At 45.7% G+C, this 57,671-nt stretch carries 55 protein-coding genes (1 of these 55 running past the window's edge); 23 read left to right on the top strand and 32 right to left on the bottom strand.

The features are described from left to right. Both E2R66_RS20200 and E2R66_RS20195 read left to right on the top strand, forming a co-directional pair. A protein-coding gene (locus E2R66_RS20200; RefSeq protein ID WP_133233976.1) for a DUF5686 and carboxypeptidase regulatory-like domain-containing protein crosses the window boundary here: on the top strand, positions 1 to 674 show its 3' end. It extends 1,783 nt beyond the left edge of the window; 674 of the gene's 2,457 nt are visible here — the last part of the coding sequence; its start codon lies beyond the left edge, outside the window; it ends in the stop codon at positions 672 to 674. A gap of 151 nt (positions 675 to 825) precedes the next feature. Next, positions 826 to 1,230, top strand: coding sequence for a VOC family protein (locus E2R66_RS20195; protein WP_133233974.1), 405 nt, complete (start codon positions 826 to 828; stop codon positions 1,228 to 1,230). A 110-nt stretch (positions 1,231 to 1,340) separates the two neighbouring features. Here E2R66_RS20195 and E2R66_RS20190 read toward each other — a convergent pair whose 3' ends face one another. After that, complete coding sequence (locus E2R66_RS20190; RefSeq protein WP_133233972.1) at positions 1,341 to 1,883, bottom strand: GNAT family N-acetyltransferase; 543 nt, start codon at positions 1,881 to 1,883, stop codon at positions 1,341 to 1,343. Between the two features lie 93 nt (positions 1,884 to 1,976). Here E2R66_RS20190 and E2R66_RS20185 point away from each other — a divergent pair, with 93 nt between their 5' ends. From E2R66_RS20185 to E2R66_RS20170, 4 genes are all read left to right on the top strand, one after another. Beyond that, positions 1,977 to 2,168 carry a hypothetical protein gene (locus E2R66_RS20185; protein ID WP_133233970.1) on the top strand — a complete coding sequence of 64 codons (192 nt, stop codon included), beginning with the start codon at positions 1,977 to 1,979 and terminating at the stop codon, positions 2,166 to 2,168. Positions 2,169 to 2,561: 393 nt separating this feature from the next. Continuing rightward, entirely contained in the window at positions 2,562 to 4,091 is a 1,530-nt protein-coding gene (gene guaA / locus E2R66_RS20180) for a glutamine-hydrolyzing GMP synthase (RefSeq protein WP_133233968.1), read from the top strand. After that, a complete protein-coding gene (locus E2R66_RS20175; RefSeq protein ID WP_133233966.1) occupies positions 4,048 to 5,301 on the top strand; it encodes an ABC transporter substrate-binding protein in 1,254 nt (417 codons plus the stop codon). Before guaA ends, E2R66_RS20175 begins: the two co-directional genes overlap by 44 nt. Next, complete coding sequence (locus E2R66_RS20170; RefSeq protein WP_133233964.1) at positions 5,298 to 6,482, top strand: RsmB/NOP family class I SAM-dependent RNA methyltransferase; 1,185 nt, start codon at positions 5,298 to 5,300, stop codon at positions 6,480 to 6,482. Before E2R66_RS20175 ends, E2R66_RS20170 begins: the two co-directional genes overlap by 4 nt. 45 nt (positions 6,483 to 6,527) lie before the next feature. On the opposite strand, the gene E2R66_RS20165 is transcribed toward E2R66_RS20170, so the two are convergent. Continuing rightward, positions 6,528 to 6,737 (bottom strand): DUF5808 domain-containing protein, encoded by a 210-nt coding sequence (locus E2R66_RS20165; protein ID WP_133233962.1) that lies wholly within the window; start codon positions 6,735 to 6,737, stop codon positions 6,528 to 6,530. Between the two features lie 433 nt (positions 6,738 to 7,170). Then, positions 7,171 to 8,955, bottom strand: coding sequence for a DUF885 domain-containing protein (locus E2R66_RS20160; RefSeq protein WP_240049359.1), 1,785 nt, complete (start codon positions 8,953 to 8,955; stop codon positions 7,171 to 7,173). 97 nt (positions 8,956 to 9,052) lie between these two features. On the opposite strand from E2R66_RS20160, the gene E2R66_RS20155 reads away from it, so the two are divergent. Next, positions 9,053 to 9,526, top strand: coding sequence for a DinB family protein (locus tag E2R66_RS20155; RefSeq protein ID WP_133233960.1), 474 nt, complete (start codon positions 9,053 to 9,055; stop codon positions 9,524 to 9,526). Positions 9,527 to 9,755: 229 nt separating this feature from the next. Here the strand turns inward: E2R66_RS20155 and E2R66_RS20150 are convergent, their stop codons facing one another. Then, positions 9,756 to 11,042, bottom strand: a complete 1,287-nt coding sequence (locus tag E2R66_RS20150) for an alpha/beta fold hydrolase (protein ID WP_133233958.1) — start codon at positions 11,040 to 11,042, stop codon at positions 9,756 to 9,758. Positions 11,043 to 11,246: 204 nt separating this feature from the next. On the opposite strand from E2R66_RS20150, the gene E2R66_RS20145 reads away from it, so the two are divergent. Further along, positions 11,247 to 13,697 (top strand): TonB dependent receptor, encoded by a 2,451-nt coding sequence (locus E2R66_RS20145; protein ID WP_133233956.1) that lies wholly within the window; start codon positions 11,247 to 11,249, stop codon positions 13,695 to 13,697. Positions 13,698 to 13,801: 104 nt separating this feature from the next. On the opposite strand, the gene E2R66_RS20140 is transcribed toward E2R66_RS20145, so the two are convergent. From E2R66_RS20140 to E2R66_RS20090, 11 genes are all read right to left on the bottom strand, one after another. Then, positions 13,802 to 14,335 carry a transposase gene (locus E2R66_RS20140; protein WP_133233954.1) on the bottom strand — a complete coding sequence of 178 codons (534 nt, stop codon included), beginning with the start codon at positions 14,333 to 14,335 and terminating at the stop codon, positions 13,802 to 13,804. 502 nt (positions 14,336 to 14,837) lie between these two features. Beyond that, positions 14,838 to 15,053: a KTSC domain-containing protein gene (locus E2R66_RS20135; RefSeq protein ID WP_133233952.1), complete on the bottom strand. Its 216-nt coding sequence runs from the start codon at positions 15,051 to 15,053 to the stop codon at positions 14,838 to 14,840. A 41-nt stretch (positions 15,054 to 15,094) separates the two neighbouring features. Then, positions 15,095 to 15,481: a DUF1634 domain-containing protein gene (locus tag E2R66_RS20130; RefSeq protein ID WP_133233950.1), complete on the bottom strand. Its 387-nt coding sequence runs from the start codon at positions 15,479 to 15,481 to the stop codon at positions 15,095 to 15,097. Positions 15,482 to 15,601: 120 nt separating this feature from the next. Continuing rightward, positions 15,602 to 16,093 (bottom strand): hypothetical protein, encoded by a 492-nt coding sequence (locus E2R66_RS20125; RefSeq protein WP_133233948.1) that lies wholly within the window; start codon positions 16,091 to 16,093, stop codon positions 15,602 to 15,604. 13 nt (positions 16,094 to 16,106) lie between these two features. Further along, on the bottom strand, positions 16,107 to 17,123 hold the full coding sequence (locus E2R66_RS20120) for a hypothetical protein (protein ID WP_133233946.1): 1,017 nt from the start codon (positions 17,121 to 17,123) through the stop codon (positions 16,107 to 16,109). A 51-nt stretch (positions 17,124 to 17,174) separates the two neighbouring features. Further along, positions 17,175 to 17,729, bottom strand: coding sequence for an RNA polymerase sigma factor (locus tag E2R66_RS20115; RefSeq protein WP_133233944.1), 555 nt, complete (start codon positions 17,727 to 17,729; stop codon positions 17,175 to 17,177). A 62-nt stretch (positions 17,730 to 17,791) separates the two neighbouring features. Next, a complete protein-coding gene (gene bcp / locus E2R66_RS20110; protein ID WP_133233942.1) occupies positions 17,792 to 18,253 on the bottom strand; it encodes a thioredoxin-dependent thiol peroxidase in 462 nt (153 codons plus the stop codon). Between the two features lie 45 nt (positions 18,254 to 18,298). Continuing rightward, positions 18,299 to 18,814, bottom strand: coding sequence for a hypothetical protein (locus E2R66_RS20105; protein WP_133233940.1), 516 nt, complete (start codon positions 18,812 to 18,814; stop codon positions 18,299 to 18,301). A 13-nt stretch (positions 18,815 to 18,827) separates the two neighbouring features. Next, a complete protein-coding gene (locus E2R66_RS20100) occupies positions 18,828 to 20,585 on the bottom strand; it encodes a M23 family metallopeptidase (protein ID WP_133233938.1) in 1,758 nt (585 codons plus the stop codon). Positions 20,586 to 20,751: 166 nt separating this feature from the next. Then, entirely contained in the window at positions 20,752 to 21,363 is a 612-nt protein-coding gene (locus tag E2R66_RS20095) for a fumarylacetoacetate hydrolase family protein (protein ID WP_133233936.1), read from the bottom strand. Positions 21,364 to 21,573: 210 nt separating this feature from the next. Then, positions 21,574 to 22,104: a T9SS type A sorting domain-containing protein gene (locus tag E2R66_RS20090; RefSeq protein ID WP_133233934.1), complete on the bottom strand. Its 531-nt coding sequence runs from the start codon at positions 22,102 to 22,104 to the stop codon at positions 21,574 to 21,576. 477 nt (positions 22,105 to 22,581) lie between these two features. Here E2R66_RS20090 and E2R66_RS20085 point away from each other — a divergent pair, with 477 nt between their 5' ends. From E2R66_RS20085 to E2R66_RS20070, 4 genes are all read left to right on the top strand, one after another. Beyond that, positions 22,582 to 24,543 (top strand): KUP/HAK/KT family potassium transporter, encoded by a 1,962-nt coding sequence (locus tag E2R66_RS20085; protein WP_133233932.1) that lies wholly within the window; start codon positions 22,582 to 22,584, stop codon positions 24,541 to 24,543. A gap of 101 nt (positions 24,544 to 24,644) precedes the next feature. Beyond that, complete coding sequence (locus tag E2R66_RS20080) at positions 24,645 to 24,869, top strand: hypothetical protein (protein WP_133233930.1); 225 nt, start codon at positions 24,645 to 24,647, stop codon at positions 24,867 to 24,869. Continuing rightward, entirely contained in the window at positions 24,862 to 25,206 is a 345-nt protein-coding gene (locus E2R66_RS20075; RefSeq protein ID WP_133233928.1) for a type II toxin-antitoxin system RelE/ParE family toxin, read from the top strand. Before E2R66_RS20080 ends, E2R66_RS20075 begins: the two co-directional genes overlap by 8 nt. 133 nt (positions 25,207 to 25,339) lie before the next feature. Further along, on the top strand, positions 25,340 to 25,852 hold the full coding sequence (locus E2R66_RS20070) for a hypothetical protein (protein ID WP_133233926.1): 513 nt from the start codon (positions 25,340 to 25,342) through the stop codon (positions 25,850 to 25,852). Between the two features lie 960 nt (positions 25,853 to 26,812). On the opposite strand, the gene E2R66_RS20065 is transcribed toward E2R66_RS20070, so the two are convergent. Next, positions 26,813 to 27,178: a hypothetical protein gene (locus E2R66_RS20065; protein WP_133233924.1), complete on the bottom strand. Its 366-nt coding sequence runs from the start codon at positions 27,176 to 27,178 to the stop codon at positions 26,813 to 26,815. Between the two features lie 273 nt (positions 27,179 to 27,451). Continuing rightward, complete coding sequence (locus E2R66_RS20060) at positions 27,452 to 29,161, bottom strand: amino acid permease (protein ID WP_133233922.1); 1,710 nt, start codon at positions 29,159 to 29,161, stop codon at positions 27,452 to 27,454. 83 nt (positions 29,162 to 29,244) lie between these two features. Between E2R66_RS20060 and E2R66_RS20055 the strand changes: the two genes are divergently transcribed. Further along, the gene (locus E2R66_RS20055) at positions 29,245 to 29,913 is read left to right on the top strand and encodes a phosphatase PAP2 family protein (RefSeq protein ID WP_133233920.1); all 669 of its coding nucleotides are present in this window, start codon (positions 29,245 to 29,247) and stop codon (positions 29,911 to 29,913) included. Here E2R66_RS20055 and E2R66_RS20050 read toward each other — a convergent pair. Then, complete coding sequence (locus E2R66_RS20050; RefSeq protein WP_133233918.1) at positions 29,910 to 30,572, bottom strand: hypothetical protein; 663 nt, start codon at positions 30,570 to 30,572, stop codon at positions 29,910 to 29,912. The genes E2R66_RS20055 and E2R66_RS20050 overlap by 4 nt on opposite strands. Before the next feature lie 98 nt (positions 30,573 to 30,670). On the opposite strand from E2R66_RS20050, the gene E2R66_RS20045 reads away from it, so the two are divergent. Then, a complete protein-coding gene (locus E2R66_RS20045; RefSeq protein WP_133233916.1) occupies positions 30,671 to 31,273 on the top strand; it encodes a DUF4291 domain-containing protein in 603 nt (200 codons plus the stop codon). Positions 31,274 to 31,390: 117 nt separating this feature from the next. Here the strand turns inward: E2R66_RS20045 and E2R66_RS20040 are convergent, their stop codons facing one another. Further along, a complete protein-coding gene (locus E2R66_RS20040) occupies positions 31,391 to 33,091 on the bottom strand; it encodes a M3 family oligoendopeptidase (RefSeq protein ID WP_133233914.1) in 1,701 nt (566 codons plus the stop codon). Between the two features lie 216 nt (positions 33,092 to 33,307). Here E2R66_RS20040 and E2R66_RS20035 point away from each other — a divergent pair, with 216 nt between their 5' ends. Next, complete coding sequence (locus tag E2R66_RS20035; protein ID WP_133233912.1) at positions 33,308 to 33,730, top strand: antitoxin Xre/MbcA/ParS toxin-binding domain-containing protein; 423 nt, start codon at positions 33,308 to 33,310, stop codon at positions 33,728 to 33,730. Positions 33,731 to 33,738: 8 nt separating this feature from the next. Next, positions 33,739 to 34,185 (top strand): RES family NAD+ phosphorylase, encoded by a 447-nt coding sequence (locus E2R66_RS20030; RefSeq protein ID WP_204985963.1) that lies wholly within the window; start codon positions 33,739 to 33,741, stop codon positions 34,183 to 34,185. A gap of 68 nt (positions 34,186 to 34,253) precedes the next feature. Here E2R66_RS20030 and E2R66_RS20025 read toward each other — a convergent pair whose 3' ends face one another. The 6 genes from E2R66_RS20025 to E2R66_RS20000 all read right to left on the bottom strand — a co-directional run bounded on the left by E2R66_RS20025 (position 34,254) and on the right by E2R66_RS20000 (position 41,385). After that, positions 34,254 to 35,117: a DMT family transporter gene (locus E2R66_RS20025; RefSeq protein ID WP_133233908.1), complete on the bottom strand. Its 864-nt coding sequence runs from the start codon at positions 35,115 to 35,117 to the stop codon at positions 34,254 to 34,256. 114 nt (positions 35,118 to 35,231) lie between these two features. After that, on the bottom strand, positions 35,232 to 36,158 hold the full coding sequence (locus E2R66_RS20020; protein ID WP_133233906.1) for an NAD-dependent epimerase/dehydratase family protein: 927 nt from the start codon (positions 36,156 to 36,158) through the stop codon (positions 35,232 to 35,234). A 145-nt stretch (positions 36,159 to 36,303) separates the two neighbouring features. Further along, a complete protein-coding gene (locus E2R66_RS20015) occupies positions 36,304 to 36,915 on the bottom strand; it encodes a Crp/Fnr family transcriptional regulator (RefSeq protein WP_133233904.1) in 612 nt (203 codons plus the stop codon). Beyond that, positions 36,903 to 37,757, bottom strand: a complete 855-nt coding sequence (locus E2R66_RS20010; protein ID WP_133233902.1) for a UbiA-like polyprenyltransferase — start codon at positions 37,755 to 37,757, stop codon at positions 36,903 to 36,905. The genes E2R66_RS20015 and E2R66_RS20010 overlap by 13 nt, the downstream gene beginning before the upstream one ends. A gap of 96 nt (positions 37,758 to 37,853) precedes the next feature. Further along, positions 37,854 to 38,486 (bottom strand): ribosome biogenesis GTP-binding protein YihA/YsxC, encoded by a 633-nt coding sequence (gene yihA, locus E2R66_RS20005; protein ID WP_133233900.1) that lies wholly within the window; start codon positions 38,484 to 38,486, stop codon positions 37,854 to 37,856. A 169-nt stretch (positions 38,487 to 38,655) separates the two neighbouring features. Beyond that, positions 38,656 to 41,385, bottom strand: coding sequence for an outer membrane beta-barrel protein (locus E2R66_RS20000; protein WP_133233898.1), 2,730 nt, complete (start codon positions 41,383 to 41,385; stop codon positions 38,656 to 38,658). A gap of 207 nt (positions 41,386 to 41,592) precedes the next feature. Here E2R66_RS20000 and E2R66_RS19995 point away from each other — a divergent pair, with 207 nt between their 5' ends. Then, positions 41,593 to 42,084, top strand: a complete 492-nt coding sequence (locus E2R66_RS19995) for a VOC family protein (protein ID WP_240049358.1) — start codon at positions 41,593 to 41,595, stop codon at positions 42,082 to 42,084. Here E2R66_RS19995 and E2R66_RS19990 read toward each other — a convergent pair whose 3' ends face one another. Next, positions 42,085 to 42,993 carry a serine hydrolase gene (locus E2R66_RS19990; protein WP_133233896.1) on the bottom strand — a complete coding sequence of 303 codons (909 nt, stop codon included), beginning with the start codon at positions 42,991 to 42,993 and terminating at the stop codon, positions 42,085 to 42,087. A 63-nt stretch (positions 42,994 to 43,056) separates the two neighbouring features. Here E2R66_RS19990 and E2R66_RS19985 point away from each other — a divergent pair, with 63 nt between their 5' ends. The 5 genes from E2R66_RS19985 to E2R66_RS19965 are packed head-to-tail and all read left to right on the top strand — an operon-like array spanning position 43,057 to position 47,582. Next, a complete protein-coding gene (locus E2R66_RS19985) occupies positions 43,057 to 43,296 on the top strand; it encodes a DUF433 domain-containing protein (RefSeq protein ID WP_133233894.1) in 240 nt (79 codons plus the stop codon). Further along, on the top strand, positions 43,280 to 43,606 hold the full coding sequence (locus E2R66_RS19980; RefSeq protein ID WP_133233892.1) for a DUF5615 family PIN-like protein: 327 nt from the start codon (positions 43,280 to 43,282) through the stop codon (positions 43,604 to 43,606). The genes E2R66_RS19985 and E2R66_RS19980 overlap by 17 nt, the downstream gene beginning before the upstream one ends. A 36-nt stretch (positions 43,607 to 43,642) precedes the next feature. Further along, on the top strand, positions 43,643 to 44,692 hold the full coding sequence (gene lpxK, locus E2R66_RS19975) for a tetraacyldisaccharide 4'-kinase (RefSeq protein ID WP_133233890.1): 1,050 nt from the start codon (positions 43,643 to 43,645) through the stop codon (positions 44,690 to 44,692). Beyond that, a complete protein-coding gene (locus E2R66_RS19970; protein ID WP_133233888.1) occupies positions 44,670 to 45,485 on the top strand; it encodes a purine-nucleoside phosphorylase in 816 nt (271 codons plus the stop codon). Before lpxK ends, E2R66_RS19970 begins: the two co-directional genes overlap by 23 nt. Further along, a complete protein-coding gene (locus E2R66_RS19965; RefSeq protein WP_133233886.1) occupies positions 45,486 to 47,582 on the top strand; it encodes a putative porin in 2,097 nt (698 codons plus the stop codon). Positions 47,583 to 47,765: 183 nt separating this feature from the next. On the opposite strand, the gene E2R66_RS19960 is transcribed toward E2R66_RS19965, so the two are convergent. Next, positions 47,766 to 48,947, bottom strand: a complete 1,182-nt coding sequence (locus E2R66_RS19960) for an asparagine synthetase B (protein WP_192901997.1) — start codon at positions 48,945 to 48,947, stop codon at positions 47,766 to 47,768. A gap of 220 nt (positions 48,948 to 49,167) precedes the next feature. Here E2R66_RS19960 and E2R66_RS19955 point away from each other — a divergent pair, with 220 nt between their 5' ends. Beyond that, positions 49,168 to 49,797: a hypothetical protein gene (locus E2R66_RS19955; RefSeq protein WP_133233884.1), complete on the top strand. Its 630-nt coding sequence runs from the start codon at positions 49,168 to 49,170 to the stop codon at positions 49,795 to 49,797. Between the two features lie 56 nt (positions 49,798 to 49,853). On the opposite strand, the gene E2R66_RS19950 is transcribed toward E2R66_RS19955, so the two are convergent. The 5 genes from E2R66_RS19950 to E2R66_RS19930 all read right to left on the bottom strand — a co-directional run bounded on the left by E2R66_RS19950 (position 49,854) and on the right by E2R66_RS19930 (position 57,536). After that, a complete protein-coding gene (locus E2R66_RS19950; protein ID WP_133233882.1) occupies positions 49,854 to 50,342 on the bottom strand; it encodes a helix-turn-helix transcriptional regulator in 489 nt (162 codons plus the stop codon). Between the two features lie 137 nt (positions 50,343 to 50,479). Continuing rightward, a complete protein-coding gene (gene odhB, locus E2R66_RS19945) occupies positions 50,480 to 52,075 on the bottom strand; it encodes a 2-oxoglutarate dehydrogenase complex dihydrolipoyllysine-residue succinyltransferase (protein ID WP_133233879.1) in 1,596 nt (531 codons plus the stop codon). 127 nt (positions 52,076 to 52,202) lie between these two features. Next, positions 52,203 to 55,016, bottom strand: coding sequence for a 2-oxoglutarate dehydrogenase E1 component (locus tag E2R66_RS19940; protein ID WP_133233876.1), 2,814 nt, complete (start codon positions 55,014 to 55,016; stop codon positions 52,203 to 52,205). A gap of 500 nt (positions 55,017 to 55,516) precedes the next feature. Then, positions 55,517 to 56,803 carry a DASH family cryptochrome gene (locus E2R66_RS19935; protein WP_133233874.1) on the bottom strand — a complete coding sequence of 429 codons (1,287 nt, stop codon included), beginning with the start codon at positions 56,801 to 56,803 and terminating at the stop codon, positions 55,517 to 55,519. Between the two features lie 235 nt (positions 56,804 to 57,038). Then, positions 57,039 to 57,536, bottom strand: a complete 498-nt coding sequence (locus tag E2R66_RS19930; RefSeq protein ID WP_133233872.1) for an RICIN domain-containing protein — start codon at positions 57,534 to 57,536, stop codon at positions 57,039 to 57,041. Between the last annotated feature and the right edge of the window lie 135 nt (positions 57,537 to 57,671).

Genomic DNA, 57,671 nt, shown 5'->3' with positions numbered 1-57,671 from the left:
ATGAGTTTACCTCTAACAACCCGCTGAACCCAGCGCTGGATGCGCCTTTGTTTCCGCAGAACCAGTCGTTCAAGCTGAGTCTGCGTACCAGCTACGATTTCAGCAACAAGTACGAAACTTATCCCAACGGCCGTCGCTATTTGCCATCCAAATACCCTACTATCGGCTTCAACATCACAAAGGGCATTAAGGATGTGTTAGGATCAGATGTGGATTATACGCTGTTATCGGCCGATATCTCCAAAACAGATATACCGCTAGGCTTTTATGGCAAAACCAGTTTTTATATAGGTGCAGGCAAATTCTTCAACGCCAACAGCCTGTTTTATACCGATTACAAGCACTTCTCGGGCAACCAGGTACTGTTTTACAGTTCGGGCATCAACCACTTCCTGTTGTTAGATTATTACCGCTACAGCACCGGCGACAAATACCTGGAGGGCCACCTGGAGCACAACTTCTCGGGCTTCATCACCAATAAGATACCGCTCATACGCAAACTGAAACTACAAGAGATAATTGATGTGAATTACCTGTACACGCCAACCCTAAAACATTATACCGAACTGGGTTTCGGCTTACAGACTAATACCGGCATCAGGGTAATGTATGGCATGGCCTTTAACCAGGGCGGCAAGGTGGATAATGCGGTGCGGATTGGTTTGAGTTTTTAAAACCAGTTGGCAGTTTGCGGTAGGCAGTTCACAGTTAAAAATTTAAAACTGCATACACTAGTAAGCTGCCTACTGCACACCGCAAACTGAAAAGCATTTGGATTATCCCGGAATTATCCGCTAAATTTATAGTACCAAAACTAAACAAATCATGATATTCAAAAATGCAATCAGCTGGTTCGAAATCCCCGCAGAGGATATCAGCCGCGCCCAAAAGTTTTACGAAACCATCTTCGATATTGAGATGATACCGATGGAGATGCCTGGCTTCGAGATGCGGATGTTCCCAATAGAAAACCCGATGGAGCATGTAGGCGGTGCCATTTGCAAAAGTGGCGATTTCTATAAACCATCAACTGAAAGCGGCCCGGTAGTTTACCTCAACGCCAACCCCGATGTGCAGATAACCCTGGATAAAATTGAAGCTGCAGGCGGCAAAATCATCGTACCCAAAACAGAAATATCGCCCGAGTACGGTTTTATGGCCGTATTCATCGATAGCGAAGGGAACAGGGTGGCCCTGCATTCGGTGCCGGTGGGGATGGGTGAGGAGTAAGCGTTTTGCAATTATAATTTCGATGCTATTATATGGCTACGCCACCTTCATTGCCGTTGACTTAAGTCAACGGCAATGAGAGTGGGATTGCTTACTATTTTGGTTTCATCTTATCTCGTTATCCCCAACTTTAATGTAACCTTCCTCATCCGTACAATCCCCAGCACCTCGCCATCGGGCAAGGGTGCAACAATGCGCTCAACAGCAGTATAGCCCAGGGCCTCATACAGCGGCACGCCGGGCAAGGTTGCGCCAAGTTCCATGGTATTAAATCCGTTGGCTTGCGCAGCGGCTTCGCAGGTATTGATTAATTGGCGGCCTATCCCCTGCCGGGCATAATCGGGGTGAACAAAGAATGCGCGGATGCGGGCGGCATCCTTCAGTGGGTCGAGCAAGGGGTCTTCTATGGCTTTGTGTTGGTCGCCGCCGTAGAGGGTGTTACGTTTGCTCCAGCCGCCACAACCGGTGATTACCCCGTCCTTTTCAGTAAGATAATAGGTGCCATCTACCAGCAATTGGCTATCCACCCCAAAAATGTATTTGATGGCGCTTTCTATCTGCGCATCGGTATAGTAGCCTTTGCTTAACCCACGTACCGAGAGAGCAATCAGCCGCTGTAAAGTAGGAATGTCGTTTGAATTTGCTAATCTCATGCCCCGCAAATTATATAAGAGAATTTACATCAAGATACAAGGACATGATTTAAAGCAAAATTTTAGTTAAATTTATTTATCAATAAAGCTGTTATGGTATTAGTATTGAAAGAAGGTGCCACCAAAGAAGATATCTCTAAAATAGAGAAAAAATTCTTTCAAAAAAAATCTAAGGGCGGCTTTGATGCAAAAAAATATAATGGGATTATGCCTTTCCTGGAAGACGCTTTAGTTATTCAAAAGAAGATGAGAGATGAGTGGGAACGGAACATTGCTGAATTTTAATGCAGGAAATCTTTCACCGCTAGAATAATTAGTGCCGATTTCGTAATTAAACCCATACCCTGGTTGCTATGTAACACGGCAACCAACCCACCACATGGCAAGCGATAGGGATTGCAGTGGAAACCCCGGAATGCAGCGTCGCTTCTATCAGCGACGCGGAATGAGGAGTTGAAACGGAAAGCCCGGGCCGCAGGCATCGCCCAAATTATTTATCTGTTGATTCACTACATCTTGACTAAATTACCGACTGCTCATTGTGGTAAAAGACGCAAAAATCCAAATAAGTATTAAGTAATCAATATTCGAAAAATAAGCCTGGTAACCATCCATCCTAAAAAATCCGAAATCGAACATCCGAATTCCGAAATTCCCCGTAAAAACCTATCTTTGCCCATGCAAGAAAAAATCCTCATTCTTGACTTCGGTTCGCAGTTTACCCAGCTTATCGCGCGCCGTGTCAGGGAACTCAACATCTACTGCGAGATTCACCCATTCAATAAAGTTCCTGTAATAGACGAAAGTGTACAAGGCATCATCCTTTCGGGCAGTCCGTACTCTGTACGCCAGGAAGATGCGCCTCATTTCGATTTCGTAAAACACCATACCACCCTGCCTATTTTGGGCGTTTGCTACGGTGCACAATACATTGCCCATTTCCATGGCGGCGAGGTTTTGGCCTCCAGCACGCGCGAATATGGCCGTGCCAATTTGGATTACATTAAAGAAGGCAACCCGCTTTTTAAAGATGTGCTTAAAGGTTCACAGGTGTGGATGTCGCACGGGGACACGATTGCCCGCATAGCAGATAATTTTGAGATTATTGCCAGTACCGATAGTGTTGAGGTTGCGGCTTATCAGATCACCGGAACGCAAACCTATGCTATCCAGTTTCACCCGGAGGTTACGCATAGTACAGACGGCAAGCAATTGCTGCAGAACTTTTTGGTTGACATTTGCGGATGCAGCCAGGACTGGACGCCCGATTCGTTCATAGAAACCACTATTGCCGAACTGAAAGCTAAGCTGGGTGATGATAAAGTTGTACTAGGCTTATCAGGCGGTGTAGATTCGTCGGTTGCGGCGGTATTGCTGCACCAGGCCATTGGCGCTAACCTGCATTGTATATTTGTAGATAACGGCCTGCTGCGTAAAGACGAATACCAATCTGTATTGGATTCGTACCAGCACATGGGCCTCAACATAAAAGGCATAGATGCCAAGCAGCGTTTTTACGATGCGCTGGCCGGCCTTACCGACCCGGAAAAGAAACGTAAAGCCATCGGCCGCGTGTTCATTGAAGTATTTGATGATGCCGCGCACGAAGTACAAGGCGTAAGCTGGCTAGGCCAGGGTACCATTTACCCGGATGTTATCGAATCGGTTTCGGTGAAGGGGCCATCGGCCACCATCAAATCGCACCATAACGTTGGCGGCTTGCCCGATTTTATGAAACTGAAGGTAGTTGAGCCTTTGAACACTTTGTTTAAAGACGAAGTGCGCCGCGTAGGTGCCGCTTTAGGCATCGACCCGAATATTCTTGGCCGCCACCCTTTCCCGGGTCCCGGCCTGGCTATCAGGATATTAGGCGACATTACACCCGAGAAAGTTGATATTTTACAACAGGCCGATGCGATTTATATCAACAATTTGCGCAGTGCAGGTGTTTACGATAAGGTTTGGCAGGCAGGCGCTATTTACTTACCGGTACAATCGGTAGGTGTTATGGGCGATGAGCGCACTTACGAGAACGTAATTTGCCTCCGCGCGGTAGAATCGTTAGACGGGATGACGGCCGATTGGTGCCACTTGCCGTATAGCCTGCTGGCCAAAATCTCTAACGAGATCATCAACAACGTAAAAGGAATTAACCGGGTAGTATATGACATCAGTTCGAAACCACCGGCCACTATTGAGTGGGAATAAGTGGTTCATACTTGTATTAGCATTGGTGGTGGGCGCATGCTCGCCTAAAGTGCGTACTGTACCCGTTGCTGCCAAACCTGTACCAACAGCACCCGTAGCAAAGCCCGAAAAGCCGATACCACCGCCTGTTAAGCCGCCCGAGCCTAAATTCTCGGTGGTATCGCTTATTTTGCCTTTGGGGCTTGATAAGCTTGTGCCTGGCCAAAGCTACAGCGCGGCAGCATTAAGCAAGGCCAACATGTCGGCAGAGTATTACCAGGGCTTTAAACTGGCCCTGGATTCTGTTGCAGGGCAGGGCGCCAACTTTAAACTACAAGTTTTTGATAGTAAAGACGATGCCGCCATACACAGCCTGGCACAGAATCCGCAGGTAAAAAACGGCGACCTTATTGTGGGCCCTATCTTCCCCGAGGATATCAGGATTTTTGCATCGATGTTCAACTATTCGCGCAAGCCAATTGTGTCACCGCTGTCGCCGGCTTCGCCTACGCTGTTCAATAACCAGAACATCGTTACCATGACCCCGCCGCTGGAGTATCATGCCAAAGGCGCAGCTACTTACACCGTCAACAAGCTTAGGCCTAAGAAGGTGTTCATTCTCAACTCGGGTTTCAGCGATGAAAAGCTATATACAGCCCCCTTTAAACGCACCATTGATAGTTTAAGCAAGCGTAAGATACAAGTTGTACCATTCACTGTAGTGCGTGGCAACCTAACGCCGCTGGTGGCTCAATTGAACAATAAGGTGGAGAATGTTTTCCTGGTGCCCTCAACAAAGCAAGCTTTTCTAATGGTGACATTAAAATCCTTAGATACTCTATCCAGGAAATTCCCGGTTACGCTTTTTGGTCACCCCAACTGGGAGAAATTCGCCTTTTTGAAGGCTAACCTGCTGCAACGCCTGAAGACGCATATCACCAGTACGGATAACATAGATTACAAATCGCCGGAGGTGAATACCTTTATACGCATCTACCGCAGGGCCTACCATACCGACCCAACCGATTTTGCCATTAAAGGCTTCGACGAGGGGCTTTACTTTGCGCAGCTGATGGCCCGCGAGGATGACAGCTACCGCCGCGTAGAGCAAAATGATTTCATCGGGCTGCACAACAGCTTCCATTTTGAGAAGAAACCCGGGCTGGGTTGGGTAAACACGCATGTAGATATCCTGCGCTACCAGGACTTTGAACTTAAACCCGTGCAATGAAAGCTATAAACCAGCTAAAAACCTTTCAACGCATCCTGGGCGATTATCCGGCAGATACGCCCTTAGGTAAGTTCCTCCCCGGCTTTTACCGGCAAAACAAACAAATGGGCAGCACCGACCGCAAGGTTGCAGGCCGACTGATATACAATTACTTCCGGCTGGGCAAAGCACTATATAATGCCCCTACCGAGGATAGGCTAATGGTAGCCGAGTTCCTTTGCAATACGCAAACTAATTCTTTTTTACAGCACTTTAAGCCCGAATGGGCGGCCTGCATAAGTTTCGGCATCGATGAGAAAATCAACATCGTAAAAACTTCCCACCCCGATTTTAAGCTGGAGGATGTTTTCCCCTGGAGCGCGCAGCTATCGGCGGGCATCGACAAAGAGGCTTTCCTCAAATCATTTTTCGTGCAGCCGGATCTGTATATCCGGATGGCCAAGGGCATGGAGGCAGCTGTTAAAGCTGAACTAAACAAGGCAGGAGTTATTTTCAAGGATGAGGGCAATAACTGCCTGAGCCTGCCCAACGGCACCAGGCTGGAAACCATCTTCCAGAAACAGCATTGGTACGAGGTGCAGGATTATTCGTCGCAACAAACCGCCAATTACTTCAGGCCAAACAAATGGGATAGCTGGTGGGATGCCTGCGCCGCATCTGGCGGTAAATCCTTATTGCTGCACAGCATGCAGCCCGATATCAAACTGGTGGTATCAGACATCCGCGAATCTATCCTGGCCAACCTGGACGAGCGGTTCCAACTGGCGGGCCTGCGCAAATACCAAAAAAAACTGCTGGACCTTACCGAGAACAACGAGCAGCTTTTATACCAATACGAATTCGACGGGATTATTTTAGATGCGCCCTGCAGTGGCAGCGGTACCTGGGGCCGCACACCCGAGATGATCAGCCAGTTTGAGCTACACAAAGCCGACTTTTTTAAACGCCTGCAGCAAAGCATCATCCCCAACGTAACAAAGCATTTAAAACCGGGCAAACCCATTATCTACATCACCTGCTCGGCATTTAAAGCGGAGAACGAAGATGCCGTGGATTTTATGGTAAAACAACTTGGCCTAAAGCTGGAAGAGATGCAGGTATTGAAAGGTTACGAACGCAAAGCCGATACGATGTTTGTAGCGAGGTTGACGGCGAAAGCCCAAGCCCCCCAAGCCCCCTGAAGGGGGAGCTTTTGAATAGCATCGTCAGTTGAAAACTGGTAATACTTACCCTTTCACTGCCTTATGTTTCATCACTTTGATGACGATTGCGATGGCTGCTATCGCCGCGAAAAGTATCCAGGTGCGCCTATCGGCAAAATTGAAAGTATAGCCCAAGCCAAAACGCTTGGGCACAAAAAATTTGGGGTCATCGGGGTTGTAGTAGATGATGCCCCATATCCAATGGGCAGCTTCGCTCTTATCCATATCGCTCATAGTTGAGAAATTTTTTTATTCGCAGACATAAAACACAGAGAGGTTTTGTACCTACGGCACAAATTATCATTCTACTTACCTTGCTACCGACATTTGGCCGCCATGGGGCTACGCTAAGCATCAGCATAGTGTCCTCATCCGAAGTTCCGAACTCCATCTGCACATCTGCACATCAATGTCGTTTACTTAAGGAAGCCCCGGCCCCATCGGGGCCAAATGTCGGTAGCAAACAAGCAAAAACCACCTATATGCCGTAGGTACAACACTGGCGATGTAGCATACCTATGGCATGCGAGTAGCTGATTATCGATTAGCTACCGACCGTTTGCACCTATGGCGCACTTCGAAATCGCTTAAGTAAACGACATTTATCTGCACATCTGAAATCTGCACATTTCCCATCATCTGCACATCTGAAATCTGCACATCCAACCTATCCCCCCGTCCCCGGCTGCGTATCAATTTTTGGTACGGCAAACATGGCTTCTTTTATCAACTTGATTGGCGCGCTGCCATAGCCCAGGAATTTCTCGTTAAATTCTTTTAAGCGGTACTTATCGCCTTGCTTCTTTTTCCAGGCTTGCTGCAGTTCGGTGATTTCTTTAAAGCCGGTGTAATAACTGGTGAGCTGCACACTGCTCACACTAACGCGTTTCCATTTGCCGTCAGCTTCGGCCTGCTGCTGAAAGGCTTCGTGGGTGAGCATTTTTATAGCTTGCTCTTTAGTCATGCCACTGGCATGGACGCTGTAATCTAATATAGCGTTGCAAACCGAACGCAGGTTCCATTTATACCACATCAGGCGCATTTCGGGTGCGTTATCGCCATAGCCGGCATCCAGCATCATCTGCTCGGTATAAACCGCCCAGCCTTCTATCATGGCACCGTTACCAAATACCGATTTGACCATACTCGGTGATTTATTAGCATAAACCAGTTGCGTATAATGCCCCGGTATAGCTTCATGTATATTCAGTATCTGCAAAATATAGTCGTTGTATTCGCGCAGGTAGCTTTCTGCCCGGGCAGGTGCCCATCCGGCAAGGCTGCCTACGTTATAATAGGTATTACCCGTTTTATCATATGGCCCGGGCGCAGTTATGGATGCACCAGCCACGCCAGCCATATAGCCAGGCTCTTTACGTACCACTAAAGGCTTGGTTGGGTCAAGCGTAAGCAAATCCTTAGTTTTGATGAAGGCGGTTAGCTTAGGCAATTGCTGCTCTATAGCCGCTTGGAAAGCATCGGGCGCAACATGTTTGGCCGATAAGGTATCTATCATCTGCCCTATCATCTCCAACGAATCGGCGGGCATGGGTTTGGTACCGAAGTATTTGGGCCAAAGCGTTTTGCTTATTTTGGCCATTTCGCGGTGCAAGGACTTTTTGCGCTCCATGGCTGCGTTGTAGGTTTGCTGTGCGGTACCCTCGGCTTGTATATCGTATTTAAATTTGTTTTCGTAATATTCTTTACCCAAACGGAAGCTGCGTGGCTTGTCGTTCTTCATGGCCTTTAAAAACGTTGCGTAGGCTTTAATAGCATCTGTGGCAATACGGGCCCTATCCAACATCTGCCGCTGTTCGGCATCAGGTATCCTGGTTTTTTTAAGCGAATCGGCAAAATCCTTATCTATCACGCTAAGGCCGTTCAGGTTTTGGTCAATGGCCAGGTCGGTAAGCTCCTGTACCGGATTCTTAAGCTGCTTTTGGGCTTCTTTATAATAGGCTGGCACAAAACTCATGCGCTGGTAAAAGCTGCGCAGGCGTTTTTCAAGTGGTGCGTAATTTTCGGTAAGCATAACCGCAAAGCTGCTGATAACGTTGTAAGATGCAGGGTTCCATTGGTACTCGCGCAATTGCTCCAGCTTCCACTGCATGCCTTCCATTTCATTCTGCATCATGCGGTGGTCTATCTTGTTGGCATCAGACAGCGTGCCAACCTCAAACCGGCTCAGCGAATCCATTTGCACTTTAGAGAATTTGATGGCTTTTTTGCGGCTGTCGTCGCTCGGTATCGTTAGCAGGCTATCGTATTTATGGTAGCCCGCAGCGGTAGCAGCCTGCGGGTTCTCTTTCCAATAATCGTCGAGGAAACGCTCTTCATATTGTTGGAAAGCGGCATCATCTTTAGCCGATAATGGCTCCATAGATTGCCCGTCTTTTTTACAGGCCGAGAATGCGGCCACGTACAGGGCGAGTAATAGTAGTTTTTTTATCACTGTTTTACCAGATTTGCTTTGGTTGCTAAACTTAGATAATTTGACGCATATAAATCAAATCTGCGGCGATTTTGTTGCAAAGTGAAACACCTTAGTTATGAACGAAGAACATAAGCTATTAATTGCCGAATTGGTAAAACTGCTTGAGGGCGGCAGCGCCCATGCTACATTAGCCGAGGCCGTAAAGGATATCCCCGCCGAATTCAGGGGGAAGAAACCTGATAGCCTGCCTTACAGCATATGGCAGCTTGCCGAGCATATACGTATTGCGCAATGGGATATGCTGGAGTTCAGCAAAGATGGCAACCACCAATCGCCCAACTGGCCCGATGATTACTGGCCCAAAGATGCCGAACCCAAAGATGCCGCATGGGAAAAAAACATCGAACAGATCAATGCTGATCGCACCGAATTCCTGAATTTATTAAAGAGCGAAGATATTTACAAACCCATCCCCCATGGTAACGGTCAAAACATCCTGCGCGAAGCCCTGCAGGTAGCCGATCATAATGCCTACCACACGGCAGAGATTGTTTTGTTGCGGAGGTTGCTGGGGATATGGGACCGTTGATTTCAATGATTTAAAGGATTGCGCTGATTGTCTGAAACCTTGATTTTTTAGATTATAGGATTCCCTGATTTAGGATTAAGGCCGATACATAATCAACATATTGTGCAATCAAGAAATCCTCCAATCAAGTAAATCAAGGTTCAGAAATAATCAGCGAAATCAACGTAATCATTAAAACGACGAAGCCCTGGAGCACCTTAAAAAAAATAATCGCGAAAAATCAACGGTCCTACTTCACCCCATTCACAAATTCCACTATCGCCGTTACCAATTCTGGTTTTAAGGGGAGGGCGGGGTTGCTATAGGTGGCTTTATTCTGTTGTCGGTCGGCGGGGGCTTCTTTCAGGATATGGTTCATGCCGGTAATGATAACCAGTTTCGCATCAGAATTTGCTTTCTTCAGTTTATCCGCATCATCTACCGGTACCTGTATATCGGTTGTGCCTTGCAATATCAGCGTAGGAATTTTCACCCTCTTCATAATGTTGTAAGGGTCGTACCTGTACCACGACATGAGGTACGGCTGGATGCTTGGCCGGGCGATGTAATACAATTGCGGATCCATATAGTCGGTAGTTTTACCTTTGCGCAAGCTATCCACCATGGTTTTATACTGATCTACCAAAAACTTGGGCTGTTCTTTTTCTACCTGCTCTAATACTATTTTCTCAGCAGAGCGACCGGCACCGGCAACCGATATAAAGGCTTTAACGGGCTGATCGCGCAGCGAAAGCAAACCAACCAGTGAGCCTTCGCTATGCCCTAACACGATAACTTTAGAAAAACGTGGATCCTCATTCAACATGTTGATCAGGCCCACTGCATCGTCTACATAATCGGTAAAACGCAGTTCTTTTTCCTTGGTAGAAGTTACGCTCTGGCCCACCAGGCGTTTATCGTAACGCAGTACGGCTATGCCGTTTTTGCCCAGTTCGTTAGCCAGCATTTTATAAGTATTGCCGTTTAGGCCCAGTTTAGGGCTGTTACCGTCGCGGTCGGTAGGGCCCGATCCGGGGATGATGAGCACCACCGGCACTTTACCTTTAGCATCCTTAGGTATGCTTAACGTACCGGGGATGGTGCCTGTAAACATCTTGAACAGCACGGGCTCCTCGGTAATTGAGGCATCCATTTGTATGGTTTTAGTAGGTTCCTGGTAAGGGGTAAAAAACACGCCTACCAGTTTGTTTTGACTGTTGAGCGATAGGTTCAAAAAGAACACTGCGTTGGCAAAAGTTGCCTTGTATATAGCCGTTGGCGCAACGTAGCGGTCTGCATCGGCTTTCACCAGATTACCCAGCTGGGTTTTTAGCTGTATGGTGGTGGCGTTCCATTTATCCAACGGCATAGCCGTTTTCATTTCGGGCGCAAACATGGCGTAGATGCTATCGGGTTGTGCGTTATTATAAAACTGCTTAAACTTAGCCAGCACCGGCGCAAAGTTGGCCGGCACGGTTTGCGCCATGGCATTTGCCGTAAAAAAAAGGGCGAGTGCTAAAATGTATATTCTTTTCATCCGGGGTTAACCTGTTATTTTGGAGATACTTTTGGGCGAATTTAATAAAATTTAAAAGCTTTTAATTTGCTATATCTAATAACTACACGCAACATTTATTTTTATGATGCGTAAAAAGCATATTAACAATACATCAAATTAATATTTTATTAAATTTGCCACGTCCTAAACGCACTATATCGAATAAAAATCTACCAATAGTTAATGAGTTTTAAAACAGGATGTTTACTGCTTGTATTCACAGCGGGCTTTTTTGGTTTTTGTAACGCCCAAACCACGCTCGCAACAATCAAGGGTAATATATATATACCAAATAATACGGCTGCCGAAGCCGCTACGGCCATTTTGCTTAACCAACGCGACTCTTCGATAGTAATGTCGGCTCTGGTTGATCACTTAGGTGCTTATACCTTCCGCAACGTGCCATCGGGCAGCTACATCGTGGCGGCTTTCCGCCTCGGATACCTTAAAGCTTACTCGCCTGCGTTCCAGCTAGCTGCCGGGCAGCAGCTTACTGCACAGCCTATATATCTGCAGCCGGCCGATACTCAGCTGAAAGAAGTAGCTATCGTGGGCAAGAAAGCATTCGTAGAGGTTCGCCCGGGCAAAACGATTGTAAACCCGGCAGCCAGCATCACCGCCGATGGCAAGAACGTATTGGATATTTTAACCCAAACGCCCGGCGTAAAGGTTGCCGATGGCGATAACATCAGCATCAGCGGCAGGCAAAAAGCTTTGATACTAATAGATGGCCGCCCTACCAACATCACCGGGGCCGACCTGGCGGCACTCCTGCGGAGCACCCAGGGCAGCAATGTAGACCGGATCGAACTCATCACGGGGGGCTCGGCAAGGTACGATGCATCTGCCGGCGGGGTCATCAATATCGTGATGAAGAAGGGCAAGAACATCGGTACAAACGGCACCTTCAACTTAACTGCCGGCTACGGGAAGTTTTATAAAGGCATAGCCGGCCTTACCTTTAACAGCCGCAGCAAGTATGTAAATGTGTTTGGCCTGTATAATATCAACGCCAACAAAACCTATCGGGGCTTCACCAGCAACCGTAACGTAAATGATGCCGGCGCATTAAGCAGCTATAACCTCAACTACTACGGTCAGCAGGAAACCTACAGCCACAATTACCGCCTCGGGGCCGATTTCACGCTCGCACCCAACCATACCCTCGGCGTACAGGTTTATGGATTTGTAACAGATAACAATTTCACCAAAAACAATAGCCTTAAAATTGCCAACCAGGGGCACCTTGATTCGGTAATACTGGTAAACAGCCGTGTGGATCGCGACCTACGCAACATCAACTACAATATCAACTACAGCGGCAAGCTTGATGATGCGGGGCGCACCTTAGCCGCCAGTTTAACTTACCTGCCTTATACCAGGCATTCGGCCGAGTACATCAATAATACTTTTTTCGATGCAGCCGGCTCGGTGTACCGCCAGCCTCAATCATTACAGAACCTTTCGCCATCTCAGCGCCGGAACTGGACGGGGATGCTGGATTATGCCAACCCGCTCAATAAAACATCTAAACTGGAAATCGGCTTTAAATTTAGCCATACTAAAAGTGATAACAACCTTATATTCGGCCCGCTGGTAAATGGTGCCTACACGGTCGACCCTACCTTCAGCAATAACTTTTCTTATAAAGAAGAAGTAAATGCCGGTTATTTAAACTATACAGCGGCCTTTGGCAAATTTGATATGGTGGCCGGGCTGCGCGGAGAGTACACCCATTCGCAGGGTAGTTCTATGGGCGCAGCATCTACCATGAGCACCATAAATGTTTCCAACTACTTCAAGCTGTTCCCCAACCTGTTGCTCCATTATGCGCAAAGTGAACAGCACGATTACGCCTTAAGCTTTACGCGGGGAATTCTAAGGCCCGATTACGAGAGCCTCAACCCCTTTTTGTATTATATAGATCCTTACGATTTCCAGAGCGGCAACCCCTACCTGAAGCCCGAGTACAGCAACACGATCACCTTAACCTATACTTATAACCAAAGCCTTTCGATAGCGTTGTATGCCGGGAAAACTACGGACGCTAACTTCGCCTTCTACAGCCAAAACGATGCCACCAAGGTTAACCTTACTACCACGCGCAACCTGGGCGATGTAAAGGACATAGGCCTGCAAGTGATGACGCCTTATACTGTGGCCAAATGCTGGAAGGGCGAGATTGACGTAAACGCAGGCTACTATCATTACACTACCTACCCCGAAAACGGTAACCTGGATAAAGGTGCTGCCGATATCATCTTCAATACCACGCAAAACATCAGCCTGAGCAAAAGCCTGGCGCTGGAGATAACCGGCTTTTACGAAACGGCCAACCAGTACGGCATTCGCAGGTTTAGCCCCAACTATTACGTTAACGCCGGGATGAGCACCCCCATATTTGGTAAGCGCGGCAAGCTTAGCCTCAACGTGGCAGATATATTCAACACCAACCGCGATAGGGCCTACACCCTGTACCAAAACATCGATTTACGCATCAACGGCAAACCCGAAACACGCATAGCCCGCCTGGCCTTTACCTACCGTTTCGGCAAATCGACCGTGAAGGCTGCTACCAAACACCAAACCGGTACCGAGCTGGAGCAGGACAGGATGCGGAAGGGAGCGAATTAGCAAAATAATCACCGTAGAGACGCGATACTTCGCGTCTTGACAATGCATATCAGCCCCTTACATGTCTTACGGGAGACGCGATGTATTTAGCCGGGCAGCACTATTTACATGTCTTCGATAACATCGCCGTTAAGCAACCAGTTATGAGGATTATTATAAATATACCCCACTATATTTTCATATTCCTTTTGATTCCTGATTATATGGTCGTAATAACGGGGTTGCCAAACAAATTCTATTGCATTTTCTTTCGCGTACTGCGTTACTGATGATTTATATCCCCTCAATATCGACGCTAAATTTTTTGATTGAGGGCCAAATTTGTTGGTTGACCATGTTAATTTATCTGGCCTGTTGATAAATAAAATGCCATGTAAATGATTTGGCATTAAAACAAATGAATCTACCTCAACATAAGGGTGAAATTCAGGGATACTAAACCAATTGCTTTCCGCCACATCTGCAATTTCCGTTCTATTCAAGAAAGCAGTTTCGTTTTCTCCTTTTTCTATTTCACCGAAATAGTGGCTGCGGTTTTTTGTACATATCGTAATGTAGTATAATCCATGAGAGCCATAATCCCAGCCCTTCAATCGCGCGGGCGAAATGCGATATTTGTTTTTATAGATGTCGTCCATAGAAATGCAATTTAGGGATTTGCGTGAAGAAACGAGACTCATAACTTCTTGAGCGTATATTAATTTGGTTGCCTGTCCTACTGGAGACGCGATGTGTCGCGTCTCTACGAAAAACCATCATCATTCTCCGTAGATACGCGATACTTCGCGTCTTACCGATGCAAATTACGAAATGCCATTTGACCCATCCTTGGGAGACGCGATGTATCGCATCTCTACAATAATCATCGTAATTCTCCGTAGAGTAAGACGCGATACTTCGCGTCTTACCGATGCAAATTACGAAATGCCATTTGACCCATCCTATGGGAGACGCGATGTATCGCGTCTCTACAATAATCATCGTAATTCTCCGTAGAGACGCGATACTTCGCGCCTTGACTGCTACCAAACACCAAACCGGTACCGAGTTGGAGCAGGAGAGGATGCGGAAGGGAGCGAATTAACGTAGCTGCAGATGTGCAGATTTTAGATTTCAAATGTGCTGATTAAGAAAGATATTTTAACCTACTTTCTTTTCCTTATACTTCCCTTTAATTTTAGTGACGAAAAAGTTGCCTAAGGATTCGCTTTTGATGAATTTTTTATAGGCAGAAGGCTTGAAACCGAAATATTGCCATACGCCGCTGTGTTCCTTAAACTCCAGTTCGAGGGTGTGGGTTTGGGCATCATAGCCGATACTTTGTAGAGCCGATGATTGAACGGTCTGCCTGTGCATATCTATATAGCAAGGCAAATGAAGATTGGTTTTAAAAAAGATCAGCCCGCGTGCCCGCTGAACATGCTGACGAAGATGATCAGCAAAACGATAAGAGTGATGCCGACGTACAGATAATCCTTCTCCAGCACGAAACCAATGGCCGAAAACACCACGCGGATAACCGGGGTGGCAATGAGCAGGATAATGCCGGCCTGTATAATGGCCCTGCCCCTTAATGTAAATATGCCGTTGATGATGCCCGATGCGTTATGCACAAAATCGGGAACACCTTTAAAGGTATGGTAATCGGGAATGTCGTGTCCGTGCCGGTATAGAAATAAAATGCCACCAATAAATACCACGGACATGGAGATGAGCACCCCGGCGCGGAGTATCCAGCCGATGATGGCCTGCATGTCTTTTTCTTTGAAGGTACTTTGTGTCATTGGGTCATTGTGTCACTGGGTCATTGCCCTACGACAAGAGCAAAACTAAGGGTAAAAAAGAAAGCTTGCTAATTATTCGACTCTTTAAATTACAAATGACCTAATGACTCAATGCGCCAACTAGTTCCCGGCACGTATACTGCGCTCGCTGAGTTGCTTGATTACTTCATCGTTGAAGGCCCGTTCGCTTTTGTAAAGGATGCTTATTTTAGATGAAGGGACTATCTTGAGGAATTCATCCAGATATTTCCTTTTGATGGTAAGCATCTGATTATCGTAATACAATTCCTTGTCTATCTGCGCAGCACCTGTTGATGAACTGGTACTGTTTAATCTTTTCAAAATGCGTACGGCTTTCAGTTCTTCCTGATAGGTATGATAAAGGGGCCAAAAAGCTTTGGCTTCTTCGTCTGTAAGATCAAGCTGCTGGGCCAGGAATTTGTCGCGGGCAGCTTCTATTTTTTTGCCGTTAGCCCTGGCTCGGCCAGCTGGCTGCAATGCGGGCCGGTTATCATTGGTTTGCTTTAAATTGGTAGCCTGCGCAGATACTTCATAGCCGGTTGCAATGGCAATAACCAATAAAATAAAAATATATCTGAGCAATTTAGCCATCAAAAGTGTCGCGTTAGTTAGCATCAATATAATCGCTCAGATCATCGGCGAGCGCTTTGGTATTGATTTGTTTATCATCCTGTATCATACCGGTTGCATCGCCGGCATCTACGTTCAGTTCAAGGTAATCTTTAATTTCGTCAACTGGTACGGTAGACAGTTCGTTGTGTAGCAAGGACTTTTGATGCGCTGCTTCCGGAACAACAACCACAGTACCGTTCTGCTGTAGAATTACGCCTGTACCAATCATCAAGGCCAGGCAAGCGGCAGTTGCGTATTTAAACGAATTGCTGGCGAACAGCTTCCTGATAATGGTTTTACGGATAACTACCTCTTTGTTTACCGTTTTGTTAAGAATATTTCGATTTAGCACATCGAAATAGTTATCCGGCACGGTAAAGCCTGTTGTTTTTTCGGCAAGTATCTCTTCAACAGCAATGCGGGCGGCAATCTGCTGCTGCATATCGTTAAAGTAACCCTCGGGCACGGCAAAAAACTCCTCTCTGTTGGCAAGCTCTTCTACCGCAATACGGCTTTCTATCTTGCTGGTCAACTCGTCGAAGTAACCTGCCGGCAGGGCATAGCCCATATCTTCGTCAGCTTCAGCTTCAATACTGATGCGGCTGGTGATGTTATTGCTCAGCTGCTCAAAATAGTTTGCTGGCAGGGCAAAACCGTTATCTTCGGTAGCCTCAGCCATTCCTATGTTTATCCTGCCGGTAATGTTTGCCGTAAGTTGGTCAAAGTAATTTGCGGGCAAAGCAAAGCCGCTGTGTGCTGTATCTGCCTCTACACCTATATTTATCCTGCTGGTAACGTTGCCCGTAAGCTCGTCAAAATAATTTGCAGGTACCGTAAAACCGTTAGCCGGGTCTATACTTTTTAATTCATCTAATTTAACCAATGATAAAATGCGCTGACCGGCTTCTTCAAAATAGGCAGACGGCACCGTGAACGGGTTATTTTTAGTAAACCGTTTTAGTGACATTTCTTCGTCCCCCCATTCCCTATTGTCCATATCGCTTTCCATACGCTGTTATAGATGAATAATACTTCAAAAGGTTTAATGCTAATTTAGTAATTAATCGGTATTCGTAACAAACGCCTCTATTTTTTTCACAGCCAGGTGAAACGATGCTTTCAGCGCCCCGACGCTGGTGCCCAGCACCTCGCTCATCTCCTCGTACTTCATATCGTCGAAGTACTTCATGTTAAACACAAGGCGTTGTTTATCGGGCAGGGTAAGTATGGCTTCCTGCAGTTTGCGCTGTATCTGGTCGCCCGTGAACTGGTCAGAGCTTGATAGGGTATCCGCCAACTCGTAATCCACATCATCCAGCGAAATATTGTTCTTTTGCTTCTTTTTATTTAAAAAGGTGATGCACTCGTTGGTGGCAATGCGGTACATCCAGGTGTATAACTGCGCATCGTTACGAAAGCCCGGCAGGTTTTTCCACACTTTAATAAAAACGTCCTGCGTAAGGTCGTCGGCATCGTCGTGGTCTATCACCATACGGCGCACGTGCCAGTATATTTTTTGCTGATACTTCTTCAGCAGCATGTTGAATGCCTCGTTGCGGGTTTTATCTTCCCTAAACTTACTGAGAATCTCTTCGTCTTCTGCCTGTATGGCCATCTATTAAAATTTATCTTTAAATAAATATAAAGCTTTTTTGCATCAATATGTTTGGCGCAGGGTTATTTTACCAGCTCCAGCACCTGCTGCGATGAGGCTTTGGTATCTACCTTATCAATCACATGGTCTATAACGCCATCCGCATTAATCACAAATGTAGTGCGCGCGGTGCCCATATACTTTTTGCCGTACATATTCTTTTCCTTCCAAACATCATATGCTTCTACAATGCTGTGGTCGGTATCGGCTATCAGCGTAAAGGGCAGGCTGTATTTGGTCTCGAATTTTTTGTGTGATTTTTCATCGTCGACACTAACGCCTATCACATCGAAACCCTGGCCCAACAACGATTGGTAGTTATCTCTGAAATCGCATGATTCTGCCGTGCAACCGGGGGTATCGTCCTTTGGGTAAAAGTAAAGGATAAGGTTTTTGCCTTTATAATCTGACAAGGATACTTCCTTGCCATTCTGATCCTTAGCGGTAAAATCGGGGGCTTTGTCGCCTGGTTGAAGAGTTGCCATATTTATCGTGTAAATTGAGCCGTAAAGGTATAAAATTTCAATCCTTTAGAACGCTCTCGCCAAATCTTTAGCTTCGAGGTGGTTGAGGAGTCCGCAGAACAAAACATCGAATTGTCCACCACGAAAGGTGCTCACGACGTTTATGTATAGATAGTCGCCATTTATAATGATACTAACGACCTTACCTCTTCCTCCCCAGCCTTCAGGCTTTTGCCCTCTTATCAGCGATAGCATTCCGGAAGTGAAATTAACTTTGGGGTAGTAATGCTGTACTATGCCTATTATCTGTTCTTTATTTTCGCCAGGATTCCTCATGCGAACCTTCACCAACTTGATGCTATAATAGTAGTTTATTAGCGTCCATGTAATAACGCAAAGTAAAAATCCGGCACCGGGAGCATTCCGGAAAACGTAAGGATTTATTAAAGACCAGATGAAAAGAACTATTGGGAAACCTATCCCTAAAATAAAGCTCATTGTATAATCGCCTACCAGCTTTCGGTCGAATTTATAAACCAATCGGCCCCGCTCAATACTTTTGTCAATTATTATTTGCCTCAACGATTAGTTCAGTTTATCGTGTAAATTGAGCCGTAAAGGTGGCGATATTGTTTTTAGCATCTATCACCGTAAATTCAAAATTATGTTTTCCGGGCACAATATCGGCAGTAAAAGTATAACTTAATATTTTTGTTTTGTAGTTCCGCTCTACCAACACCCATTTACCATCAATCTTCCCGGCAAAACTTTTCACGCCCGACAAATTATCGCTCATGCGCAGCTTTATCGCGCTGATGGCCTTTAGGTTGCTGCCGTTGCGGATGTTGATGGGCGTGATAACAGGCGGCACGGAATCGACCTTGATATAAAAATCGCCGAAGGCATGGGCGGTGGCTTTCACAAAGCCGCCATCGTACTGGCCGCCTATGCTGCCGGTAGCTGCGTTTACTATTACCGCCTTATCGGCATACTTGCCCAGGTCCATATCGGGCTTTATCCAAAGTTCGTACTCATCGTGTATGGGTGTAAACTTATTGTGGATGCGATGCGTTACCGAATACGCGCCGGGCTTCATGGGCTGGGTATCGTACATAAAGTCCAGGTCATCGTACAAATTGCCGGGCATTATCTGCACGCGCACCTTGCCATTGTAAAAGTCGTTATTATCGTCGTAATGCATCAGCGTGCCCAGGGGCTTCAACGGGGCAATGTTGTTTGCCGATGTGTTCGACTGAACCTTCAGTTTCACGGTGGAGGTATTGCCCATCACATCCTTGCAGATGAACTCCACATCGTGCAGTTGGTTATCGTTGAAAGGGATGATACCCCTGTTGATCGATTGCGGATAAAGCGATATACGGCTGCCGGGCAGTATGAAGCATTTCTGTATCATTCTGCGGGAAAGCAAAAATGCGGGGTAATCGGTATAGGCGTTTACGGCGTGCGTTTGGTCGAAGGCGAAACGTTCTACGGCAAAGGTGTAAACCGTTTGCCCATCCAGCTTCATTTGGATGGAATATACGCCATTGTGATTATTAGATGCGCTGTTTTGATCGGTAACGGCAATGCCGAAGCCGGTGTTGCCACTAAGCTGCAGTACCTGGGGCTTCAAAAGATGATAGTTGCCCGCCGAGCCGGTTACGCTGAGGAATTCTTTGGGCGTTTTCTCGCTGAAGGGGTTGCCGTTTAAATGATAAATGCCGATGGCGGTAATGGTTGGCGGCACCTCATCAGGTATCGTGAGCCCGAAAAGCTGCGGGTTGATGGTTTCCTGAGTGAGGGTATCGCGCAGCTCAAAGTGCACGTGCGGACCGGCAGATGCACCTTCGTTGCCCGACATGGCTATCACATCGCCCTTAAGCACCTTGAACATGCCTTTGGGTACGGCAATATCGGCCTCAAAGGTTTGGTTTTTGTACTGGTAATCGCGTATGTATTTAAACTCCTCCGGCGTAAAACTTTGGATATGCCCGTAAACCGAAGTGTAGCCGTTTGGATGCGTAACATAAATGGCCTGCCCAAAGCCGCCGAATTGTATGCGCATCCGCGACACGTAGCCATCGCCAACAGCATGTACCGGGAACCCGGTGCGCTGCATGGTTTTAAAATCTAAACCCGAGTGGAAATGCGCAGGCCTCAACTCGCCGAAGGAGCCTGCGGTAACCGGTGGCAGATCGAGCGGGTAACGGAACGCATCTTTAGGGTATTGTTTGCTTTGGATGGTTTGCTGGGCCAGAGATGCTTTGCCGCAAACCAGTAGCAGGATGATTACTGCGCAAGTTCTACAATTCGTTTTTATCGATCTCTTCTTACTACACGGTCGAACTGGCATACTTCTTTAAAATTTTTTAGATAACCACTACCGGGTGGTTTTGTTAGGGGGATATCTGTATAGTCTGGATAAATAGCGAACACCGAATATTGAATATCGAATAATGAAGGGAAAAACACTTCATCATTGGAAATTCGGCATTCGCTATTCGATATTCTAAATCCTCCTATTTCACCTCAAAATCAAGCATCTTCTCCCCTTCCAGGTAGCCCTCAAGCTTATCGCCTATGCTAACCTTGCCTACACCCTGCGGAGTGCCGGTGAATATCAGGTCGCCTTTTTTGAGGGTGATGTATTGCGATACGAAGGCGATGATGCGTTCAAAAGAAAAAAGCAAATCTTTGGTGTTGCCTTGCTGGCGGGTTTCGCCATTTACATCCAGGTTGAAGCTCAGCTGGTACAAATCCGCGAATTGCGCTTTCGGTACAAAATTACTTACCGGCGCCGAATTGTCGAAAGCCTTGGCCAGTTCCCAGGGCAGGCCTTTTTCTTTATGGCGGGCCTGTATATCGCGGGCGGTAAAATCTACCCCAAGGGCAATCTCGTCGTAATAGTTGGCGGCAAATTTCTCGCTGATGTGCTTGCCCTCTTTACAAATTTTCAGTACCACTTCAATCTCGTGGTGTATATCCTGCGAAAAATCGGGGTGGTAAAAGGGTTTATTATCTTTTAGTAGCGCGGTATCGGGCTTCATAAAAACAACGGGCACGCTGGGCACGGGGTTATTGAGTTCTTTGGCATGCTCGGCATAATTGCGGCCAATGGCGATGATTTTCATACATTACAGTAATAACCCCAAAGCTAAAAAATATACGCCCTTAGAAAAGCGATTGAAAGAAAATTGCAGTGTAAAAATTCTGTTCGTAGTTTAATAAAGCGGAAGGGATTTAATATCGAATAATGAATTTCGACTATCCAATATCGAAGTTTTCACTTCATCATTCGATATTCAGCATTCGGTGTTCGAAATTTAACAGGGGGGCTGGCCTTACAGTACCGATATCCTTTTGTTGATAGATTCGGTACCCACGTTTATCCGCAGGAAGTAAAAACCGCGAGATAGCTTGTTGTTGATGTTGTAGGTAATGTTTTGGTCGCCGGCCTCTGAACGCTGCGAATAGAGGGTAAGTACATCGTTGCCCAATACATCCATCACTTTTACATTCACAAACGCGCCGCGCGATACGGTGTATTTTACGTTGAGCACATCGTTTACCGGGTTTGGGTACACCTGCACGTTAGATAATACTTTATCTGACTGCATTGGCGGCCCGGGGTACTTGTCAACAACAGGCTTCGCGAAAACTATTTTTGTAGAAGATATAGCAGCCGGTTTTATGGGCGGCAGGGATAAATGCAGGATGCTTTTGCTACCCGTTTTGGGTTTACTTTTAAGATACTTCAGGTACGAGGTGTCTGATTTTTGCTCGGCTATCCCCTTTGCAAAGGCAACGTTTACCATCACTGCAAGCAGTGCGATAGTAAACCAGGAATTAAGCTTCGTAAATTTTCTCCTCATAATAGATATTACCTGCAAAAGTATAAATATTGTACGCGATAAACTGTCAAATCATCAATTATTAAATGCTTTTAACAATTTTTAACAATTTAAGCATTTTTTATGCGTTATTGCAGCTATTGACTTATACGGCGCACAATGGTTTAAGTTACTGCATGCTTATTTAATAAGCAGCGTTTATTTTATATATCCGTGCTATAAATCGGCAACAGCCACTCATGGGCAAAAAACCTTTTCCGCACGCAGAAAATCCAGTTCACCTACCTGAGCATCAGCCCGCCACGCCATTTAAAAACTAAATATAATTTGAAAGTTTAATAAATCATAAGGCTTTTTAATAATGCCGTTTATAAATTATGCAAATAATGATTGGCTTTTGATGCAATTGTGTAAATATGCGGCGGTATTATGCCCTATTTTAAAATTACTGTTGTGCTAATGTAATTTTTATAAATTTGTAAACTTTTTAAAAACGCTGTGTCAAATCATAAAGATCTGCAAAAACTAACGGCCGCTGGGCTCCTTATTAGTTTAGGAATTATCTACGGGGATATTGGTACATCCCCCCTCTATGTTTTCAAAGCCATCGTTGGTTCAGAACATTCAAACTTTTCTCAACGTATTTCAGAAACACTGGTGCTGGGGGGCGTTTCCCTCATCTTTTGGACGCTAACCCTCCAAACCACACTGAAATATGTAGTAATCACACTCCGGGCCGATAACAAAGGCGAAGGTGGCATCTTTTCCCTCTTCTCGCTGGTACGCCGTAAAGCCAAATGGCTCATCATTCCAGCAGTAATAGGTGGCTGCGCGCTACTTGCCGATGGTATCATTACCCCGCCAATCACTATTTCATCAGCCATTGAAGGCTTAAAAACCTACTACCCCGAGCTGCCTACGGTGAAGATCGTAATCGCTATCATCGCCGGCCTGTTCATCATTCAACAATTCGGCACCTCCCTGGTGGGTAAGGCTTTCGGGCCTATCATGTTCATCTGGTTTAGTATGATGGGCGTTTTGGGTATCTTCTACATTGCGCAAATGCCATCTATATTAAGGGCACTAAACCCTTACTATGCTTACCAATTACTTACCAGCAACTACAATGCCTTTATTATTTTAGGTGCGGTGTTCCTGTGTACCACCGGAGCCGAAGCTTTATACTCAGATTTGGGCCACTGCGGCCGCAAAAACATACAAATAAGCTGGATATACGTAAAAACCTGCCTTATACTCAATTACCTGGGCCAGGCGGTTTGGTTGCTGCAACGCAGCGGCCAGTCGATAGACCTAAACAAGCTGAACCCGTTCTACACCATTATGCCAACCTGGTTCCTGCCATTCGGTATAGGTATAGCTACAGTTGCGGCGGTTATAGCCTCGCAGGCGCTTATATCTGGTTCGTTTACGCTGATTGCCGAAGCCGTTAGGCTTAACTTATGGCCAAAAGTGAAGATAAACTACCCAAGCGAGCAAAAAGGGCAATTATATGTGCCCAGCGTAAACTGGCTGCTTTGCTTCGGCTGTATTGGCGTGGTGGTGTTGTTCCGCCACTCTGCAAAAATGGAAGCGGCCTACGGCTTAAGTATTACTGTAGCCATGCTCATGACTACCATACTGGTATCCAAATTTTTGCAGCGTAAAAAGGTACCAACCTATATCATCGCTACCTTCCTTACGCTATACCTGGTGATAGAAGGAACCTTTTTACTGGGTAACCTGGTGAAATTCATTCATGGTGGTTGGTTTACGTTATCTATAGGTGCCGGCCTGTTCGTTATTATGTGGACCTGGCACATGGCGCGCAAAATCAAGAATCGCTATGTTAAATTCATCGAGATTGATGATTACTTCAACATCATCAAAGAGATGAGCGAAGACGAAAGCGTACCCAAATACGCCTCACAGCTTATTTACCTTACCAGTGCCAACTTCAACTCCGAGGTGGAATCGAAGATCATTTACTCTATACTGCAAAAACAGCCCAAACGCGCCGATGTTTACTGGCTGGTACACGTGGATGTGGTGGATGAGCCTTACAAAAGCGAATACGAGGTAGACTTCCTAATACCTGGCAAGCTCATCCGTGTAGACTTTAAGCTGGGCTTCCGCGTAGAGCAACAGATCAACCTGCTGTTCCGCAAGGTGGTAGAAGATTTGGTAAAGAACGGCGAAGTGGATATCACCAGCACCTATAAATCATTGAACAAGCACAAGATCGTAGGCGATTTCAGGTTTGTGGTGATAGAGAAGGTGTTGTCGCGCTCGCATAACCTGTCGTTTTATGAAAAGGTGGTGATGTTCATCTACTCGCACCTCAAAAAGATAAGCTTATCCGAAGAGCGCAACTTTGGCCTCGACCTGAGCTTCGTAACCATAGAAAAAGTACCGCTGATGCTTACCTCTCCCGATGCGGTGACCCTGACAAGGGTGTTGTAATCAGCATTTATAATGATATAGCAAGGGCTGCCGGGATACGGCGGCTTTTTTTGTTTAGGAAACAATTGCACTATATTTGTAATAGACATAAAAACAGATTTATGACGACATTAACCATCCAGATACCTGATAGCCAAAGCTCCATCATATCTGCTATATCAGAAATCACTAAAAAAGCCGGGCTTTCAATCGTTATTGACAACGATGATGATGATGGCCTTGGCGAAGATGAATTAAAAGCGTTGCAAAGGGCTTGCGAAGAGGCCGTGCTGATTAAAAAGGGTTTAGCAAAGGCAACTCCCGCCTCAGAAATGTGGGATGAATAATTCTGTATCGGTATCCAAAGCGTTTATTAAGGATGCCAAGACCCTATTAAAAAAGTATCACACGCTAAAACAGTCTATAAATACCCTCATTGAAAATCTTATCGAAAATCCTTATTTAGGGGTTCCCTATGGGGATAAGTTATTTAAAGTCCGGTTAGCCGATAAGAGTAAAGGCAGCGGCAAAAGCGGTGGTTTCAGGGTGATGTATTATCATCTCATCAAGACTGAGGCTGGGATTGAGATCTTGCTCCTCACCATATTCGACAAATCAGAAAAATCCAGCATATCTAAGGCGGATGCTATTAAGAAGTTGGCTAACGTGCTTAAGGATTTATAGGATTGACTCAACTGCTGACACATGCTGCGCAGACGGGAGCGCAACCTCGCAAATGCTTGGCAACACGCCCCTTATTTGTCAACACTGCATCGGCGCCAAATAAGGGTATCTAACATTAATTTATAATTGAAACATGGCTGACAATTTAAAACTAATTATGACGGACGCGTTCCGCTTTTTGGAAACAGAGTATAGTTTTAAATTGATTAAAAGCAAGAAAGATTCAGCTTGGCAATCAATTTTATATATGAACACGGTGACTGCAGTAAAACTTGTTTTCGAACGCAGGGAATCTTATTTATTCGTTATGCTATATCAGTTAGTTAATGGCGTGTTTATCGATGATCCCGTGATAATAAGAGAAGATACCGTTTTGCAGGGCTATGGCCTTGATGATGTTATTCTTTTAAAAAACCCATCTGCTCTTATCGGTTCCATTTATCAATTTCCCAAGGAATCCAATTATCACGATCCATTAAATGGATATTCGTTTTATATTAATGACTATGCTGTTAATCTAAATAAATATGCTTTTGATATTTTAAGAGGTGATTTTACCATTTTCCCGGAATTGGAAAAAGTGGTTAAAAAACGATTGGCAGAATATAGAGATTATGAAACTCGCCGGTTCAAGCGTCCCGCTTGAACCTACACGCATGTCAGCGTCCCGCTGACGTAACGGTTTAGCCACGAGGTACGCCGCGTACATGGCTTGCGCTGCATCGCGCCCGGTGGGGGACGCTACCGTGTCAGCAGGCTTTTGTTAGCGTTCCGCTAAAGATGTTTTCGAACACTAATAAGACAAAAGCGCTCAAGTTTTTCATCTATATCGGTTAAAAATCCGCCCCGAATATGGAGGATTTCCGCCATTTTTTTGATTAAAGAACCTAAAAAACCGAAGAAAAACGGAGAAAAACGAAGGTGTTTTTTAGCGTAATTGTAACCTTGCGCGAGGTATGTAGCACTGGAAAAGATCGAAGGTGTACGAGTGACTTGCAAATGGTTAAGCCCGAGACGCATTTACTTACTTCCCCAACTCCTCATTCTAGCGCCAAACTAGGGGCTTCGATTATTTCAGAAAGCAAACTTTATTTTTACTTGCTTATAGAAAAACAAGAATAAAAAGAGCACCCCTATTACTAAATTGTAAATACCCGAAAGTTGATCAGATAATGAAAAAAAACGATTTACAAAAAATTCAGCGATATAAAATACCATTAGTAAAGGCAGGAAATAACTCCCGTCTTTTATTTTCAAAACATAATATAAAGGGCCACAAAACAAGAATACCAGAAAGGCAACATAATACAAAACGTATAATATATATCCAAAAGTAAGCTCCACTAACTCCCGTGTTGTTTCTGCTTTATCAATAACGATGTTCTTAAATCTATCCTCCATAAATGCAAGAATAAAAAAGAATACAATATATTTTACCAGCAGGTAATAAACGGTTTTGAAAAAGCTGATTTTAAACATAATGTTAACGTGGGTAAACTTCCCGTTGGGCGCGTATTCGGCGCTGGGCGTGATTGGGGGCGTACTTATTAATTCTTTCCAAAAATTCAGCCTGTGTTAGGCGTTATCCCTGCCCGACACAAAAGAATTATCCTTTTTTCATGATAAAATTCCTGTACTCATCCTGAATGAGTCCGGCGTTTACAAACTTATCTAACGAGGCAGCATAAGCATCTTTCACAAAAAGTATAGCTTCATCAGCGGAAGCAAAATTATTCAGTACTTCCGGCTCGTCAGGGTCAATAGGAGAAAATTCATAGATGTCTGCAAATTGTTCATCGCCTTCATCAAAGCATTCTATGTAGCAAGTGGTGTAGGTTAGGTCTTTCTCTTTATCAATCCTTAACCATCGTAATACAACGTAGGTATCCTCTTCTTTGGGTGCTAACCATTGTTCTACAGATTTCCCCAATGACAGATTTGCGCTAAGCTGTTCGCTTGTTAAATATCTCATGGCATTATAACCGAACTCCTTCAGTCCAAATATAAACCTATAGCCGGATTAGTGTTTGAAAAGTGTTTCACCTGCTCAGAAAATGTGTTCAATCCTGTTTTTTAACAAAAATTCACTTTCGCATAGTAATTTGATTTACAACAAATTACAGCCATTACCTAAACAACAGGCATGTTCCAATCCGTCCCACTAAATTAACTAAACTACTAGCAATCAAAAAGATAGCTTTTCAGGGTGTTCCACCTACAGAAGCGGAACGGTGCCAAAGATGCCTTACCGTGCGTTTTCTGCCTTGCCAATTAAACTATGCTTATAACCGTAGAATATGTATATCACCAGCCCTATTAAAAGCCAGGCCAGGAATCGTATCCAGCTTTGGTAGGTTAGTTCGGTCATCAGGTAAAAGCAGCTCAGCAAGCCCAATACGGGTATCAGCGACAAGTTGCGTACCACAGCGGCAACAGTTAGCGCGGCAGATAATAAGATAAACAGGAAGAAAGGGAATTTTTCGTGTATATTTTGCCCTGCCAGTATATCCAGGAAAGGTTTCCAAAACAGGTATATCATCCCCATAAATATAAACGGCACCACATACTTGGCATTAATATACGGCAGGTGAAATTTACCTTTCACGGCCGCTTCCCTCGGCATCAGCAAAACGCCGCCACAAACCAGTACAAAAGCGAATAGGGTACCGATGCTAGTCAGGTCGGTAACTTCGGTAAGGTTTAAAAACAAAGCAGGCACGGCCACTACAAAGCCGGTAACAATAGTCGCGAACGATGGCGTATGGAACTTAGGGTGTATGCGCGAGAATGCTTTCGGCAGCAGGCCGTCGCGGCTCATGCTCATCCAGATACGCGGCTGCCCCAGTTGGAAGATGAGCAATACGCTGGCGGTTGCAATAACCGCGCTGATGGATATTACATAGCTGATGTTCTTTAACCCTACTTTAGCAAATACAAATGCCAGCGGGTCGCCTACCTGCAGGTCTTTATAGTTCACCATACCGGTTAACACCAGCGAGATGAGGATGTACAAAACGGTACATATCAGCAGGGAATAGATCATGCCACGAGGTAAATCCTTTTGCGGGTTCTGGCATTCTTCGGCAGTGGTGGATATCGCATCGAAACCGATATAGGCAAAGAACACGCCCGAAACGCCCTTCATTACGCCTTTAAATCCATTGGGCATAAAAGGATGCCAGTTAGCCGGCGTTACGTAAAAAAAGCCGATTGCAATAACGGCAATAACAATGAGCACCTTTAAAACCACCATGGCATTGGTGGCCTTCTTGGTTTCGCGTATGCCGATATAAACCAGGTAAGTAATGATAATCACGATAAGTAGGGCGGGCAGATTGGCAATAAATTTGATATTGCCCGCGCCCGGTGCATTTGCCCAGGCGACAGCCGCACTTTTCATATTATCGGTGATTTCTCCAAGCTTGCCGGCTGCCGTAAGCTCCTGTATTTTTTCATGGGCACGGAAAGCCGAAAAGTAATCCATCGTAAGGTATTCGGGCATATGGATGTGGAAACCTTCGAGCAGGTTTACAAAGTAGGTGCTCCACGATATGGCCACCGCTATATTGCCTATGGCGTATTCCATCAGCAAATCCCAGCCGATGATCCAGGCAATTAACTCACCGAAGGACGCGTAAGCATAAGTGTAAGCGCTGCCTGCCACCGGTATGCGCGAGGCAAATTCGGCGTAGCACAAGGCGGAGAAACCGCAGGTAACAGCGGTTATAACAAATAATATAGACACCCCCGGGCCGCCGTAAAAGGAAGCTTCGCCGATGGTGGAGAATATGCCCGCCCCCACCACGGCGGCTATACCCATCAGGGTAAGGTCTTTTACATTAAGTTCTTTTTTTAGTTGGGAGGCGCTGCCGGGATGCTCGGCATCGCTGAAACCGCATTCTACATCGGCTAAAATTTTGGATACAGACTTTTTGCGGAATATGCTTTTAGACATATGGTTCGATCAGTTTTGAGTTCTTTAAACCAAACATAACCATTTTTTTGCATTGAAAAACTATATCCGTTACTTTGTGGCCAATGAAAACAGGCTTTAAAGAGGTTTTGTTCAAGATTAGATACTTTTTTATACCCTACCTCGCCGTTTTATGCGCCTGTTTGGTAATTAAGCTGCTTTACAGTAAGGAGCAAATTTATTTCGCCGTAAATGGCATCTATAACAGCCTTTTCGATTTCCTGGCCCCCTACGTTACCGATATAGGAGATGGCCTCAGCATTATTCTCTTATCGGCTATACTTTTATTCTTCAGCTACCGTAGCGCATTTTTGCTGGCCAGCAGTTATTTAGTAACCTCTATTGTAGCGCAGGCCATCAAATACAGCGTTTACAGTCCCCGGCCCCGCATATATTTTGAGGATCAAATAGATAAGCTGCGTTTCGTAAAAGATGTGTATGTAGTGGGCGGCATCCAAAGCTTCCCCTCGGGGCACACCGTTACTGCTTTCTCGGCAGGGGTGGCAATTGCTTACCTTATCCAGAATAAATTGTGGGGAATGGCCTTGCTGCTCGTGGCCATACTGGTAGGTTACTCGCGCATGTACCTTAGCCAGCACTTTTTTGAGGATGTTACGGCAGGCTCTGTAATTGGCGTGTTTGTAACCGTGGCCTGGCTAAGTTTTATCGACAGCAAAAAATTCATAAAATCCCCCCGTTGGCATAGGGGGATTATAAAACGTTGGGCAGTTTAGCTCTCGAACTGCTCTTTTAACTTACGGTTGCGGCGCGTTATGTAAAATATGATGATACCGATAAAGGCCACTCCTCCTATCACACCATATATTAAACCCGGGGCTATCCCTTTAGCATTAGAAAGGTATTGGTCGGTACGTTTCAATTCCGGTGATATCACTATCGCACTTGAAAATTGTTTGTATTCATCCTTCACCAGTTCGGCTCTGTTTTGCTGATAGAAATACTCAAAGGTGTAGGTAACATCCTGAGTGTAAAGCAATATAAAGTTACGCAATTGTACACCCCCACCCTGGTCTGTAGAAAGGGTAAAGGTTTTTGCTTTAAGGTGCCCCATAGTGGTATCGCGCACGTTCAACGCATCAGACCCTGCTGCCTGCCCCTTAATGCCTTTGATGTAATCCTTCATTACTTGGTTCAGGTCGCGCTCTTTTTTCAGCGGTGTGTTATTTGCCGCGTTTGGCTGCCTGATCACCACCATATAACCCAAATTGGAGTTGCCTGAATATATTTGCTGACCCAGCGTATCTTTCTTACTAAAAGTCTCCGGTAAAGATACCGTGACGAGGCTATCTATCTTAACAGGCTTAAGTGGTGCCTGCGCAAAGCCCGCTGCCGATAACAGCAACAAGCTTAAGCTTATCATTATCTTTTTCATATTAGTTTAACCTTAAAAACACAAATAAGTTTTAAATGAGCTTTTTACATGTGGTAAAAAATGCTTATATTACTATATGAAATTACATATGATTAACTATGAAACTGAAAGTAATAAGAGCAAGCTATGATGAAGAAACGATAACCGTTTACCAGGCTTACAATAGCGGGATAGCAACCGCAGCGGTTAAGTACCAAACATTTACTGCGCCTTTTAAAACGGAACGAATGACCTGGATAAAGCCGTCGTTTTTATGGATGATGTACCGCTCGGGTTGGGGGACTAAAGAAAACCAGGAAAGGATTTTAGCTGTAAAAATGAAAATAACCGGCTTTAATGATGCTTTGAAAACAGCATGTTTAACAGCCTTCGATGCTTCGGCACACCTATCGTACGATGCCTGGCACCATGCCCTTAAAACTTCCCCGGTGCGTGTACAGTGGGATCCGGAGAAAGATATATTGCTAAGGCCATTAAATTATAAATCAGTACAAATCGGACTATCGGGTATAGCCGTCCATCAGTACCTAAATGACTGGATAGTGGAAATAAAAGACATTACCGACTATTGCAGCAACATTCATCAGTTGGTAAAAGCAAATAAACTTACCGAAGCTACGGCGATGTTGCCTACCGAAACGCTCTACCATTTACCGGCTGACATAGCTATCGCTATCCATTCCGACCAGGATAACGACTGATTTTTAAAAGGCCCCCACCGCCGGGTAATAATCAAATGAGGCTGTATCAAAACCAAAGCCTAAGCTTATCCTGATTGGTTGTAATAAACCAGGTTGATGACACAGCCTCCTGATACCTTATATCTTCTCCATCTCCGCCTTCACGAATTCGGCCAGCTCTTTTACGTATGCCGCGCTGAAATCGAATTTGATACCGGCGGTTTCGTATATCTCGGTAATGGTTTTGGTGTAGCCTAGTTTCAAGGCATCCAAGTATTGCTGCAGGCCTTTTTCGGGGTTTTCTTTGTAATTCTTCCATACCGCAATAGCACCTAGCTGGGCCATGCCGTATTCAATGTAGTAAAACGGCACCTCGAAAATGTGCAGCTGTTTTTGCCAAAGGTTTTGCTCTGCTTGCGGATTTACGCTCCAATCTACAAAGCCTGCACCAAATGGCTCATATATCTTCAGCCAGGCTTCGGTGCGCTCGGCAGCGGTATGCTCAGGGTTGGTGTATATCCAATGTTGAAACTGGTCTACCACGGCTACCCATGGCAGGGTTTTCAGCACATCGAAAAGCTGATCGCGTTTGGCGCGTTTCAGGTCTTCCTCGTTATCGAAATAAACATCCCAGTTATCCATGGATATCAGCTCCATCGACATAGACGCTAGTTCGGCCACTTCGCTTGGGCAATGCTTAAAATCGTTCAGCTCAAGGTCGGCAGTTAAAAAAGTGTGCACGGCGTGGCCGCCTTCGTGCACCATGGTGGTGAGGTCGCGGAAGGTGTTGGCCGAATTCATGAAGATGAACGGCGCGCCGGTTTCGCTTAGCGGATAGTTGTACCCGCCCGGTGCCTTGCCCTTGCGGCTTTCCACATCGAACAGGTTGTTATCTTTCATTATTTCCAAACGCTCGCCCAGGTAACGGCTGATGTTACTGAAGCATTGGATAGATTTCTCCACCAGTTCGGCACCGCTGTTGAAAGGCTTCAAGGCTGGCTTGCCGGATATATCTACGTCCATATCCCATGGCTTCAGGGTATCCACATCAAGGGCCAGGCGGCGTATCTCGGCCTGTTCGCGCAGGATCGGCACGATCTCGGTTTCGATAGCAGCGTGGAAAGCGTAGCAATCCTGCGGCGTATAGTCGAAACGGCCCAGTGCCTGGAACATGTAATCGCGGAAGTTCTCGAAGCCCGCGTTCAGGGCAACCTTATGGCGCAAAGCGCGCAGGTGGTCGAAAAGCGTATCCAGCACTGTTTTCTCCTGCAGACGGCGGGCAGTGATCTTTTCCCATACTTCCTGGCGTTTCGCTCGGTCGGTACCCTTCAAAAATACCGACGCCTGCTCAAGCGTATATTCTTTATCGTCGATATGTACCGACATGGCACCCGAGATGCCCTGGTACTTCTGCTGCTCTACCTGTATCTCGGTTTGCAGTGGTATATTCTCCTCGCGGAAAAGCTCGAGCGATTTCTTCACCGCGCGCAGCATAATGAAGAATTTCTCTTCGTTCAATTCGCTAACATATTCGCTGGCAACCAGTTTTTTGTTCAGCTCATTATTGTACGGTGCGGTTTTAGGTTCAATTTCGGTAGCAAAGTACTGAAAGCTCTCGAGCAAGTCGGGGTTCATGGTATCGCAGGTCATGCGGATGTATCGCCAGGCAAAATCCTCCTCCAGAGCGGCCTGCAGTTCGCTGCCATCCTTAAGCCATTGCTCTAATTCTTCTACCGAATTGATGGCGCGGTTGGTTAGTTCCTGGTAAATCGGCTCCAGCGTTTCCCATTTAATTTCGAGGTCGGCAGGGATATAGTGTCGTGTTTTTTTGTGGATCATGATGTTTTCAGATGTGCAGATTACAAATATGCAGATGTGCAGATGATTTAAAAGATGTGCAAATTACGGATTAGATGCGCAGATATGCAAATGTGCAGAGATGCAGATTAGTAACTTAAGTGTTAAAATATCAAACGAAACTTTTCTGCGTTAAGTAGCTTCTATTAAAGGAAGAAAGTCCTTGTTAATTGAGGAACTTTTACCTAAACTTGTACTATGACAACTGTAGATGCTAATATTTTGAAAACAATCCCTTCACGAGTAGATGCCAGTAAAACATTGGGATTGATTAAAACCGGGAATGTTGGGCCCCAGCATTTGCAGGCCATCAAAAATATAACCGCTTTTAATGATGAGAAAATATCCGACTGGCTGGATATCAGCGTTAAAACTTACCGTTTATACAAAAAACCACACAGCATTATCAAAGCCCGGATAAAAGAGCACGCCATAATGGCCCTTTCGCTGATAAAACATGGTATCGAGGTTTTTGGTAGCAGCGAGAACTTTTTGGAGTGGCTACAAAAAGAAAACTTTTTTTTCGACAAAAAGGCACCCATAGATTTTATGGATACCAACAGCGGTATCAAGTTTATCGACGACCGCCTGACTGCTTTGGCTTACGGCGACAATGCTTAAGTATGGAGGTGTTCAGGATTTCCCATGAATCGTTCTCCAAAAAACTGACGGCTTCCGGTCGGGCCAATCGCTGGAACCTCGACGACCAGTTTACCATATACACAGGCGGTTCACGCTCACTTTCGTCGCTGGAACTCATTGTCCATAAAAACGCCATTTCGCCTGCTTCTAAATATAAGGTAATGGTAATTTCTATTGCCGACGAGGAAAACCTGTTCACATATATCCTGCAAAAAGACCTGCCGAAAGCGTGGCGAAGCATGATGGCCTATCCCGATTTGCAGGCTTTGGGAAGCGATTGGTATGTGAGCAAGCGGTCGCTGGTATTGAAGGTACCCTCGGCAGTTATGCCAAAAGAATACAATTACATCATCAACACCCAGCACCCCGACTTCAAATCGAAGGTATCCCTGGTACGTACCAAAGATTACTTTTGGGATGATAGGCTCATGTAGATGTGCTGATTACAAATGTGCTGATGTGCAGATGATTTAAAATTTGGAAATCGATTAGAAGTACAATTTTAATTCAAACTCAATGCAATTATTCCGCCCAATATCAGCGCACTGGCTATAAGCCTCCGTCGACCGTCGTCTTCGTTAAGCACGCGCGAGCCCATGAATACGCCCAGCAAAATGCTGGTTTCGCGCGCCGGGGCAACAACCGTAAGCGGCGCAAACTTGAGGGCCTGTAGCACTAAAATGTAAGCAAGCGGACTAAGCAATCCCACCCCTACAATCAACCATTTGTGCTGTGCTACCTCTCTCTTTATCTCGCTCTTTTGCCCGACAACCAGGGGCAACAGCAAAACCGTATTGAATACATTGGCAACGAAGGTGATCGTAAGAGGCGATATGGCGTAGTTTTTTATAGCAATAGCATCGTTAAAGGTGTACAGCGCAATGAACAAACCGGTAAGCACGCCCCAGAAAACGCCGGTCATTATCCCGGTATTGTTGGCTTTTTTAAAGCTGAGGCCTGTGATGACGACCACGCCGATGAGGATGAGGAACAAGCCTAACGTCGTCTTCAACTTGAATGCCTCATGCAGGAACAGGATGGCGGCAGCCGATGAAAAAAGCGGCCCCATACCGCGGGCTAGCGGGTACACTACCGAAAGGTCGGCACTGCGGTACCCCTTCTGCAATACCAAAAAATAGCCTACATGCAGTAATGCACTGCTTAGTGATAACCAAAGCACCGGCGCCGACAAAACAATGTCGCCCTGTATATACATGTATAACAGCATAGGCAGGTAAAAAACCACGCTGGCAATATAAATAAGCCAGATAAACGGCGCTTTGCCATTAGCTTTTTTGGAAAGCAAATTCCAGAAAGCGTGTATTACAGCCGCAGAAAGCACCAGTGAAAGCACGTAGAGGCTCATTTATTGTGCCCTTTAAAGTTTAGCAATAACGTATCCAACATAGCATTAAGGCCTTTAAAAGGGCCAAAAGTTTAGTATGGCTAAACTAATGAAAAAATCGGGCCAAGAAAAGCGCTATACCGCCTTGTACAACGTCTCCGACATTTTTTTAATCCCCTCTGCATACGGCGTTGGCTTAAAGTTAAAACGCTGCTCGAATTTGCTGGAATCGAACTCGTAATCATGGTCGTATTGATAGTACATTTCCACTGCTCCGGCAACAAATTTCATAAATTTACCTATCACCCAAAGCATCCATTTTTTGAGGCTGAAATAGCTGGGTTTAGTGTTGTAAATATCGGCTGTCATTTTTATAAACTCCTTGCCGGTAAGCGCGGGGGCTGTTGGCAAATGCCAAATCTTGTTATCGCTATCGGGGTTTTGGCCAAGCAGGTACATCGCTTTGCCTGCATCTTCTATATAAATAAAGCAGTGCTTTTTGTTGGCATCGCCTATCCATTGAGCCATTTCCTTTTTGGCGTATTTGGCAAGCACCATCATATCAAAAAAGCTGTTTGAGTTATGGGTACCGTAAAAATCGGGTGCGCGGGCAATACTGGCCTGCAAGGTACCGGCTTTTACTTCGTCCATAATGGCGTTGGCAACAGCTACGCGTACCTCGCCTTTTTCGCTGACGGGGTTGTAAGGGGTGGTTTCTTTCATAGCGCCATCCACCAGGCCATACATGTAAACGTTATCGAAGAATATCAGCCTTGCTTTGTTCTCTTTGGCAACGGCAATAACGTTTTTGATAATAATGGGCCACTGCACCTTCCATATTTCGGCATCATAAACAATGCCTGCGCACAGATAAATTATCGTTGAGCCTTTAGTCGCCTCGCGCAATTCGTCCAGATTAAAAAGGTCGGCTTTTTTCCAGGTGGTGTTTTTGCCTGTTTGTACTTCGCGCCGGCTTACCAGGCGGATGGTATTGTTGTTGTTTTCTAACTGGCGGGTTAGCGCGTTGGCTACCGTGCCGCCTGCTCCTAATATAGTATGCATATCTTTTTGTTTTTAAGTATGATACAAAAGTATGCCAGGCTTGAAAGTCAAAACGTTAACTTAAGATAAGAAAAGTTAAAAGAGTTAGAAAGGTTAAAAAAGTTAGAAGGGTTGAAAAACTAAGCGATGGGCAGAACTATAGCGTTTATTTATGCTCCACCAAGATCCGTTTCCGTATCCTGGAGAGCGATACAGGTGTTATCCCCAAAAAATTGGCTACATAATGCTGTGGCATACGGCGTAAGATATCGCGGCCTGTTTGCAGCAGTTTAAGATATCGCTCTTCGGGCGTTTGGGTAATAAAGGACGACATTCGGTCCTCGTAACAAATGAGGTAATGCTCGGCCAGCAGGCGACCGAAGCGCTCCATTTTGTAGGCAAGCATGGGGTTGGCCAGCATCGCGTCCATATTTTTTTTGCTGATGACGATGATCTGGGTTGGTTCTAAAGCCTCGATGTAGTTTATGGCCGGCTCGCCCGTAAGGAAGCTAGTGTAGCTGCTTACATACTCGTTCTCGAAACTGAAATAGCCGGTAATATCGGTACCATCCTTTATATGGTAATACCGTACCGAACCCTTCAGCACAAAACCAAAATGGCTGCACACTTTACCGGCCTCGGCAAAAAGCTGCTTCTTTTTAAAATTATGTAGGCTGATGTGCTGGATAAATACGATCCATTCGGCCTCGTTGAATACCACGTAAGGCTCCATGCCTTTGCGCAAGGCTGCGAGTTGTGCCGATGTTAGCGCATCCATACCCTATCCAGCAAAAAGAAGGCCGCAAACACCACACTGGCGATGCCGTTGGTGGTCATGAAGGCGATGTTTACGCGGCTAAGGTCGTTGGGTTTTACCAGCAGGTGCTGATAGATAAGCATGGCGCAGAAAAACGCGATACCGATATAATAAAGGAAACCCACATTCGTATCGAATACAGGCATCACAATAAACGCCGCCGAAAATACATGCAGTACCGTTGATAGCCTTAATGCATTTACCTTGCCCAGCCAGGCAGGGATAGAGTGCAGGTTCTCGTTGCGGTCGAAGTCTTCATCCTGCATTGCGTAGATAATATCAAAGCCGCTAACCCAAAACAATACCGATAAGGAGAAGAACACAGGCGTTAGCGCAAAAGCCCCGGTTACTACCAGATAAGCGCCTATAGGCGCCAAAGAGAGGCCCAGGCCCAATACCATATGACAAAGCGCTGTGAAACGCTTGGTAGCACTGTAGCCCAATACCACCAATAAGGCAATTGGCGAAAGGTAAAAGCAAAGCGGGTTGATAAACCAGGTGGTGAGCATAAACAGCGCACAGTTGCTTAACGTAAAAGTTAAGGCGGCTGCAGGGCTTATTCGCCCGGCGGGGATATCGCGCTGTTTGGTACGGGGGTTTTTTGCATCGATGTTCCTATCCAGGTAACGGTTGAATGCCATGGCCGAGTTACGGGCAAATACCATACACAACAGCATCATCACCAGTTTTTGCCACTCGAATTGATGGTCGGTAGTGGTTACCGCCAAAAAGAAGCCGATAAAGGCAAAGGGCATGGCAAATATGGTGTGCGTAAAAGTTACGAGAGAAAGGTACTTTTTCATTTTAGTTTGAATTTCGAATATCGAATGCCGAATAATGAATGATGGAGTTTTTTCCATCAATATTTATTATGCTACGTTCGGTGTTCAATATATCCTTTAGCTTTTATAGTATTCTTCATCAAAAGGCGGAGGCGTAAAGCTGCGGTTTATACCATCTATAAATTCCAGCAACTCATCCCGCCCACTGAGCGTTTCAGACGAGGTGACGAAATGCTGCGGTGCCTCTTCAAAGGTGGTCAATATCGCTTTGCGGAACTTCGCCACGTTTTGGTCGGTCTTTACGTTGCTTTGCTTATCGGCCTTGGTAAACACCAATACAAAGGGCAAACCCTTTTCGCCCAGCCAGTTGCAAAACTCCAGGTCTATCTTCTGGGGTTCCAAACGGCTATCTATCAGCACCATTACGCACTGCAGGCTTTCACGCTTATCCAGGTAGCTACGGATAAATTTGTTCCAGTCTTCCTTTTTGCTTTTCGATATCCTGGCGTAGCCGTAGCCCGGCAAATCTACAATGTACCACAGTTCATTCACCATGAAATGGTTGATGAGTTGGGTTTTGCCCGGCGTTTGTGAGGTTTTGGCAAGCCCTTTCTTTTGCACCAACATGTTGATAAGCGACGACTTGCCTACGTTTGATCGCCCTATAAACGCGAATTCGGGCTTAATAGGTATGGGCAACCGCGATATCTGGGTGTTGCTGCAAATAAAATCGGCCGATTTGATAATCATGCCGCAAAGGTAGGGTATTATTGTTGAAAGGTTGAAATGTTGTAAAGTTAGAAGGTTGCATGAGTTAAAAGGTTGAAAAGTTGTAAGGTTTGAAGGTTGGCCATGCGTTCGAATAGAAAGGTTGGAACCAACTTAATTTCCAACTTCTAAACATTTCAACATTCAAACCTTACAACTTCCCCTTACCCGTGGATTTTGTAAATTTATATTGCAGCGTCAACAGAAAATACCGCCTGATGATTTGCGACTGGGTATCGGTAACGGTGTTTTGTACCACAGAACGATAAGTATCGATATTCTGATTCAGCAGGTCGTAACAGGATAGCTTTATCTCGCCCTTATCCTTTTTCAAAAACTGGCGGGCTATGCTGATGTTGAGTAAATTGCTGCTTTTTTGAAAACCGTGCGGCACCTGCGGGTTGTAGCTATAGTTATAATTACTATTGATATTCATTTTAGCCGGCAGATAAACCAAAAAATGCGTATCCAAGCTGTGCGTAATAAACTTTTGGTTGCTGTAATCTACGCCGCTATAGGTTGTATAGGTTTGATTTAAGGTGTACTGCGGGTCTATCTCAAACTTGTCTTTATAATTAAAAGTAATGTGTTCGCTAACACTAAACTGGTACGAGTCCTGATAACCATTCACCCGGTTCAGCACAAAAAAATCGTGATTTTTCGTGAGATTAAAATTAGTAGCGGCGTCTAATTCTACATCATCTTTATTGATGAACCGCTTGTTTACATTGCTCCACATGTTAATATTGTACCTGCCATTGCGGTTTATCGGCGTACTGGTTTCTACTAATTGTGCATCCTGCGTGCGTTGCCTAAAAACGCTGTTCTGGTAAAATGTTGCAGAGGCCCTTACATTATAGCTGGTGCGGTTTTGAAAATTGAACTTTGCATAATGTATGTTGAAGCTGTTGTTTGTGGTAGGCTTAAGCCCCGGGTTACCAGTAACCGAGTACGAGGGACTAAACACAACGGTATAAGGCACCATATCGCCAATATTGGGCAGGTAAGTGTAGCGCGAATAATCGACCGAGAAGTTTTTTATGTTGAAATTAAACGACGGCATAAAAAATACGTATTGCCGATCTAAAGCCGCCGATCCCCGCCCAAATGTGTTTTTCACCTGCTGAAATTGCGTATTGAAATGCACCCGCAAATTAATATTGTTTGATGAGGTAAAGCTAAGGCCGGGGTTAATACCTTGGGTCCATTTATCGCGCCGTAGGTCGTTGCTCTTGTCAAATAAATAGCTATCGTATTGGCCGCTAATCGGGTTGTAATTGTTGAAAGTAACCTTGTCAAGGTTATGGCTGTATCCTCCCTGCGCGGCAACATCGGCCGTGATTTTTTTACTTAGCGGGTAATTTATGCTTGCAGCTAAGCTTGCATCGGTACCGCGTGACCTGTTATCGCCAAGCTGCCGGTAGCCGTATGATGGCAGCGCCGCCACATACGATGCCAGCCGGGTACTATCGTAATTAATACTATTGCGCGGACTTACGCTAAGATTATGGTCGATGTTAAAAGACGCCCCCTTCTTTTTCAACTGCCGGTTATAGTTAAACTGCTGCGAGAATCGCACAGTGCTGCCGCTAGTACTGTTGGTATTTGCCGAATTATTGATGGGGTTTATAAAATTGCTGTAGCTGTTACTTTCGCTTGCATTTGTTGCGATGTTGTCGCTGATATTGATATAGGGCGTATAGCGTAGGCTGGTTTTATCATTTGGTTTCCAGGCCACTGTACTGCTAAGGGAGTGACCTGTATTATCGCTATTACGCTTGGTTGCCGAGTTTGTAAACACCGTTGTATCGTTTAAATATTGCTGCTTTTTGGCAACACTATTAAACTCATAAACATCTTTTTTGTACAAATAGGCAAAGTTTACCTTTAGTTTTTTTCCATAATCAGTATTAATATTAATCCCCAGGTTTGTGGTAGTTTGCTTACCGCCGCCGCCGCCGCCAAAAGCAATTCCCGAGCGCGAAATGGCTTCTCCTCCTCGGTTTAAACCGCCTGAAGTATAAAGGTCGTTAAAATCGAAGCCGGTATTGTTGAGATTATTTGAGGACCCTAATAGGCTAATCTGCAACGTATCCCTGAATGCATTAATCAGCCCGCCTGCCTGGTAGTAGCCTTTTGTGCCCGCCCCGGCGTAGGTTTTACCAAATATGCTCTTTTTAAATGCCTTTTTAAATTTCAGGTTGATGATCTTATCCACTTTCGAATCGGGTATCAGGTGGTCGGGGTCGTTATCCCTGTCGTCGTAAACCTGTATCTTATCAATCATATCGGCATCGATATTTTTGGTAGCCATGCGAATGTCCGACGAGAAAAACTCATGCCCATCAACCAAAACTTTATTTACAGTCTTACCCATTACGGTAATGCCGCCATCGGCCCTAATCTCCAGCCCGGGTAGTTTTTTCAGCAGGTCTTCCACCACGGCATTGGGGCGCACCTTAAAGGCTTCGGCATTAAATTCAATGGTGTCTTTTTTGATGACGATGGGCAGGCGTTCGCCTTTTACAAGCACTTCATTAAGTTCTTTTATATTCAATTTGATAATACCCAGGTCAAGCGCAGCGGTTTTCAGCGTTACTATTTTCCGGTATGGCTGATAAGCTACAAACGATATAAACACCTTTACAGAGATGCCCTGCGGGATATTGTGTAGGGTAAAATCGCCGTTTTTATCAGTAATGGTGTATGATAACAGGTGTGATGCTGTATCGCGGTTATCCAGGACGGCAACGGTGGCAAATTCGATAGGTTTCGCGCTTAACGAATCTACTACCCTACCCTTTACGTTAGCTCTATTTTGCGCTAAGGAAGTAACAGTTATCAGGATAAAGAAGATGAAAAAAGATAGCGTTTTATGCATACAGTTCAGGCAAATGTTCAACGCTTAAAAATGTACAAAATCTTTCGGATTATGCCCACGCGTTAACATTCCTTAACTATAATTAAACAACATTAACAGTAAAGTTACACCAACGCCAATTTACAAATATATGTTTAAACACGTAATTTTACTTATCCTCAACAATATCAACCTTTAAACCTTGTAACTTTACAACACAAAAAAAAGATGATGAGCGATTACAAGATACCCGCACAAACCCGCATAGGGCATGTGCATTTAAAAGTCAGCGATATACAAAAATCGTTAGCTTTTTACGGTGGCTTACTGGGTTTCGAAGTACAGATGATGTACGGCGACCAGGCGGCTTTTATATCCGCCGGGGGCTACCATCACCACATCGGGTTAAATACCTGGCACAGTAAAGGCGCATCACCAGCACCAGAGTACGCGCCGGGTTTATATCATACGGCAATTTTATATCCTGAGAGGAAGGACCTGGCCGCCATACTGCAACGCCTGATAGATGCCAAATATCCCATCACCGGAGCATCAGACCATGGCGTGTCTGAGGCAATTTATCTTGACGACCCCGACGGCAACGGCGTGGAACTATACTGGGACCGCCCGAAAGATAAATGGCCCGTAAACGATGCCGGTGAAATGACCATGTACACCCGAAGCCTCGATATACAAGGCCTACTTGCCGAACTAAAATAACTATTCGTTAAGCATGTATTTATCGATGCCAGGGGCAGGTTGCCACTTGTCCTTTGGTTCGTAATAGTGCCAAAGCAGGGCCGATACCTTGCGGATGAGCACGTCGGCCTCGTTGTTGGGTGTCCAGCTTTGGTCTTTGTTATTTTTGGTGATGACGGAGAAAACGTAGTCGCCATGCGGGGCGTGCACCAGCACCGTTTCTGAGCGACTGTCGTCAACCGCTCCCTGTTTAGACAGGCATTGCACGTATGGCGGTACTTGCGAGAGGGCAGTATTGTCCCAATAAATCCTATTAAGCGTGCGGCTCATGCGCTCGCTGGCAGCAGGGCTTACCACCTGCCCGTTGCGTATCATGGTAAACAACCTACACATTTCATAAGGCGTGGTAACACCCCAGCCGTATACTTTGCGAAAGGCTTCACGGCCGGGCGTGCGCGAGTTTACCCGCATGCTTTTGAAACCGTTGCTATCCAGCCAATTGTTGATATGGGTACCCGTTACCAGCTTTTGCAACCAAAGGCTGGCGGTATTATCGCTCATGGTAATCATCAGCATAGCTACCTTGCTCAATTGGATGGTGTCCTTATCTTTAAACGAACCCAGTATGTCTTCACCAGCGTACAGCAACGAGTCGCGATAGGCCAGTTTCTGGTTGTACTTCAGCTCGCCTTTCTCCAATTTATCCATCAGCCCGCTCAGTATGCTCACTTTAATCATGCTTGCGGTGGGGAAAAGTGTATCCTGGTTTATGGCCACCGTTTTGCCGGTTTTTAAGTTCTGCACGTAAATGCCCACTTGCCCTTTAAAACCTTGTACTGCAGTTTGCAATTGGGCGGTTAGCTTTTTATCGGTTTGGGCGAAGGAAGCGGTTGCGAAGAATAGGAAGATGGCGAGTAAAAGATGTTTCATGGAGGGAATGGGTTTGATTTTGATAGCAGCAAACTAAATTAAATAAATTTTGTAAATTTGAGTATGCAAATTCAAGAGGTAATCAATATCGATCAGGATATTTTAAGCGGGCAACCTGTTTTTACAGGAACCCGTGTGCCAGTTGAATCCCTCTTCGACCACCTTGAAGCCGGTGTTACTTTAGATGAATTCCTAGAGGATTTCCCATCTGTTTCTAGGGAACAGGCGGTTGCGCTTTTAGATGTGGCCAACAAAATTGTTACTTCAAAAGATATCATGAAACTTTATGAAGCTGTTGCTTGATGAGAATCTGCCGAAAAAACTTAAGCTCGATTTTACTGAACACGAAATCTATACTGTCGCCGATAAAGGCTGGAGCGGTATAAAAAATGGTGAACTTTTAAAATTGCTTCTGCTTGAGGGCTTTGACGCATTATTTACGTTTGATAAAAATTTGCAATACCAACAGAATTTCAAAAAATACACTATAACTGTATTTGTTTTGACAGCATCAATCAATACCTATAACGAACTCACCAAACTCAGCCCTAAAGTTAAAGCGCACTTGGATGGCGAAAGTACGAGGCAGTCCACTGTTATTATCATCGCTTAAAACTCCTCCCCCCAATTCCCTATCTTTGCCCTCTCTATGAAATACCTGCGCTGGCTTTTGCTTCCGTTTTCGTTGATTTATGCCCTGGTTGTGCTCTTGCGCAATTGGTTCTACGATGCCGGGCTGTTTAAAAGCCTTGAGTTTGATATGCCCGTCATATCCGTAGGCAACCTGGATGTTGGCGGCGCGGGCAAAAGCCCTATGACGGAGTACCTCATCCGCCTACTGAAAAATGAACACCAACTGGCCACCCTCAGCCGTGGCTACGGAAGAAAAACTAAGGGATTCCTGACTGCCGCCGCAAGTGCCACTGCCACCGATATTGGCGACGAGCCGGCTCAGTTCAGCCATAAATTTCCGGAGGTTACTGTTGCCGTTTGCGAGGACAGGGTTGCTGGTATTGAACAGCTCAAAACATCACACAATTTGATTATCCTGGATGATGCCTACCAGCATCGCGCGGTAAAGCCAGGGCTCAGCATCCTGCTGTTCGATTATAACAAGCTTTATGATACGCGTTTCGTATTACCAGCCGGCAACCTGCGCGAGCCGTTCAGCGGCAAATGGCGGGCCGATATCATGGTGATCACCAAATGCCCCCCTGCCCTAACCGAAGAAGAAATGACCCGCTGCTATTACCGCGTTAATCCGCAAAGCTTTCAGCCCTTGTTCTTCAGCACCATCAACTACCTGCCTCTACAGGATATGCAGCAGCGCCAATTGGGCTATAAAATAGAGGCTGATACCACCGTATTCCTGCTTACCGGCATTGCTAACCCCAAGCCATTGGTAACGCACTTAAAAATGGCTACGCAGCATATCATCCACCATAATTATCCCGACCATCACCCCTTTACCTTAAAAAATATCGCTAAACTTGCTGCTGAGTTTGCTGCCTGCAAAGCACAAAAAAAAGTAATTATCACAACAGAAAAGGATGCGCAGCGTTTAGGGGTACATGACCTGCTCCCCGAGGTGTCGCGACTGTTTATTTTGGTGATACCGATAGGCATTAGTTTTCTGGGCGATGGGCAGCACAACTTCGATAAGTTAATAACAGATTATGTTAGAAAGTATTCAAAATAGCACCAATTATATCAAAAAACGCATCGGCGATTTCGTGCCCGAGTGCGGCATAATCCTTGGCACAGGCCTTGGCGCATTGGTGAACGAGATTGAGGTAGAAAAACAGCTGATGTACAGCAACATACCAGATTTTCCGATGTCGACTCTGGAGTTCCATTCGGGCAAGTTGATATTCGGTACGCTGGCGGGCAAAAAAGTGGTTGCCATGCAGGGCCGCCTGCACTACTATGAGGGTTACACCATGCAGCAGATAACCCTGCCGGTAAGGGTAATGAAACTATTGGGCATTAAAACACTCTTCGTATCAAACGCCAGCGGCTCGCTAAACCCGGCCTTCAGAAAAGGCGATTTGATGGTAATTGAAGACCATATCAACCTGCAGCCCATGAACCCGCTCATCGGCCGCAACGATTCGGAGATGGGCCCGCGTTTCCCGGATATGAGCGAACCTTATAAGCATGAACTAATCGACAAAGCCTTAAAAATTGCGGAGGCCAACAATATCACCTGTCATAAAGGTGTGTACGTAGCCGTAACCGGCCCCAATTTAGAGACCCGTGCCGAATACAAATACCTGCGCATTATAGGCGGTGATGCCGTAGGCATGAGCACCGTGCCCGAGGTAATCGTAGCCAACCATATGGGTCTGCCGGTATTCGCCATATCAGTGCTTACAGATGAAGGCTTCCCCGAAGAACTGAAACCAGTATCGCTTGATGAAATATTGGCAACTGCGCGCGAAGCGGAACCAAAAATGACGCACATCCTTAAAGAACTAATAGCAGGGCTGTAAATGGCAGTTAAGCTAAAATATATACTGCTGGTATTGATTTGCGCTTCGGTACAGGCGGCATTAGGGCAGGTGCGCACCACCTATCCGGGGCAGCAAACTGAACCAGTTTACAGCCGCGATACCACCCGCACCAGAAGCGGTCGTCCCGGAGATTCGCAGAACATCGATTCTATCCGCAAGCGTGAAGCTAACCGCAAGGATTCGGTGGTATTCACATCCAAATTTATCAAAGTAACCAGCGAACGTTTGTTAGCAGATAGTACGCAGCTGTTCCCGTTGGATACCGGGCTGGTAAATTTCGAGAACTACAGCCCGCTGAATCAGCCGCGCAACCCCAAGATACACCTAGGCTACCTGGGTACTCCGCAGCGCGATTTGCTTTTCAACCCGCGCAAAACTATCGGCTTCGATGAAGGCTTGCACATGCTTGATGCCTACCTGATAAACCCGCAGGACATGAATTATTTCAACGCGCGGGTGCCATACACGCTGCTTTCCTTATCTAATACGCTAGGAAGCACCAAGGAACAATATTTTAAAACGCTGCATACCCAAAACGTAAAACCCAACTGGAATGTAGGCTTCATCATGAATTTCAACGGTTCGCGCGGGTACTACAGCAGTAATAACGTGCTCAGGCAAAACGTAGCCGGACTAAACGCGGGGGTGTTTACCTGGTACCATTCGCTCAACCAACGGTACAACCTGTTGGGCAACCTGCTTTTCAACAACCTTAAAACGCCCGAGACCGGATCACTACAAAACGAGGATATTTTCGCCACAACATCGTTCAGCAAGGTTACTGAACCCGTAAAACTGCCCAGCAGCTATAGTAGCTGGAAAAATACCGGGCTTTACTTGAAGCAGTTTTACTACATAGGGCATATAGACAGCCTTAAGAAGGGCACCGGCAGCACCAACGTATTGCCTACCCAGCGCGTGGCTTACACCTTTTACTATAACACCCGCCGTTACGAATACCTGCAAAATGATTTGGATACCTACGGTGTGTTCCCAGATTATTACTTCAGCGCGGGCCGCTCGCGCGACTCACTGAGCGTTACGCATCTGCAGAACGATTTCTCGTACAGTTTTTACCTGCGTGGCAAATCGGTAAAAATGATCAAAAACGAACTGAAGCTGGATGTTGGGCTGGTACAGGATTACTATAAATACAACCAGTACGTAAGCGATACCACCATCAACGAGTTTGGGCGTAAGGTGATGAAACAGGTGAGGGTGCAAAATTCCAGCTTCCAAAATATTACACTCAAGGCCCGCCTTGGTTACCGTTTTAGCGACAGGATAAACCTGGATGGCGATATTCGCCAGATAGTGCAGGGCCGCAACTTTGGCGATTTACTGTACGATGCCAAACTTACCCTTGCCGGCGGCCAAAAAGCGGGGAAGATTGTCTTAGGTGCTTATATTCAAAGCAGTTCGCCCGGGCTGGCTTATTCCGATTGGGTAAGCAACCACTACATCTTCCATACCGATTTTAACAACCAGAAGATAACCAACCTATCGTTTAATTACATCAACGATCTATTGAAGGTGGAACTAAAAGCCGAGTACTTCCTGATAAACGATTATCTGTACTTTGCCGCATCCAAGGGCGGGGTTGACGCCACACCACAGCAATACGGCACGGCCATCAACATGATAAAGCTTAGCGCAAGTAAAAACCTTACCTGGCATAAATTCCATTTCGACAATTATGTGGTTTACCAAAAATCTGATAACCTTACGCTGTTGCGCACGCCCGAGGTTTACGTTTACACCAGTTTGTACCATAACTCCACCTTCTTTGATGTGCTGAAATCAGAGTACGGTGTCAGCCTGCGTTACAACACCGCATACACCGCACCCTCCTATGCCGTTGGCCTGGGCCAGTTTTACAACGGGGCAAACGTAACCTTCACCTCCTACCCTATTGCCAGCGTGTTTTTCAAAGCTACACTGCAACGCACCAACATATTCCTCCAGTACGATTATGCCAACCAAGGTCTTTTTAGCAAGGGGTACTACACGGTAAACAGATATCCCCAACAAGATGCCGCTTTGAAATTTGGGGTAGCGTGGACGTTCTATAATTAAGTTTACAGTAGGCAGTGTGCGGTGGGCAGTTTAGTTTGATAAGTGAGAATTATCTTGGCAGGCAACACACCACCGCAATATGCATGTTAACAGTCAACTGAAAACTATATCCTGCTATTCGCCTACTGCAAACTGAGCACTAAATCCACTGCAAACTGCCCACCGCAAACTGCCAACTGGCTATTACGTTTTCTGTTTCTTCTTATTTGCCGCCGGGAACAACACGTTGTTCAATATCAACCTGTATCCAGGCGAATTAGGGTGTAGCTTAAGGTCGGTAGGCGGGTCGCCAACAGCGTGCTGGTAATCTTCGGGGTCGTGGCCTCCGTAGAAGGTCCACTGGCCTTTGCCAAATTCGCCGTGTATATAACGGGCCTCATTAGCGGTTTTCATTTCGCCCATAATGGTAACGCCGGGTTTCAGGCGATTTTTGTTGTAGGCCGTGGTGAGGCCCATAAAGCCTTTGATCACCTTATCATGGTTTTGGGTAAGCATGCTGGGCACCACATCCCACTTGGCCGAAAAATCGAACAGCGTGAAGAAATCGCGCGTCCGCTCTATCTGCCGCGTTGGCGTAACATCTATATTGCTGAACTGGTGCGATTCGGGGTTCATATCCAGCTGGAAACCCTGAAAGGCGAAGGTTTGGCTGTAATCGAGCTTGCTTTGCGCGGCGGGATCTACGGCATCGCCATCGAACATCGCCCCGCAAATATCAGTATTGGAGGCTGCCAGTGCAATATCGAAGGTATCGGTACCGCTGCACATGGCAAACAGAAAGCCCCCTCCCGCGCAAAAATCGCGGATATGCTGCGCCACCGCCAGCTTCATTTGCGATACCTTTTGAAAGCCCAGCTTCCTGGCCATAGCGTTCTGCGCCTTTACATCATCGTTATACCATTGCGCGTAACGGTAAGCTGCATAAAACTTGCTGAACTGCCCCGTAAAATCCTCGTGGTGCAGGTGCAACCAATCGTACTTGGGTAGGTCGCCCTTTATCACTTCCTCGTCGTATAAAACATCGTAAGGTATCTCGGCATATTTCAAAACCAGGGTAACGGCATCATCCCAGGGCAGCTTGCTCTTGGGCGAATAAACCGCCATTTTGGGTGCTTTCTGCAGCTTCACCAAATCCATGTTTACCGATGGATCGCTCACTTCGTTGATAATCTGTGTAGCGGCGGCATCGGCAATTACCTGGTAGCTTACACCGCGTATCTTGCACTCATCTTCGATACGTTTATCATACTTCATCATGAAGCTACCGCCGCGGTAGTTCAGTAGCCAATCAACCTCCTGCTGCTCTTTCAACACCCAAAAGGCAATCCCGTACGATTTCAGGTGATCTTTCTGCTCCTCGTCCATTGGGATGAGGATGGAGGCTGCCTTTAAGCAGAAAGGTAAAAGCAGAAAGGTAAAAGCTAAAAGATATTTGTATAGTGGTTTAATCACTTTGATTTGCTTGATTGTATTCAAATGTAACGATTAAAGAATAAATGTATTACAGGGTTATGGAATTGCTTAACTTGTTGCATCTTACAGGAAATACAAGTATAACCAACCGGCCAAACACAATCATTATCACATGAACAAAAATTTAATACTCTTGATTTTAATTCTCATTACCAAATACAGTGTTGCTCAAACGGCAGATAGCTTATATGTATTTGTAGGAGAGAAAATCGCGGTAAGCAGGTATAATCCTGCCGACGAAGACCCCGATACGATGAATAGAAAAAATAAGATATACTTCGATGAAGCATTTCATGCGAAATACAGGGTTATCAAAAACGTGTTTAACAAAATAACAAGCGACACTATCTATTTCGATGCTTTTGATCATTACGGCACGCCCCCTTTCTCAAAATACAGGTACGTCTTACTTTTCGTCTCCAAGGAAAACGGGAAGTTTTATCATGAAAAGTACCAGTTCTACAATGTTTACCAAACCAAAAACGGGCGATGGGCTAGTCCCGGCGATCCTTATGCTTTTGACCAGAAGGGCGATACCGAAGTAAAAGCCGTGCCACTGGATTTTAAAGAACCTGTAACTTTTGACGTATCAAAAATCAGCCCCGAAAATATAAAGCGATACTACCCCGCGCCGTATTACAAAATTGAGGGAGGTAAAGCAATAGCGCTGATGGGCAATTACGTAGAGGAGCTGTTTATTGTGAAAAAAGAGGGAGTGCTGGAGGCGAGGGGGATATTCTAAAGGCTAGTCCAAGATTGCCGAAACAATAAGCCCGAGATCCATCAGGCAAACTATCCTCATGAGTTAGCAACAGCTTCTTCAATATCTTCCCTATTGCCAACAACAGAATTTACCTCATCTCGTCCATAAAAGCGGATAATCTCTTTTTTTTCCTCGTCGTTACCCCGCTCAAATACCCGCTTTATAACCGTATCTTTTTGTTCTTGCCAGTTTATTTTATCTATGTCGGTATCCCAAAAAAGTATTTTCCGTAAAATACTCAAATTAGGGTGGTAAGCGGATGCCGCTTTTTGTTTTTCCTTTTTAATTTCATAATGGGCCTGAAGTACCAGCATAGTGCCTTCGGGTAACTCCAATGCCCCATCAATTTTTAAAGATAGACTGGGAGTTAGTGCTCTTCTGCCTTTAGTGATCTCGTTTAAAGTTTGAGGGTATTCCTTTAAAGAAAGCGCAAAAGGCCCCTTTTTAATGTTTCGCTTTTTTAACTCCCGTTCTAATATCAGTCCGGGATGAATTCCTTGGTACTTTTTTATTAGTAAATGCACGTACAAATGTAAACAAATTTGTTTACACAATATTATTTATAAATTATTACAAAAAAAGCCCGGCTTTCGCCAGGCTTTTTAATATGTGCTCGAATTTGACAAATTTTGAAAGTTGTCAAATCTTTAGCGGATTTAAATTATACACCCAACAATAATCTCGTAGGATCTTCCAGCAATTGTTTTACACGTACCAGGAAGCTTACAGATTCGCGGCCATCAATGATGCGGTGGTCGTAAGATAAAGCAAGGTACATCATAGGGCGGATAACTACCTGGCCGTTTACGGCAACAGGGCGCTCAATGATGTTGTGCATACCTAATATCGCCGATTGCGGCGAGTTGATGATCGGCGTAGACATCATAGAGCCGAACACACCACCGTTAGTGATGGTAAAGGTACCACCTGTCATTTCGTCGATAGTCAGTTTGCTTTCGCGGGCTTTGCCTGCTAAAACAACTATTGCTTTCTCTATTTCGGCAAGGCTAAGGCTCTCGGCATTGCGGATAACCGGTACCACCAAACCTTTCGGCGCAGACACAGCTATCGAGATATCAGCAAAGTTGCTATAAACAATCTCTTCGCCATCTATGCGTGCGTTTACGGCAGGCCATTCTTTCAAAGCCTCGGTAACGGCCTTGGTGAAGAACGACATAAAGCCCAGGCCAACACCATGTTTCTCTTTGAATTTATCTTTGTACTTGCCACGCAGCTCCATAATTGGCGACATGTCCACCTCGTTAAAGGTAGTCAGCATAGCGGTTTCGTTCTTCACGGCAACCAAACGCCTTGCTACGGTTTTACGTAACGACGACATTTTTTCGCGGCGATCTGAACGCGGACCTACCGGACCCGAAGGTGCAGCGGCGGGAGCAGCGGCTGGTTTTGCCGCTGGCGCAGGTGTAGCGGCGGCTGGTTTTTGAGCAGATAGCGCATCGCCTTTTGTAATGCGGCCATCAACGCCTGTACCGTTTACAGATGCAGTATCAACACCTTTTTCGGCTAATATTTTTGCAGCAGCAGGCGATGGTGTGCCCGATGCATAAGTTGTTCCCTTAGATGGGGCCGTTTGCGGCGATTCGTTAACTGCATCCGCAACCGCCGGGGTTACAACCGCCGCTTTTCCACCACTAATGCCACCACCTTCAATAACGCAAACCACCGCGCCAATGGCCAGTGTATCGCCTTCTTTGGCTATGGTTTTCAGTGTACCTGCTTTTTCGGCGGTGAGTTCGAAGGTTGCTTTATCAGATTCCAGTTCGGCAATGGCTTCGTCCATTTCTACGGCATCGCCATCCTTCTTCATCCAGCGTGAAAGGGTAACTTCAGTAATAGACTCCCCAACCGTTGGCACTTTTATTTCAAGTGATGAGGCAGCTTCGGTTGGCGCAGGCGCAGGTGCATTTGCAGGTGCTTCGGGGCTAACTGCTTTTGCAGGCACGTCTTTCGCGGCAACCGGGGCGGCAGGTGCTTTATCAGCAGCAGGTGCAGCAGCGTCGGCACCTTCTTCAATAGTAGCAACTACGACACCAATAGCCAATACATCGCCTTCGGCTGCTTTGGTGCTTAAAGTCCCTGCTTTTTCTGCGGTAAGCTCAAAAGTTGCCTTGTCTGATTCCAGCTCAGCTATTACTTCGTCCATTTCCACATGGTCGCCGTCTTTTTTCTTCCAGGCAGATAATGTTACTTCGGTTATGGATTCGCCTACCGGCGGAACTTTTATTTCTAAACTCATGGTATAGTTTTGTAGGTTTCTTTTTTGTTAATGGTTGGAAAGTTGAAAGGTTTGAAAGTTGGAAAAGTTGGAAGGTTAAGCGTTAGAACTTTTCAACCTTACAACCTTTCAACATTTAACTATCCCCTCAATCTGCACCCGCGTTTGCCATTTTTTCGGTTGTCTTTTTGATCGATGCCTTTACGGTTTTGCCGGCAGGGGTATCAAAGGCTTTGGCAACAATGTGTGCCTGCTGTGCGGCATGCTGTTTGGCAAAGCCGGTAGCAGTACTGCTGCCCTCTAAGCGCGATATCACCTGCAGGTTAAAGTGCTTGTCGTTATGGAACTTACGGCAGATGTATGGCCATGCGCCCATGTTCTCGGGCTCTTCCTGCACCCAAATAAATTCGGTTGCCTTTTCGTATTTGGCTTTTATCTTGATGATCTGCTGTATAGGCGTTGGGTACAATTGCTCTACGCGCACGATGGCAACATCCTTACGTTTATCCACCTGTTGTTTTTCCTGAAGATCGTAGTATATCTTACCGGTACAAAGCAACACGCGTTTTACTTTTTTAACATCAGCGTAGCCGTCGTCAATCAGTTCCTGGAATTTACCTTGAGTAAATTCTTCTATCGGCGATACACATTTAGGACTTCTTAATAAGCTCTTTGGCGTAAAGATGATCAGCGGCTTACGGAAATCGCGGTGTATCTGCCTCCTTAATATATGGAAGAAGTTGGCCGGCGTGGTGCAATTGGCCACCTGTATGTTATCATCAGCGCAAAGTTCTAAAAAGCGCTCAACACGGGCCGATGAGTGCTCCGGGCCCTGGCCTTCATAACCATGCGGAAGCAGCATTACCAAACCGTTGCCGCGCTGCCATTTGGTTTCGGCACTGGCAATATACTGGTCAACGATGATTTGCGCGCCGTTGAAGAAATCGCCGAACTGCGCTTCCCATATCGTTAATGCATTAGGATTGGCCATGGCGTAACCATATTCAAAACCTAAAACACCATATTCTGATAACAGGGAATTGAAAATGCTGAGTCTGGTTTCTGGGTTTACAGTGTCTAATGGTGTGTATTCGTTCTCGCTATCTGCCAATGTTAATACCGCATGGCGATGCGAGAATGTACCGCGTTTAACGTCCTCACCGCTCAACCTAACGGGGATACCTTCTTTTAATAAAGTTCCGTACGCAAGCAACTCGCCCATTGCCCAATCGAATACGCCGGTTTTGTTTACCATGGCGTTGCGGTCTTCAAACAGTTTCTCAATTTTCTTGAAGAACTGCTTATCAGTTGGCAGCGTTGTTAATTTGTTGCCTATGGCTATAATATCTTCTTGTGGCACGGCGGTGTCAATAGCCGATATCAATTCCTTGTGATTGGCCAAGTGTAAGCCGGTCCAGGCACCTTCAAACATGGCTATGGTATCGGTAAAGCGATCTTCGGCTTTCGATTCATCCAGCATCTGCTGCAGTTCTGCACGGAAATCTTTCTCCAGCGTTTTCACGAATGCTTCGTCAACGGAGCCTTCTGCAATCAGTTTCTTGCTGTAAATCTGTAATGGATTTGGATGCGCCTCGATAGCTTTGTACAACACAGGTTGTGTGAATTTAGGCTCATCTGCTTCGTTATGGCCGTAGCGACGGTAGCACAGGATATCGATAAATACATCCTCGTTAAATACCTGCCTGTATTCCATAGCAAAGTTAACTACATAAGCCAAAGCTTCTACGTCATCGCCATTTACGTGGAAAACAGGCGACAATACGGTTTTAGCTACGTCGGTACAATAAGTACTCGAGCGCGCATCTTTATAATTGGTGGTAAAACCTATCTGGTTATTGATAACCAGGTGAATGGTGCCGCCCGTGCGGTAACCATCGAGTTTTTCCATCTGCAACACCTCGTAAACAATACCCTGGCCTGCTACAGAAGCATCGCCATGTATCAATATCGGGGCTATTTTAGAGTGATCGCCGTTGTATTTGAAATCTATTTTAGAGCGGGTGATCCCTTCCACAACCGGGTCTACCGCCTCTAAGTGCGATGGGTTGGGGCAAAGGCTCAAGTGCACGTTCTTGCCGCTTTTAGTAGTGATATCGGTAGAAAAACCCAGGTGGTACTTTACGTCGCCACCGAAAGGAGATTCCGAATCATAATTTTTGCCTTCAAATTCAGAGAACACCTCTTTGTAGGTTTTCTCCATAATATTGGTAAGCACATTTAAACGGCCGCGGTGCGCCATACCGATGATGAACTCCTGTATGCCCAGTTCCGAACCTTGCTTGATAACCGAATCCAATGCTGGAATAAGCGCTTCGGCACCTTCTAAAGAGAAACGTTTCTGGCCGAGGAATTTGGTACCCAAAAAGTTTTCGAAAACAACGGCCTCATTCAACTTCGAAAGCATCATCTTCTTCTCATCAACACTGAATTTTGGCGTGTTGCGCTTGGTCTCCATCCGCTCTTCGAACCATTTTATTTTAATGGGGTTGCGGATGTAGCGATATTCGGCACCGATGGCGCGGCAGTAAGTATCTTCTAAAAGCTGGCGTATGTCGCGCAGTTTGGCGGGGCCGAGATTAACCTCTACACCGGCGTTGAAAACGGTATCCAGGTCCTTTTCGCTCAGGCCAAAAGTTTCCAGTTCTTTGCCAGGGAAATACTTGCGACGCTCGCGCACGGGGTTGGTTTTGGTGAACAAATGGCCGCGCGTGCGGTAGCCATCAATCATGTTCATCACGTTGATTTCTTTCAGCAGGTTTTCGGGCAGTTGGCCTGCCGCAGGGGCCGCAGCCTTTGCAGGCTGCGATTCCTTACCGAAATCGAAGCCTTCGAAAAACTTTTGCCACCCGTAATCTACCGATTCCGGGTCTTGTTTATATGCTTCGTATAATGAGTCGATATATGCTGCGTTTCCGCTATCAATATAATTTAGGCTATCCATGAGAAACCGTTCTTGTAAAACAGTGCAAAATTAAGCATAATAGTACAATTAGCCCCAAATTATATGTTATAACTTTGCAAGTAATTTCACGCTAACGCGGTAAATTATCGTTAAATGCAATACCAGGCTGTAAATGGAAAAATTGGTTGTGTTCAACTAACCTTGACGGAGTTACTCAAAAAAAGATTCCTACCGCGTTAAACCGACTTGAATATGATTATTGCTGCAGCCGGGAACTAAGCAACCTTTACAAACGCGTTAGATGATTTCTTCGCTTTCGAGCAGGAAGGTTGTAAAGGCCGCTACCGGCTCAACTCCCTATTTACACATTATAAACTGATTGGATGTTGCATTAATTCCGATGCAGCACTTTGTGCAGGTAACTCCGCACATAACCCACCGCTTCAAAAAGCACAGCCAGCAGGCCGATGATGATGGTAAGTTGTTCGAAGGAGTTCATATACGGATATATACGATTAGACCGGGCTTTTATTGCTTTGTTACGCAGATACCGGCAGCCAGGTGTTAATGAAATCACTTTTACTATCGAGCTGATTTGCAGGCTTTGCCGCATTGAAAAAACGGTTGCTCTTCGTATCGTTGCCAACGCCTGCTACAAAGGCCCAATTGCCCCAGTTGCTGGCGGGCGAGTAATCTATTAGCTTTTCTTCGAAGTAAAGCGCGCCTCGTGTCCAATCTACCTGTAGCTCTTTGGTAAGGTAAGTAGCCAGTGCCTGACGGCTATAATTGCTAATGAAGCCGGTAGCGTTAAGCTCGTGCATAGCGGCATCTATATATGGCACGCCGGTTTCACCAGCTTTCCAATGCTCAAAAAGCTCGTCCTGGTTGGTTGCAGCTTCCGGCGCCTCGCCGCTGAAGCCTTCGGCACGGAAGTATTTTTGCCCGTGCTTTTTAAACATAAAGCGAAAATAATCGCGCCATAGCAGTTCCAACATCAATGCATCGCCATTTTGCAGGCTACTGCGATGCTTTACTGCCTCCCAATACATCTGCCTTGGCGATATGCAGCCTACCGCCAGCCAGGGCGAAAGACAGGAAGATGTACCTCCGGCGTTCTTGCCGTTTTTTTGCCCGCAGTTTTGTTGGCTGATGAGATATTGCTCCAGCCGGGCAAGACCCGCGGTTTCACCGCCTATGAAGAAGTTGGTCGCACGTAGATCGTCTACAGGCTCTGGCACGCCTAAATCGGCCAGAGTTGGTAATTCGCCCGCATCGGTAATGGCCGGCGTAGTGATATTTTCGGGATAAGCCGTGCATTGGCGTACGCTGCTATCGCGTTCTACCTTCTTTTTAAAGGCTACAAAACTATCGGGAATATCTTTTATAGGGAAAGGTAAATCCTCCTTATGATACATGGTATGGCCGATGAAATGCTTCAGATTCAGCTTCATTTTCCAGAGGGCGGCCTCTACGCGTTCGGATGCGTCAGTTTCCTCAGGTGCTACCTCCCGGTGGTGGTACACTTCGCATACCTGGTACTCCTCGGCCAGTTGGGTAAGCACCTGGGCAGGGTCGCCGGTGCGGATGATTAGCTCGGCACCGAATTGTTGCAGATTTTGCCGCAGGTTGGCCACCGACTGTAACAGGAAACGCGCCCTGAAACTACCTGTTTTTAAAGAACCTGATGTACTGGTTTTGAAATAGTAGGGGTCGAAGATATATACGGGCAATACGTTATCGGCTTTGCGTAGTGCTTCTGATAATATTTCATTATCGTGTAAACGCAAATCGTTTCTAAACCAAACCAATATAGTCCTTTCGCTCATCGGGGAGAAAAATCTAAAGCTATTTAGATTGATTTCAAAGATGCTAATTATTTATGAGAGCCTGAAAAGCAGATGCGATATATGACAGGATGTTAACATTTGTATAAACCGGCATAAGTTCAACTGCAAACCCCATAAAAATTACAAATAGCTCATTAAGAAGAAATTGAGAACAATGACAACAGATTTCTGTAAACCCCTGTAAACCATTTTCTATCTCATTTATATAAGCACTTTACATGGTTGGCGATTGCTGGTATATGGTCCATTGCTGGCTTTTATCGCCGGTTTTAGGCGCAAGTATTACCTGGGTATTTACCTCGCTATCGCCCGGCGAAGTAATGTATTGCTCGGTGCCTTTTAATTTGATGAGGTAGGTATCTTTGCCAGCGGGCTCGAAATCGTACAGCTGGCTGCTCTTTAATTGTTCCAGTGGCTGCTCGTTAAAGGCCGTCCCGGCTTCGGTGCCAAGGGCCTCCATGGTTTTGTTACTGAAAAGATTTTTTAATTGATAGGTGTTGCCTTCAACCTGCTTAAAATCCCAGGTCATGCACTTCCAATCCTGAGGCGCATAAAGCACTATCGGGGTACCGTTTTTACTATTGGCATCCTTTATCCTCAGCAGCAGGCCGGTTTGTACATTTTTTATAGCGTAGGTGCCTTTAATGGCCTGGCCATAGCCTATACCAAAAAACATCATCATAGCCACTATACAAGTTACAAGCTTTTTCATAGCACTCTCTTATTTAGGGTTTGGTGAATAAGTCGACTGCCCTATATATTTAAAAGCAGTCTTTTCGGAGTGTATTTACCACTGTTTTGGATATGGTACCAGATAGGCACTAATTGTTCTTTTAGATAAGTTGCC

Origin of the sequence: Mucilaginibacter psychrotolerans (assembly GCF_004519315.1) — a bacterium.
Taxonomy (GTDB): Bacteria; Bacteroidota; Bacteroidia; order Sphingobacteriales; family Sphingobacteriaceae; genus Mucilaginibacter; species Mucilaginibacter psychrotolerans.
This window is presented reverse-complemented; position numbering and strand designations above follow the sequence as displayed.

Coding starts and splice junctions, on each gene's coding strand:
- E2R66_RS20195 (WP_133233974.1), top strand. CDS start 826: ATGATATTCAAAAATGCAATCAGCTGGTTCGAAATCCCCGCAGAGGAT.
- E2R66_RS20190 (WP_133233972.1), bottom strand. CDS start 1,883: ATGAGATTAGCAAATTCAAACGACATTCCTACTTTACAGCGGCTGATT.
- E2R66_RS20185 (WP_133233970.1), top strand. CDS start 1,977: ATGGTATTAGTATTGAAAGAAGGTGCCACCAAAGAAGATATCTCTAAA.
- guaA (WP_133233968.1), top strand. CDS start 2,562: ATGCAAGAAAAAATCCTCATTCTTGACTTCGGTTCGCAGTTTACCCAG.
- E2R66_RS20175 (WP_133233966.1), top strand. CDS start 4,048: ATGACATCAGTTCGAAACCACCGGCCACTATTGAGTGGGAATAAGTGG.
- E2R66_RS20170 (WP_133233964.1), top strand. CDS start 5,298: ATGAAAGCTATAAACCAGCTAAAAACCTTTCAACGCATCCTGGGCGAT.
- E2R66_RS20165 (WP_133233962.1), bottom strand. CDS start 6,737: ATGAGCGATATGGATAAGAGCGAAGCTGCCCATTGGATATGGGGCATC.
- E2R66_RS20155 (WP_133233960.1), top strand. CDS start 9,053: ATGAACGAAGAACATAAGCTATTAATTGCCGAATTGGTAAAACTGCTT.
- E2R66_RS20150 (WP_133233958.1), bottom strand. CDS start 11,042: ATGAAAAGAATATACATTTTAGCACTCGCCCTTTTTTTTACGGCAAAT.
- E2R66_RS20145 (WP_133233956.1), top strand. CDS start 11,247: ATGAGTTTTAAAACAGGATGTTTACTGCTTGTATTCACAGCGGGCTTT.
- E2R66_RS20140 (WP_133233954.1), bottom strand. CDS start 14,335: ATGGACGACATCTATAAAAACAAATATCGCATTTCGCCCGCGCGATTG.
- E2R66_RS20135 (WP_133233952.1), bottom strand. CDS start 15,053: ATGCACAGGCAGACCGTTCAATCATCGGCTCTACAAAGTATCGGCTAT.
- E2R66_RS20130 (WP_133233950.1), bottom strand. CDS start 15,481: ATGACACAAAGTACCTTCAAAGAAAAAGACATGCAGGCCATCATCGGC.
- E2R66_RS20125 (WP_133233948.1), bottom strand. CDS start 16,093: ATGGCTAAATTGCTCAGATATATTTTTATTTTATTGGTTATTGCCATT.
- E2R66_RS20120 (WP_133233946.1), bottom strand. CDS start 17,123: ATGGAAAGCGATATGGACAATAGGGAATGGGGGGACGAAGAAATGTCA.
- E2R66_RS20115 (WP_133233944.1), bottom strand. CDS start 17,729: ATGGCCATACAGGCAGAAGACGAAGAGATTCTCAGTAAGTTTAGGGAA.
- bcp (WP_133233942.1), bottom strand. CDS start 18,253: ATGGCAACTCTTCAACCAGGCGACAAAGCCCCCGATTTTACCGCTAAG.
- E2R66_RS20100 (WP_133233938.1), bottom strand. CDS start 20,585: ATGCCAGTTCGACCGTGTAGTAAGAAGAGATCGATAAAAACGAATTGT.
- E2R66_RS20095 (WP_133233936.1), bottom strand. CDS start 21,363: ATGAAAATCATCGCCATTGGCCGCAATTATGCCGAGCATGCCAAAGAA.
- E2R66_RS20090 (WP_133233934.1), bottom strand. CDS start 22,104: ATGAGGAGAAAATTTACGAAGCTTAATTCCTGGTTTACTATCGCACTG.
- E2R66_RS20080 (WP_133233930.1), top strand. CDS start 24,645: ATGACGACATTAACCATCCAGATACCTGATAGCCAAAGCTCCATCATA.
- E2R66_RS20075 (WP_133233928.1), top strand. CDS start 24,862: ATGAATAATTCTGTATCGGTATCCAAAGCGTTTATTAAGGATGCCAAG.
- E2R66_RS20070 (WP_133233926.1), top strand. CDS start 25,340: ATGGCTGACAATTTAAAACTAATTATGACGGACGCGTTCCGCTTTTTG.
- E2R66_RS20065 (WP_133233924.1), bottom strand. CDS start 27,178: ATGAGATATTTAACAAGCGAACAGCTTAGCGCAAATCTGTCATTGGGG.
- E2R66_RS20060 (WP_133233922.1), bottom strand. CDS start 29,161: ATGTCTAAAAGCATATTCCGCAAAAAGTCTGTATCCAAAATTTTAGCC.
- E2R66_RS20055 (WP_133233920.1), top strand. CDS start 29,245: ATGAAAACAGGCTTTAAAGAGGTTTTGTTCAAGATTAGATACTTTTTT.
- E2R66_RS20050 (WP_133233918.1), bottom strand. CDS start 30,572: ATGAAAAAGATAATGATAAGCTTAAGCTTGTTGCTGTTATCGGCAGCG.
- E2R66_RS20045 (WP_133233916.1), top strand. CDS start 30,671: ATGAAACTGAAAGTAATAAGAGCAAGCTATGATGAAGAAACGATAACC.
- E2R66_RS20040 (WP_133233914.1), bottom strand. CDS start 33,091: ATGATCCACAAAAAAACACGACACTATATCCCTGCCGACCTCGAAATT.
- E2R66_RS20035 (WP_133233912.1), top strand. CDS start 33,308: ATGACAACTGTAGATGCTAATATTTTGAAAACAATCCCTTCACGAGTA.
- E2R66_RS20025 (WP_133233908.1), bottom strand. CDS start 35,117: ATGAGCCTCTACGTGCTTTCACTGGTGCTTTCTGCGGCTGTAATACAC.
- E2R66_RS20020 (WP_133233906.1), bottom strand. CDS start 36,158: ATGCATACTATATTAGGAGCAGGCGGCACGGTAGCCAACGCGCTAACC.
- E2R66_RS20015 (WP_133233904.1), bottom strand. CDS start 36,915: ATGGATGCGCTAACATCGGCACAACTCGCAGCCTTGCGCAAAGGCATG.
- E2R66_RS20010 (WP_133233902.1), bottom strand. CDS start 37,757: ATGAAAAAGTACCTTTCTCTCGTAACTTTTACGCACACCATATTTGCC.
- yihA (WP_133233900.1), bottom strand. CDS start 38,486: ATGATTATCAAATCGGCCGATTTTATTTGCAGCAACACCCAGATATCG.
- E2R66_RS20000 (WP_133233898.1), bottom strand. CDS start 41,385: ATGCATAAAACGCTATCTTTTTTCATCTTCTTTATCCTGATAACTGTT.
- E2R66_RS19995 (WP_240049358.1), top strand. CDS start 41,593: ATGATGAGCGATTACAAGATACCCGCACAAACCCGCATAGGGCATGTG.
- E2R66_RS19990 (WP_133233896.1), bottom strand. CDS start 42,993: ATGAAACATCTTTTACTCGCCATCTTCCTATTCTTCGCAACCGCTTCC.
- E2R66_RS19985 (WP_133233894.1), top strand. CDS start 43,057: ATGCAAATTCAAGAGGTAATCAATATCGATCAGGATATTTTAAGCGGG.
- E2R66_RS19980 (WP_133233892.1), top strand. CDS start 43,280: ATGAAGCTGTTGCTTGATGAGAATCTGCCGAAAAAACTTAAGCTCGAT.
- lpxK (WP_133233890.1), top strand. CDS start 43,643: ATGAAATACCTGCGCTGGCTTTTGCTTCCGTTTTCGTTGATTTATGCC.
- E2R66_RS19970 (WP_133233888.1), top strand. CDS start 44,670: ATGTTAGAAAGTATTCAAAATAGCACCAATTATATCAAAAAACGCATC.
- E2R66_RS19965 (WP_133233886.1), top strand. CDS start 45,486: ATGGCAGTTAAGCTAAAATATATACTGCTGGTATTGATTTGCGCTTCG.
- E2R66_RS19960 (WP_192901997.1), bottom strand. CDS start 48,947: ATGGACGAGGAGCAGAAAGATCACCTGAAATCGTACGGGATTGCCTTT.
- E2R66_RS19955 (WP_133233884.1), top strand. CDS start 49,168: ATGAACAAAAATTTAATACTCTTGATTTTAATTCTCATTACCAAATAC.
- odhB (WP_133233879.1), bottom strand. CDS start 52,075: ATGAGTTTAGAAATAAAAGTTCCGCCGGTAGGCGAATCCATAACCGAA.
- E2R66_RS19940 (WP_133233876.1), bottom strand. CDS start 55,016: ATGGATAGCCTAAATTATATTGATAGCGGAAACGCAGCATATATCGAC.
- E2R66_RS19935 (WP_133233874.1), bottom strand. CDS start 56,803: ATGAGCGAAAGGACTATATTGGTTTGGTTTAGAAACGATTTGCGTTTA.
- E2R66_RS19930 (WP_133233872.1), bottom strand. CDS start 57,536: ATGAAAAAGCTTGTAACTTGTATAGTGGCTATGATGATGTTTTTTGGT.